This is a genomic window from Paraburkholderia terricola, assembly GCF_900142195.1.
GTDB classification, from domain to species: domain Bacteria; phylum Pseudomonadota; class Gammaproteobacteria; order Burkholderiales; family Burkholderiaceae; genus Paraburkholderia; species Paraburkholderia terricola.
Map to the genome: position 1 here is coordinate 1 of NZ_FRAB01000030.1, position 54886 is coordinate 54886.

Genomic DNA, 54886 nt, shown 5'->3' on the forward strand with positions numbered 1-54886 from the left:
CGCATGATCTCCAAGGGGCAAGTGGGGGTCTTCCATCAACGCTTCAGGGGCCTTCAGCGATGACATTACCGCCGATACTTCAGCAGCCTGCTAGTTCGCGAGCGACGTTTGCATGGTGTTCACCGGCTGACGCGCGAGGTCCTTTTGATCGACCACCATTCGTTCGATTAGCCCGTTGAGCTTGGTCGACGCGGACGAGAAGCGGTCGGTGTTGAGCCCGCCCGTCTGATAGCGCGCGGTGATGAGAATGCGGCCGTGCTGGATCAACGTCAGATCGATGATCGACAGGTACTGGATCGATTCGTCGCTGAACGAGCGGCGGCCGTAGTCGATCGCGGCGTTATAGACGAGGCGCGCCTCGCAGCCGGCGGGCGAGGTGCCCGGATTGTAGACGTCCGAGCGAATGCCGCGGCGCTCCAGCGCGAGTTGCAGCGAGGGCACGAAGTCGCCGACCGACACGTTCTGGTTCACTTCGATGCAGACGTTGCGCACGTCGGCGGGCCGGCCGTTGACGAAGGTCGGCGACGAGTAGTTTGCCGCGACTGCGTAGCCCGCCTGAATCACGGAGCCGGTGGCGTCGGCGGCCGTGATCAGCGTCCACGCGCAGCCATTCAAGCCGGCGCTCAGCGCGGCGCAGGCGGCAAGCCACGCGCAAGGCCGGCGCAGCATGACGCACGCGGCCCGGTGGGCTTCCTTGAACGCATAAGCGCGTGGGCCTGGCGTAAGCGTCATGATGCGTGGCCTGATAGCGGTCAATGAGTGGTCGACGAGCGCGGTTTCGAAAAGGTGATCGCGGCGGATCGCGTCGAGCGGGCGCGCGCTCAGCGCGTGACGCGCAGACGCAGTTCGTTTTGCCCTTGCACGCTCGCCGTGACGCTGACGCGCCGCGTGTCGGTGGTCACGATGAAATGCTGGCGCGTCGGCGTATTGACGTCGTGCACGACGTTCGAAAAGCACGCGGCGATATCGGCGCCGATCTCTTGCAGCGGGTCGTTGACCACGCCGTCGGCTTGCCAGTGCGCGCGCCAGTGGCAATCGTAGGCGTGCTGGTTGGCGCGGCAATCGTCCGCGCTCGACATGCCCGGCAGTTGCGCGGCGGATTGCGCCGGCAACTGCTTGAAGTCGGTTGCGTTGACGATGTGTTCGAGCGCGGGGCAGACGTCCGCCGGCTCGGTGGGCTGGGCGGCTTGCGCGGCGCTCGTGAGCAGCAGCGCTGCGCCGAGGGCAAGCGCGAAGCGCCGGGTCAGGGGATGGGAGCGGCGATCGAATGACATGTGCGAAGAGTCCGTTAGCAGTGAGTGGCGGGGCGGGCGGGACGGGGTTCGGCCCGCACGGCTATCGTCGCTGCTGGGAGGCAATTTCAAAGCGGGGAACAGCTTGCCCGCTTCGCAAATGCTTTCTAACTCTTCTCGCGTGTTTCCTGGTGTTTCCTGGTGTTTCGGGGTGTTGCGCTTGCCTCGCTTATGCCGCCACCGCTTCGTCCGAACGCTCGACCTCGAGCGTTTCGTCATGGAACGCAGCGAGCGATTCGCGATGCGCGACGCTCACGATCGCCGCCTTCGGCAGACGCTCCGTGAACAAATGGTAGAGACGCGCTTCGTTGTCCGCGTCGAGCGCGCTCGTCGCTTCGTCGAGGAACAGGTAATCCGGCTTGTGCAGCAGCACCCGCGCGGCGGCGAGGCGCTGCTGTTCGCCCGGCGAGAGAATGCGCGTCCAGTGTCCCGATTCCTGCAAACGGTCGGCGTACTCCGACAGGCGGCAGGTGACGAGCGCCTCGCGGCATTCGTCGTCCGTATAGGTGTCGGCCGCGGACGGATAGGTGAGCGCGGCTTTCAGCGTGCCGATCGGCATGTAGCTGACTTGCGGAATGAACATCATGCGCGCGTTGACCGGCGCGTCGATGGAGCCGTCGCCGAACGGCCACAGGCCGGCGAGCGCGCGCATCAGCGTGCTCTTGCCCGAACCGGACGGACCGCGCACCAGCCAGCGCGAGCCCGGCTCGATCGCGATATCGCGAATGCGCGACAGCGGGTTGCCGTTCGGCAGCGCGAGCGTGAGACCCTCGGTGCTGAGTTTGTCGGCGTCGACGAAATGCAGGTTGATGCCGCCGTGCGCGGTAGCGGGCGAGACCGATTCCTTCAACCTGGGAGCATGCACGACCCGCTTGAATTCGCGCAACCGGTTGACGGTGGCGCGCCATTCGACCAAGGTGCTGTAACTGTTGATGAACCACGAGAACGAATCGCTGACGGTGCCGAACGCGCTCGAAATCTGCATCAGCACGCCGAACGTGAAGGCGCCCGCGAAGTAGCGCGGCGCCGCGACCACCAGCGGAAAGATGATCGCGATCTGACCATAGAAGCTGAGCACGAAGGTGAGCCGCTTGGTGTACTTCATCACCTGCCACCAGTTGTCGCGGATACGGCCGAACAGCGAGCGGGCGTTGGTCTTCTCGGTCTCCATGCCGTTGTAGAGGGCGATCTGCTCGGCGTTTTCGCGCAGGCGGATCAGACCGAAACGGAAATCCGCCTCGACTTTCTGAGCTTGATAGTTGATCGACACGAGCGGATGGCCGACCTTCTGGATGATCAGGGAACCGGCCACCGCGTAGAGCGCCGCAGCCCACACCATGTAGCCGGGGATATGAATCGGCATGCCGCCGAGCGAGATGGTCAACGCGCCGGCGAGCGACCAGAGGATCGTGATGAACGACACCAGCGTGACGACGGTGGAGAGCAGATCGAGCGTCAACGAGAGCGTGGTGGTGGCGAACGATTGCAGATCGTCGCTGATCCGCTGGTCGGGGTTGTCGGCGAGCCGGTCGCGTTCGATCCGGTAGAAGGCGCTGTCGTGCAGCCATTCGTTAAGGTAGCGCGTGGTCAGCCACTGACGCCAGCGGAACCCGAGCATCTGGCGCAGATAGCGCCCGTACACCGCGAGGATGATGAAGCCGAACGCGAGGCCCGAGAACGCCATCAGCAGATGCGGGAAATCGTGCACGTTCTTGGTTTGCAGCGCGTTGTAGAAGTCGGCGCTCCAGCGGTTCAGGCGCACGTTGATCCACACCACCAGCAGATTCATCGCGATGATCGCGACGAGCAGCGACCATGCGATTTTTCGTTCCTCGGAGACCCAGTAAGGTTTGATGAGGCTCCAGGCGGAGACTTTTTCGTCCGGCGGGAGCACTGGGCTGATAGAAGTATTGGCTGTCATGAGCATCCTGTGTAGTACTGGCTCAAAGCGGGCCGGTCCTATGAAACTGGCCCGTCCAGGGCTGGCCGTCGGTCGGTCGCCCGCCTCGTCGCTCTACGGCGGGTTTAATGGCGAAGCTCCGGGCGTAAGCGCGATGATGAGCGCCCGTCCGGCTGAGCGATTCTGTTGCGAAGTCCTTAAGCGGAAGTTAAGTCGCGTTGGACTCCTTCGCCTCGATGCCGCCGGCGCGTGGACGGCCATGCGTGCCGCCCGCGCCCCGGTCTCGCGGCGTCCGGTCCAGGCATTGTGCCAGAGCGCGGGCTTCGTCCGTCTCGACGAAACAAAAGATCGGTGCCGGATCAAACCGCGCGTGATGAAGGGCCGCTCGTTTGCGGGCGCCGCGGCTTTTATGGTCTAATGGCCTTCGACGAAACAGGGGTGCTTTGCTCGCAGGCTGCATGATTTCATGCCGCGGCGGCAAGGCTGAGAGAGACCCTTTGCACCCGATCCGGGTAATACCGGCGCGGGAAGTTTCCGGAAGCAGCCAGTCTTCCATTCCCCGCTGGGCGGCGTGCGTCATTCGAACGCATTTTTTGCCCGGCCGGCCTTACCCGCCGGTTTCGTCCTGGGTACGTGCGTTTCTTGCCGTACGGAAAGGACTCGATGACCGCCTATTCTTCAGATATGTGCTTTGCTCTTCGCCACGCGTTCGCCGGTTATGTCGGCGCGTCGCAGTGCTTCGGCCTCGCTTGCCGTCGTGACTGGGAGCGCGCGCGATGAACCGTCCCGCACAACCCGACTTCGCGGTGCTCGGCGGTGGACTTTGCGGACGCCTCGTCGCATGGCGTCTCGCCGGTCAGGGGCATCGCGTGGCGCTTTACGAGCGCGGCGACGCCGCCGGTTCGCAAGCCGCCGCGTGGGTCGCAGCGGCCATGCTGGCGCCCCTCGCGGAAGCCGCCAGCGCCGAGTTGCTGATCACGCGGCTGGGCGCGAGTTCGCTCGATAGCTGGCCGCAAGTGCTCGCCGAATTGCCTGAGCCGGTGTTCTTCCAGCGTAACGGCACGCTCGTCGTCTGGCATCACGCCGACCGCACCGAGGCGCCGCTGTTCGAGCGCCGCGTGCGCTCGAATGCGCCTGCGGAACTGCTCGACGGCGGCTTCGTGACGCTCTCGGGCGACCAGGTCGGCGCGGCCGAACCGGCCTTGGCGGGCCGCTTCAATCAGGGCTGGCTGCTGCCGCGCGAAGGCCAACTGGATAACCGCCAGGTGCTGGCCGCGCTCGCCGCGGGCCTCGCCCAGCGCGGCGTGGAAACACACTGGAACACGCCGGTCGATGACCGCGCGCTGCCTGCCGCGCGCGTCACCATCGACTGCCGGGGTTTGGGCGCGAAGCCGGTGCTGCCCACGCTGCGCGGCATTCGCGGTGAAGTGGCGCGCGTGCATGCGCCGGGAATCACGCTGACGCGCCCGGTGCGCCTGCTGCATCCGCGCTACCCGCTCTATATCGCGCCGAAGCAGGACGATCTCTACGTGATCGGCGCCACCGAGGTGGAGGGCGAGGACATGTCGCCCGTCAGCGTGCGCTCGGCGCTCGAACTGCTGAGCGCGGCGTTTTCCGTGCATCCCGGCTTCGGCGAGGCGCGCATTCTCGAACTGAATTCGCAGTGCCGTCCGACCCTGCCGGACCACCGTCCGGCCTTGCTGTGGGATGGCGCGCGGACGCTGCGCGTGAACGGCCTGTACCGGCACGGCTACATGATCGTGCCCGAAGTCGCCGACGAAGCCGTGCGCTTCGCGGCCGCGCTGCTCGAAGGCCGCATCGGCGATGCCGACGCCTTCGCCGACTGGCGGCAGGCGGCGCGCTGGAGCGAGCTGTTTCAACTGGATTGCGCGCGGGAGCCGGCATGAGCGAGGCACGCGCCATGCAGTTTCGTCAGTCATCGATTGAACCGTATTCGAACACCATGGACATTCATATCAACCAGAAGCCGTTGTCGCTGCCCGAAGGCGCGACTGTCGCCGATGCGCTCGCCGCGTATGGCGCGCGTCCGCCGTTCGCGGTCGCGCTGAACGGCGATTTCGTCGCGCGCGCCCAGCATGCGGCGCGCGCGCTGCAGCCGGGCGACAAGCTCGATGTCGTGCAGCCCGTGGCCGGCGGTTGAGCCCGCGCCACGCATTGCCGGAGACCAGGATGATGCAAATGACTTCCCCAAAACCCGCGGACGCGCTCACGCTCTACGGCCAAACCTTCGCGAGCCGCGTGCTGCTCGGCACGTCGCGCTATCCGTCGCTGCAATCGTTATCCGATTCGATCGACGCGGCGCGGCCCGGCATGGTGACCGTCGCGTTGCGCCGGCAGATGAACGAAGGCGGCGCGGAAGCCGGCTTCTTCGATCTGCTCAAGCGTCACGGCGTGCCGCTGCTGCCGAATACGGCCGGCTGCCTGACCGTCGGCGAGGCGGTGACCACCGCGCACATGGCGCGCGAAATCTTCGAAACCGAGTGGATCAAGCTGGAACTGATCGGCGACGACTACACGCTCCAGCCCGACCCGGTCGGTCTGATCGAAGCGGCCGCGCAGCTCGTGAAGGACGGCTTCAAGGTGCTGCCGTATTGCACCGAGGACCTGGTGATCGGCCGCCGTCTGCTCGATGCCGGCTGTGAGGCGCTGATGCCGTGGGGTGCGCCGATCGGCACCGGCAAGGGCGTGATCAATCCATACGGGCTGCGGGTGCTGCGCGAGCGGCTGCCGGACGTGCCGCTGATCGTCGACGCCGGTCTCGGCGTGCCGTCGCACGCGGCGCAGGTGATGGAGTGGGGTTTCGACGGCGTGCTGCTGAACACCGCCGTGTCGCAGGCCACGCACCCCGACGCGATGGCGCGGGCCTTCGCGCTGGGCGTCGAGGCGGGCCGCCAGGCGTTTCTGGCGGGGCCGATGGCCGAGCGCGAAAGCGCGCACGCGAGCACGCCGGTGGTCGGCATGCCGTTCTGGCATCAAGACGGGAGCGCCGCATGACGCAGACTCTGGCTTTGAAAGATCGCGACCTGTTCTGGCCGCCCGCCGACGAACTCACCGAAGCGGCGGAGCGCATTCGTGCGCGCCTCGGCGACTGGCCGCCGACGCACGCGCCGTGGCGCATCTGTTTGACCGCGCCGGACGAGCCGAACGGCGGCGACCTGATCATCGTCGCGGACGCGCAGCGGCATGGCGAGCAGGTGGCGCGCTGGCTGGTGCAGGGCGCCGGGGTGATCGAGGCGGCGCAGGAGACCGCGACGCTGCACCTAGGCGGCGACAAATACCGCCTGGAAGGCCATCTCGCGGAAGACTGGATTCCCGCGCTGGCCGCGTTTCTGGACTGTGGTTTCGATCCCCACGACGCGCTGGTGCTGGCGCTTGCCTGGCGCGATGGCGACGAAACCCGCGCCGACGACGCATTTCCGTCCGATCTCGCGCATTTCCCGCGTCTCGCCGGCCTGCCGGACGCGCCCCTGCAAGCATTCGCGCGCTGCCCGGAGCGACTGGGTTTGTACCCGGTTCTGCCGACCGCGGAGTGGGTGGAACGGGTGGTGGGCCTAGGCGTGAAGACGGTTCAGTTGCGCCGCAAGTCGGCTCATCCCGCCGACGAACTCAAGCGCGAAATCGCCCGCTGCGTGGCGGTCGGCCGGCAACACGACGCGCAGGTGTTCATCAACGATCATTGGCAAGCCGCGCTGGAAGCGGGCGCGTACGGTGTTCATCTGGGCCAGGAAGACCTGCATAGCGCGGATCTTTCCGCGCTCGCCGCAGCCGGCATTCGCCTCGGCCTATCGACGCACGGCTTCTACGAGATCCTCAAGGCGCTGCATTTCCGGCCAAGCTATGTCGCGCTGGGCGCGGTTTTTCCGACCACCACCAAGGTCATGCCCACCGCGCCGCAGGGCCTCAGACGCCTCGCCCGGTATGTGCGCCTGCTCGACGGCGTGGTGCCGCTCGTGGCGATCGGTGGAATCGACCTGCAGGTGCTGCCGGACGTGCTGGCGACCGGCGTGGGTTCCGCGGCCGTGGTGCGGGCGGTGACGGAAGCGGCGGACCCCGCCGCCGCCGTTTCTGCACTGCAACAATTGTTTACGCAATAATCGTCAAGTTGGGTAAAGGGACGGGGCTCCTCACGGCAACTTTTGCATGATGGCCCTATAATTCGGCCTTCCGTGTAAAAGGACTGTCAGTTTCGTGTCTTCCTCTCCCGAGACCTTACTCGAGCTGCGCGACGTCGACTTCGGTTATGGCGACCGGCTCGTCCTGTCGAACCTGAATCTGCGCTTCAGGCGCGGGCAGGTGGTGGCGGTCATGGGCGGCTCGGGTTGCGGCAAAACCACGGTGCTGCGTCTGATCGGCGGTCTGGTACGCGCGCAGCGCGGCCAGATCCTGTTTCACGGCCAGGACGTCGGCCAGCAGACGCGCGACGGCCTCTACGCGCTGCGCCGCAAGATGGGCATGCTGTTCCAGTTCGGCGCGCTTTTCACCGACATGTCGGTGTTCGAAAACGTGGCGTTCGCGCTGCGCGAGCACACCGATCTCCCCGAAGAACTGCTCCGCGACCTCGTGTTGATGAAACTCAACGCGGTGGGCTTGCGCGGTGCGCGCGAGCTGCTGCCGTCGGAGATCTCGGGCGGCATGGCGCGGCGCGTGGCGCTGGCGCGCGCCATCGCGCTCGACCCCGAGTTGATGATGTACGACGAGCCCTTCGCCGGCCTCGATCCGATCTCGCTCGGCATCACCGCGAATCTGATTCGCGCGCTGAATCAGGCGCTTGGCGCCACCTCGATTCTGGTCACGCACGACGTGCCCGAATCGTTCGCCATCGCCGATTACGTGTATTTCCTCGCCAACGGTGGCGTTCATGCCGAGGGCACGCCGGCCGAACTGCGCGCGTCCACCGATCCCACGGTGCGGCAGTTCATCGACGGCGCGCCGGACGGCCCGTTCAAATTCCACTATCCCAGCAAGACGCCGCTCGCGGCGGACTTCGGCATCGGCGGAGGCCAGTCATGATCGGCTCGCTGATCAGTTCGGTCGGTCGCTCGGTGCTCGACGTGCTCGGCACGGCCGGCTACGCCACGCGCTTCTTCTTCCGGCTGGTGCTCGAATTTTTCCCGCTGCTGCGCCGGCCGCGGCTTGTCACGAAGCAGATCCACTTCCTGGGTAATTATTCGCTGGTGATCATCGCCGTGTCGGGGCTGTTCGTCGGCTTCGTGCTCGGCCTGCAGGGCTATTACACGCTGAACCGCTACGGCTCCGAGCAGGCGCTCGGGCTGCTGGTCGCGCTGTCGCTCGTGCGCGAACTGGGGCCGGTGGTCACCGCGCTGCTGTTCGCGGGCCGCGCCGGCACATCGCTCACCGCCGAGATCGGTTTGATGAAGGCGGGCGAGCAACTCACCGCGATGGAAATGATGGCCGTCGACCCGGTCAAGGTCGTGGTCGCGCCGCGCCTCTGGGCCGGCATCATTGCGATGCCCATCCTGGCGGCGATTTTCAGCGCGGTCGGCGTGTTGGGCGGTTACGTGGTCGGCGTGCTGCTGATCGGCGTGGACGCCGGCGCGTTCTGGTCGCAGATGCAAGGCGGCGTCGACGTTTGGCGCGACGTGGGCGCCGGGGTCGTCAAGAGCGTGGTGTTCGGACTCGCGGTGACGTTCGTGGCGCTGTTTCAAGGCTATGAAGCCAAGCCGACACCGGAAGGCGTGTCGCGCGCCACGACTAAAACGGTCGTGTACGCGTCGCTTGCCGTGCTCGGCCTCGATTTTCTGCTGACTGCACTGATGTTCAGCTAAGACTGCGTTGCGCTTTTTCCGCCGGCGGCGCGTCAGGGTCGCGCCCGGCGGGGAGTGTCGGCGGCGCGGCGGATTCACTTTGGGATGACGATGAAAAAGACTGCTCTCGACTTCTGGGTCGGCCTGTTCGTGGTGCTGGGTTTCGTGGCGTTGCTGTTTCTCGCGCTGAAGGCCGGCAACATGAGCTCGTTGTCGTTTCAGGCAACGTACCCGGTCAAGCTCAAGTTCGACAATATCGGCGGACTCAAGGCGCGCGCGCCTGTGAAGAGCGCGGGCGTGACGGTCGGCCGGGTCGGCTCGATCGGCTTCGACAGCAACGCGTATCAGGCCGTCGTCACGATCGACCTCGACAAGCAATACCAGTTTCCGAAAGATACGTCGGCGAAGATCCTGACCTCGGGTCTGCTCGGCGAGCAATACATCGGGCTCGAACCCGGCGGCGACACCGAAATGCTCAAGGCGGGCGATACGATCTCGATGACGCAATCGGCGATCGTGCTGGAAAATCTGATCGGGCAGTTCCTGTACAGCAAAGCGGCTGACTCGGGCGCGTCGAAGTCCGGCTCGGGTTCGGCGGGTTCGACCGCACCTGCCGCACCTGCCGCGGCGGCCGTGGCGGCGCCGGCGGTGCCTGCCACACCGGCGGTTCCGGCTTCCGGCGCAGCCGGTCAATAAGGAGAATAAAAATGCAGACCCTACGCATCAGTGGTGCGGGCGCCTTGCAGGTGGCGAAGCTGACCGTCGTGATGGCCGCGCTCGCCGGCTGCACGACCGTGCAGACGCCGACCAAGGGCGATCCGCTCGAAGGCTTGAACCGCACCATCTTCACCGTCAACGACAAGATCGACCAATACGCGCTGAAGCCGGTCGCGAAGGGCTATGTCTTCGTGACGCCGCAGCCGGTGCGCGACAGCGTGACGAACTTCTTCTCGAACATCGGCGACGTCTACATCGCGGCGAACAACCTGCTGCAATTGAAGATCACCGACGGCGTGCAGGACATCATGCGGATCGTGATCAACACGGTGTTCGGCGTGGGCGGTCTGTTCGACGTCGCGACGCTCGCGAAGCTGCCCAAGCACGACAACGACCTCGGCCTGACGCTCGGCCACTACGGTGTGCCGACGGGGCCGTACCTGGTGCTGCCGCTGTTCGGTCCGAGCACCTTGCGCGACGCGGTCGGCTCGCTCGGCAACTATTATGTGAACCCGCTCAGCTACATCGATCCGCCGGGCTTGAGCTGGGCGCTGTATGGGCTGAACGTGGTCAACACGCGCGCCAACCTTCTGAATGCGAGCGATGTCTTGGAGGGCGCCGCGCTCGACAAGTATTCGTTCGTGCGCAATGCGTACCTGCAGCGCCGTCAGTATTTGCTGTCGGACGGCAAGCAGGCGCAGGCGCTGCCGAACTACGGCGACGAAGCGCCGTTGCCGAAATACGAAGACGTCGACGCCGGCGCGGCCAGTGCGGCTGGCGCGCCGGCGGGTGCCGTGACCGGCACGGCCGGCACCGCCGCAGGCACGCAGGCTGCTCCGGCGAAGGCGGCGGGAGCCTCGGGTACGGCTGCGGCAACGCCGCCGCAAGCCGCTTCGGCGGCGGGCGCGACAGCGGGAACAACGTCGGGCGCAACCGGCACCGCGGCAAAACCTGAAGCCGCTTCGGGCAGCGCCGAAACGCCGCCCATCGATATGAACGGCGGTCCCGAAACGACGCAGATTCCGGCCGGCCAACTGGTCCCGCCCACGCGTTTCAACTTTCCGTCGTTTAAATTGCGTTGATGATGTACCCGTAACAGATCGATACGACTCTCGCAGTTTGCGCATGGATTGCCGCTGAACTCGCGTGTTAATGTCGGCTCAAACGGTTGCACTATTTTTAAGGCAAGGCTACATATGAAAAAATTCTTCCTGATTCCGTTGTTCGCTGCGTTGTTCTCGTTCGCCAGTGCCGGTGCATCGGCGCAAACGGTCGACGCCAATTCGCCGGACGGGCTGATCAAGACCGTCACTCAACAGGTGATCGATTCGATCCGCGCGGATAAGTCGATCCAGCAAGGCGACATCAACCACATCACGCGTCTCGTCAACGAAAAGATCCTGCCGTACACCGATTTCCGCCGCACCACGCAACTTGCGATGGGCCGCAACTGGCGCACCGCCACGCCAGAGCAGCAGAACCAGGTGGTCGAGCAGTTCAAGATGCTGCTGATCCGCACCTACTCGGGCGCGCTGGCTCAAGTCCGCGACCAGCAGATTCAGTACAAGCCGTTCCGCATGAATCCGGACGACACCGATACGGTGGTGCGCTCCGTCGTGATGAACAACGGCTCGCCGATCGAACTCGACTACCGTCTGTACAAGACGCCGCAAGGCTGGCGCGTCTATGACATCAACGTGCTCGGCGCATGGCTGATCCAGGCGTATCAGCAGCAGTTCAACGAGCAGATTCAGCAGAAGGGCGTGGACGGACTGATCCAGTTCCTCACGCAGCGCAACCAGCAACTCGCCGCGGGCAAGCAGTCGTGAGCGAAGTGCTGAGCCCCGTCGTGAACCGCTTCGAGAGCGGCGCGACACTGACCCACGCGAGCGCGAAGAGTGCGCTCGTGGCGGGTTTGCAGCGCATCGCGGCGGGCGCGAGCGGCGTGGATTGCACACCGCTTGCGCAATTCGATTCGTCCGCGCTGGCCGTCCTCCTCGCGTGGCAGCGGGCCGCCCAGGCACGCGGCGCCCGATTCGAGATCGTCAATCTGCCGGCTGGTCTTGCCAGCCTCGCACAAGCCTACGGCGTCGATACCCTGGTCCCGTGCAGAGCGGTCGACCAGAGTTAACGCTTTAGCGCCGACTCTTGTCCCGATACCGCCGGCGCCGCATTGGCGCCGGCCTCGACGCTCCAGCAGCGTCACGCGGATCGCCCCGACCCAAGCCGGGCCAGCCAATTTTTGCCCTATAATCAAACGTTTTTTGGGGCACTTAACCGGCCCCAATTTCGTTTCTCCCAGCATATATGTGCCCACCCAGGGCTCCGCAAGTTCCCCTTTAGGCGCCGCGACGCGCGCGGCCCCCAGTCATGTCAGCCATAGAAATTCGTAACGTCAAGAAGCGCTACAAGGATTTGCAGGCGCTCAAGGGCGTCAGCCTCACGGTGGAAGAAGGCGAGTTCTTCGGGCTGCTCGGTCCGAACGGCGCGGGCAAGACGACGCTCATCAGCATCCTCGCCGGTCTCGCGCGCGCCGATGAAGGCAGCATCGCGGTGCGCGGCCACGACGTTATCGACGATTTCCGGCTGGCGCGCCGCGCGCTCGGCGTCGTGCCGCAGGAGCTCGTGTTCGATCCGTTCTTCACGGTCCGCGAGACGTTGCGCATCCAGTCCGGCTACTACGGGCTGCGCAACAACGACGCATGGATCGACGAGATCATGGCCAATCTCGACCTCACCGAAAAAGCCGACGCCAACATGCGCGCGCTGTCGGGCGGCATGAAGCGCCGCGTGCTGGTCGCGCAGGCGCTGGTGCACCGGCCGCCGGTCATCGTGCTCGACGAGCCGACCGCGGGCGTGGACGTCGAATTGCGTCAAACCCTGTGGAAATTCATCTCGCGCCTGAATCGCGAAGGTCACACCATCGTGCTGACCACGCACTATCTTGAAGAAGCCGAATCGCTGTGCGATCGCATTGCGATGCTGCGACGCGGCGAAGTGGTCGCGCTCGATCGCACCAGCGCGCTGCTGCAGCGTTTTGCCGGCATGCAATTGTTCCTGCGTTTCGGCCAGGGCGTGTTGCCCGCCGACCTGCGTGTGCTCGAAGTGGAGGGCGGCGCGGGCAACGGCAATGGCCGTCAGCATCTGCTGCGTCTCGCGAGCTATGACGACGTCGAGCGGATTCTCGCGCAATGCCGCGCGGCGGGCTGCACGTTCGACGAAATCGAAGTCCGCAAGGCCGATCTCGAAGACGTGTTCGTTCAGGTGATGAACGGTCCGGAAATGATCGAGGGGCTTGCATGACCGGCTATAGTGGATTCAGCACGCTGTTTTACAAGGAAATCCTGCGTTTCTGGAAGGTGTCGTTCCAGACCGTGCTGGCGCCGATCATTACCGCGCTGTTGTATCTGACGATTTTCGGCCACGCGTTGCGCGATCATGTGCAGGTGTATCCGGGCGTCGAGTACACGAGCTTCCTGGTTCCGGGTCTCGTGATGATGAGCGTGTTGCAGAATGCGTTCGCGAATAGCTCGTCGTCGCTGATTCAGTCGAAAATCACCGGCAACCTGGTGTTCATGCTGCTGCCACCGCTCTCGCACTACGAGATGTTCGGCGCCTATGTGCTGGCTGCCGTGGCGCGCGGGTTAGCGGTCGGCTTCGGCGTGTTCATCGTGACGATCTGGTTCGTGCCGGTCAGTTTCAGCGCGCCGCTGTATATCATTCTGTTCGCGATTTTCGGGGCGGCGATTCTCGGCACGCTCGGTCTGATCGCCGGCATCTGGGCGGAGAAGTTCGACCAGCTTGCCGCGTTCCAGAACTTTCTGATCATGCCGCTCACGTTTCTCTCGGGCGTGTTCTACTCGACGCATACGCTGCCGCCGGTGTGGCGCGAAGTGTCGCGGCTCAATCCCTTTTTCTACATGATCGACGGCTTTCGCTACGGTTTCTTCGGGATGTCGGATATCAATCCGCTCGCGAGCCTCGCGATCGTCGCCGGTTTCTTCGTGGTGCTGGCCGTGGTGGCGATGCGCATGCTCGCGTCCGGCTACAAACTGCGCCACTGACAGGAGCTTTCCCATGTTGCCGACTCCCGAACAGGTCAAGCAATACATCGCCGCTGGGCTCGCTTGCCAGCATCTCGAAGTCGAAGGCGACGGTCAGCATTTCTTTGCGACCATCGTTTCGCCGAGCTTTGAAGGCAAGCGGCCGATCCAGCGGCATCAACTCGTGTACGCGGCGCTCGGCGACCGCATGCGCGAGGAAATCCACGCGCTCAGCATGAAGACGCTGACGCCCGCCGAATGGCAGAACGCGTAATCTGGAAATTTAGTGCGAATTACTCAAGAAGGGCGCGACCTCGGTAGCGGCGCGTCGAACACAATCAAGGCAGGCCCGGCCGAAGTCCGGGCGGATCAGGAACTGACAGGCATGGACAAACTCATCATTGAAGGTGGCTTCCCGCTCGCAGGTGAAGTTGTCGTCTCGGGTGCGAAGAACGCGGCGTTGCCGATCCTGTGCGCGGGTCTGCTGAGCTCGGAGCCCGTGCATCTGGACAACGTGCCGGATCTGCAGGACGTGCGCACGATGCTCAAGCTGCTCGGCCAGATGGGCGTGCGGATCGAGAGCGGCGCGGGGCGCGTGTCGCTGGACGCGTCGAAAGTCGACAACCTCGTCGCTCCGTATGAAATGGTGAAGACCATGCGTGCGTCGATCCTCGTGCTCGGCCCGCTGGTCGCGCGCTTCGGTCACGCCAGGGTGTCGCTGCCGGGCGGCTGCGCGATCGGCGCGCGTCCGGTGGATCAGCACATCAAGGGCCTGCAGGCGATGGGCGCCGAGATCACGATCGAGCACGGCTTCATCGAGGCGCGCGCGAAGCGTCTGAAGGGCGCGCGCATCATCACCGACATGATCACCGTCACCGGCACCGAAAATCTGCTGATGGCGGCGGTGCTGGCCGAAGGCGAAACGGTCATCGAGAACGCGGCGCGTGAGCCGGAAGTCGGCGACCTCGCGCATCTGCTGGTCGCGATGGGCGCGCGGATCGAAGGCATCGGCACCGATCGCCTCGTGATCCAGGGCGTCGACAAACTGCATGGCGCGAAGCACACGGTGATTCCGGATCGTATCGAAGCCGGCACGTTCCTGTGCGCGGTGGCGGCCGCCGGCGGCGACGTCACCTTGCGCCGCGTGCGCCCGCAGATTCTCGAAGCCGTCACGGACAAGCTGCGCGAGGCGGGCGTCACGATCGAGGAAGGCGAAGACTGGATGCGCGTGCGGATGGACAAGCGTCCGAGCGCGGTGAGTTTCCGCACCTCCGAATATCCGGCATTCCCGACCGACATGCAGGCGCAGTTCATGGCGCTGAACACGATTGCCGAAGGCACCGCGCAGGTGGTGGAGACGATCTTCGAAAACCGCTTCATGCACGTGCAGGAACTGAACCGCCTCGGCGCGCACATCACGATCGACGGCAAAACCGCGCTCGTGACCGGCGTGGAGAAGCTCTCCGGCGCGAAGGTCATGGCAACCGATCTGCGCGCGTCCGCGAGTCTCGTGATCGCCGCGCTGCGCGCCGAGGGCGAAACGCTGATCGACCGCATCTATCACCTGGATCGCGGCTATGACCGCATGGAGACCAAGCTCACCGCGATCGGCGCGAAGGTGCGCCGGGTTTCGGGGAGCCAGGCATGAGTTCGGTGCCGCAGACGTCGTCGTCGCCGGCGGTGAGCGCACCGCTCACGCTGGCGCTGTCGAAAGGGCGTATCTTCGAGGAGACGCTGCCGCTGCTCGCCGCCGCCGGCATCGAAGTCGCCGAGGATCCCGAAACCTCGCGCAAGCTGATCCTGCCGACCACCGATGCGAACCTGCGCGTGATTATCGTGCGCGCCACCGACGTGCCGACCTACGTCGAATACGGCGCGGCCGACTTCGGCGTGGCGGGCAAGGACGTGCTGCTGGAACACGGCGGCGGCGGGCTGTATCAGCCGGTCGACCTGGATATCGCACGCTGCCGCATGTCGGTCGCGGTGGCCGCGGGTTTCGATTATGCGAATGCGGTGCGCCAGGGCGCGCGATTGCGCGTCGCGACCAAGTACGTTGAAACCGCACGTGAGCATTTTGCCGCCAAGGGCGTGCATGTCGATCTGATCAAGCTGTACGGTTCAATGGAACTCGCGCCGCTGGTCGGCCTCGCCGATGTGATCGTCGACCTGGTGAGTTCGGGTAATACCTTGCGAGCCAACCATCTCGTCGAGGTGGAGGAGATCATGCAGATTTCGTCGCGTCTCGTCGTGAACCAGGCTGCGCTGAAGCTCAAGCGCGCCGCGTTGCGGCCGATCCTCGACGCGTTCGAACGCGCGTCGAAAGCCGGCGCGGCGACACCCTGAATCGTTGGTCCTGCTTGACCCCGCTTTAACGCGCGCCTTACCGAAACGGATACCCGTATGTCTATCAAGATTCGCAAACTCGATTCCAGCGCTCCCGACTTCCACAAGTCGCTGCATGCGGTGCTCGCGTTCGAGGCGAGCGAAGACGAAGCGATCGAGCGCTCGGTCGCGCAGATTCTGAACGACGTGAAGGCGCGCGGCGATGCCGCGGTGCTCGAGTACACGAACCGCTTCGACCGTCTCGAGGCGAACAGCGTCGACGCGCTCGAACTGCCGATGTCGGAACTGGAGGCCGCGCTCGAAAGTCTCGAACCCAAGCGCCGCGCCGCGCTCGAAGCGGCGGCGGCGCGCGTGCGCGGCTACCACGAGAAGCAGAAGATCGAATGCGGCAGCCATAGCTGGCAATACACGGAAGCCGACGGCACCGTGCTCGGCCAGAAGATCACGCCGCTCGATCGCGCGGGTATTTATGTGCCGGGCGGCAAGGCGGCGTATCCGTCGTCGGTGCTGATGAACGCGATTCCGGCGCGCGTGGCCGGCGTGCGCGAAATCGTCATGGTCGTGCCAACGCCGGATGGCGTGAAAAATCCGCTGGTGCTGGCGGCCGCGTTGCTGGGCGGCGTGGACCGCGTGTTCACGATCGGCGGCGCGCAGGCGGTCGGTGCATTGGCGTACGGCACGCAAACCATCCCCGCGGTGGACAAGATTTGCGGCCCCGGCAATGCCTATGTCGCGTCGGCCAAGCGCCGCGTGTTCGGCACGGTCGGCATCGACATGATTGCGGGGCCGTCGGAAATTCTCGTGCTGTGCGACGGCACCACGGATCCGCGCTGGGTCGCGATGGACCTGTTCTCGCAAGCCGAGCACGACGAACTCGCGCAATCCATCCTGCTGTGTCCGGACGACGCGTTCATCGCCCGCGTGCACGAAGCGATCAACGAACTGCTGCCCACCATGCCGCGCCGCGATGTGATTCGCGCGTCGCTGGAAGGGCGCGGCGCGCTGGTCAAGGTGCGCGATATGGCCGAAGCCTGCGCGATCGCCAACGACATCGCGCCGGAACACCTCGAAATCTCGGCGCTGGAGCCGCACCAGTGGGGCCAGTTGATCCGTCATGCCGGCGCGATCTTTCTCGGCCGCTACACGAGCGAAAGCCTCGGCGACTACTGCGCGGGTCCGAACCACGTGCTGCCTACCTCGCGTACCGCTCGGTTCTCGTCACCTTTGGGCGTCTATGATTTCTTCAAGCGCTCGAGCGTGATCGAGGTCAGCGCGGAAGGCGCGCAGACGCTCGGCGAGATCGCCGCGGAACTCGCTTATGGCGAAGGCTTGCAGGCGCATGCTCGCAGCGCCGAATACCGGATGCGGCAAAACGGCTGAGCGCGGCTGAACCTCGCGAATCCGATAACGAGCGCGGGCATCGAGTGATGCCCGCTGACTTCGGCGACGGATTGCGTGCGGTTCTCCGCGTCTCCATTTCAATAACGACAACAGAGACCAACTGAGGCGGCAGCGTGCCGCCGATGCCAGTCCGGCGTTTGCCTCGCGGCCTGGTCCACTGACCTATGACGACACCTCAAGACATCATTCGCCGCGACGTGCTCGCGATGACGAGCTATCCGGTTCCGGACGCCACGGGCTACATCAAGCTCGACGCGATGGAAAATCCATTTCCGCTGCCGCCGGTGCTGGCCGCGCATCTCGGCGAGCACCTGGCCGGCGTCGCGCTGAACCGTTACCCGGCGCCGCGCCCGGAAGCGTTGATCGAGAAGATCAAGCGCGTGATGGGCGTGCCCGCTGGCTGCGACGTGCTGCTCGGCAACGGCTCGGACGAGATCATCAGCATGATCTCGGTCGCGTGCGCGAAGCCGGGCGCCAAGGTGCTCGCGCCGGTGCCCGGTTTCGTGATGTACCAGGTGTCGGCGAAGCTGGCGAATCTGGAATTCGTCGGCGTGCCGCTGCGGGCGGATTTCTCGCTCGATACCGAAGCGATGCTGGCGGCGATCGCCGAGCATGAGCCGACGGTCATCTATCTGGCATATCCGAACAACCCGACCGGTACGCTGTTCGACGACGCCGACATGGAGCGCATCATCGCCGCGGCCAACAAGAGCCTCGTGGTGATCGACGAGGCGTATCAGCCGTTCGCGCAGCAAAGCTGGCTGCCGCGCGCCGACGCGTTCGACAATGTCGTCGTGATGCGCACGGTGTCCAAGCTCGGGTTGGCCGGCATCCGGCTCGGCTATCTGGTCGGCAAGCCCGCCTGGCTGACCGAATTGGACAAGGTGCGTCCGCCCTACAACACCAATGTGTTGACGCAGGCCGCCGCAGACTTCCTGCTCGATCACGTCGACGTGCTGGACTCCCAGGCCGCGCAATTGCGCGAAGAACGCGCGAAACTCGCGCAGGCGGTGGCTCGGTTGCCCGGCGCCGAAGTGTTCCCGAGCGCCGGCAACTTCCTGCTGGTACGCGTGCCGGACGCGTCCGTTCTGTTCGAAACGCTGCTCACGGCACGGGTTTTGATCAAAAACGTGAGTAAAATGCATCCATTGCTGGCCAATTGCGTGCGTTTGACCGTGGGTTCGCCTCAGGAAAACGCGCAATTGCTCGCCGGGCTGAAACTCGTGCTGCACTGAATCGCGCACTGGCAAAGCGCGCCGCTCGCCGGTTTTCCCAACCCACACTACTATCGCTTTCTAGCTAGATTCGAGGAATTACCATGCGCCTTGCGGAAGTCGTTCGCAACACCAGCGAAACGCAGATCCGTGTGAAGATCAATCTGGACGGCACCGGTCAGCAGAAGCTGGCCACCGGCGTGCCGTTTCTGGACCACATGCTCGACCAGATTGCGCGGCATGGTTTGTTCGATCTCGACATCGAAGCGCATGGCGATCTGCATATCGACGACCACCATACGGTCGAAGACACCGGCATCACCCTCGGCCAGGCCGTCGCGAAGGCGATCGGCGATCGCAAGGGCATCCGTCGCTATGGCCATTCGTATGTGCCGCTCGACGAAGCGCTGTCGCGCGTCGTGATCGATTTTTCCGGCCGTCCGGGCCTCGAATTTCATGTGCCGTTCACGCGTGCGCGCATCGGCACGTTCGACGTCGATCTCTCCATCGAATTTTTCCGCGGCTTCGTGAATCACGCCGGCGTTACGCTGCACATCGACAATCTGCGCGGCCTGAACGCTCATCATCAGATGGAAACGGTGTTCAAGGCGTTCGGGCGTGCATTGCGCATGGCCGTCGAACTGGACGAACGCGCGGCGGGGCAGATTCCGTCGACCAAGGGCAGCCTTTGAGCGCTCGTTAGCCGGCTCATTTGCCGGCGAATTTACCAGGACCGGGCAAAGAGGGCGGGTTGCGCTTCCCCCGGTGTGCAATGGACATTCTGAAGTCGTTTATTTCGCTGCTGGCGCTGATCAACCCGATCGGCGCCATTCCGTTCTTTATGAGCCTCACGGCGCATCAGGCAGACGCGGAGCGGCGCAGGACCATCCGGATCGCGGCGATCTCGGTGTTCTGCGTGATTGCGGTGACCACGCTGCTCGGACAGCAGATCATCAGTTTCTTCGGCATTTCGGTCGGTTCGCTGGAAGTGGGCGGCGGGATCATCATGCTGCTGATGGCGATCAACATGCTCAACGCGCAGATCGGCAACAGCCGTTCGACGCCGGAAGAGCGCCACGAAGCCGAGCAGAAGGACAACATCGCGGTCGTGCCGCTGGCGATCCCGCTGTTGACCGGCCCCGGCGCGATCAGCACCACGATCATTTACGCGTCCGCCTCGGCGCATTGGTACGACCGGATCAGCCTCGTGGCGATCGGCGCGGTATTGGCGGCGATCTGCTTTTTTTCACTGCGCCTCGCCGAACCGATTGCCCGGTGGGTGGGTCGCACGGGCATCAACATCGGCACGCGGCTCATGGGTTTGATGTTGTCGGCGCTGGCGGTGGAATTCATCGTCGACGGATTGAAGGCATTGCTGCCTAACTTGAAATGAAAACTTCGATAGCGATTGTGGATTACGGAATGGGCAACCTGCGCTCGGTTGCGCAGGCATTGCGCAAGGCCGCGCCGGAAGCGGACGTGGCGATCGTCGACCAGCCCGAGGCGATCCGCTCGGCTGATCGCGTGGTGCTCCCCGGCCAGGGTGCGATGCCCGACTGCATGCGCAGTCTCGCTGAATCGGGCCTGCAGGAAGCGGTGGTGGAAGCGTCGCGCAGCAAGCCGCTGATGGGCGTGTGCGTCGGCGAGCAGATGCTGTTCGACTGGAGCGCCGAGGGCGATACGCCGGGCTTGGGCCTGTTGCCCGGCAAGGTGCTGCGTTTCGACCTGGAAGGCCAGGTGCAGGACGACGGCTCGCGCTTCAAGGTGCCGCAAATGGGCTGGAATCGCGTGCGTCAGGCGCATCCGCATCCGTTGTGGGACGGCGTCGCCGACAACGCATTCTTCTATTTCGTGCATAGCTATTACGTCGTGCCGGAGAATGCGGCCCATACCGTCGGAGAAACGGTGTACGGTGTGCCCTTTACCTCCGCGGTGGCGCGGGATAACATCTTCGCGACCCAATTCCACCCGGAAAAGAGCGCTGAAACGGGGCTGCGCGTGTATCGCAACTTCGTCCACTGGAATCCGTGAGCGCCTTTCTTCATCGTGCTGCCATGTGCCGCAGCGCCACAAGTCGGGCGCGCGGTGCGCGCCCGAGCCGCGGCGACGCGAGTTTGCTTGCCCTTGCTGCTCCGCAAGGGCGCGCCGAGAGTTGTACTAAACTAGCGAGACGGCGTTCCGGCGGGCTGGCCCACCAGCCGCGGCCGCCGACCTTCAACCCCTTCCCAGACAACACCCGATTGCTATGCTGCTGATTCCCGCCATCGACCTGAAAGACGGTCAGTGTGTACGCCTCAAACAAGGCGATATGGACCAGGCGACGATATTCTCCGAGGAACCGGCGGCAATGGCCCGGCATTGGGTCGACCGTGGGGCGCGCCGTCTGCACCTCGTCGACCTGAATGGCGCGTTCGCCGGCAAGCCGAAGAATGAAGACGCGATCCGCGCGATCATCGAGGAAGTGGGTGGCGAGATTCCCGTCCAGCTGGGCGGCGGCATCCGCGACCTGAACACGATCGAGCGCTATCTGGACGACGGTTTGTCGTACGTGATCATCGGCACGGCGGCGGTGAAGAATCCGGGCTTTCTGCAGGATGCCTGCACGGCGTTCGGCGGTCATATCATCGTCGGGCTGGACGCGAAAGACGGCAAGGTCGCCACGGACGGCTGGAGCAAGCTGACCGGCCACGAAGTGGCCGATCTGGCGCGCAAGTTCGAGGATTACGGCTGCGAATCGATCATCTATACCGACATCGGTCGCGACGGCATGCTGCAAGGCATCAACATCGAAGCCACGGTACGCCTCGCGCGCGCGGTGAAAATTCCGGTGATCGCGAGCGGCGGTTTGTCGAATCTGACGGACATCGAGTCGCTGTGCGAAGTCGAGGACGAAGGTATCGAAGGCGTGATCTGCGGCCGGGCCATCTACTCGGGCGATCTCGATTTCGCCGCGGCGCAGACCCTCGCCGATCGGCTGCGCGAATCGGACGACGCTTGAGTTTTTCCCAAGGCGCGCGTGAGGTACACCCCAAGCGCCGCAGTGGACTCAAAATCGGCGCGCAAGCGCACCGCGCGAAGGCGCGTCACGAAACCGCGTCATGCCGCATGCATGCGCTTTGCAGACCTCCGGCGCAACGCGGCCGGCCGCGCCGGCCCCCTGCCGCTCCCTGGCGAGCGGTCTCATCAGCGGTATTGGCAGAATTGCACGATCATGGCTCTAGCTAAACGCATCATTCCCTGTCTCGACGTCACGGCTGGACGCGTGGTCAAGGGCGTCAATTTCGTCGAGTTGCGCGACGCCGGCGATCCGGTCGAAATCGCGCGCCGTTACGACGATCAAGGCGCCGACGAACTCACCTTCCTCGACATCACCGCGACTTCCGATCAACGCGATCTGATCCTGCCGATCATCGAGGCGGTCGCCTCGCAGGTGTTCATTCCGCTGACCGTCGGCGGCGGCGTGCGCGCCGTCGAAGACGTGCGGCGGCTGCTAAACGCGGGCGCCGACAAGATCAGCATGAACTCGTCGGCGGTGGCGAATCCACAGCTCGTCAAAGACGCCACCGACAAGTACGGTTCGCAATGCATCGTCGTCGCGATCGACGCCAAGCGCGTCTCCGCCGAGGGCGAGCCGCCGCGCTGGGAAGTTTTCACGCACGGCGGGCGCAAGGCCACTGGCCTAGACGCGGTCGAATGGGCGCGCAAGATGGCGCAACTCGGCGCCGGCGAAATTCTTTTGACCAGCATGGACCGCGACGGCACCAAGAGCGGCTTCGACCTCGCGCTGACGCGCGCGGTGTCCGATGCCGTGCCGGTTCCGGTGATCGCCTCGGGCGGCGTGGGCTCGTTGCAGCATCTGGCCGACGGCATCCGGGACGGTCATGCGGACGCGGTGCTGGCCGCGAGCATTTTTCACTACGGCGAGCACACCGTGGGCGAGGCCAAGCGCTTCATGGCCGATCAAGGCATTTCGGTGAGGTTGTGACGTGGTGAATTCTTCGGCTGTTGAATGGCTCGACAAGGTCAGGTGGGACGCGAACGGCCTCGTGCCGGTGATCGCGCAGGAGGCGTCGACGAACGACGTGCTGATGTTCGCGTGGATGAATCGCGAGGCATTGGCGAAAACCGTCGAAACCGGCCGCGCCGTGTATTTTTCGCGCTCGCGCCAGCGCCTGTGGTTCAAGGGCGAGGAGTCCGGCCACGTGCAGCATGTGCATGAAGTGCGGCTCGATTGCGACGAGGACGTCGTGCTGCTGAAAGTGGAGCAGGTGTCGGGCATTGCGTGCCACACCGGCCGCCACTCGTGCTTTTTCCAGAAATTCGAAGGCTCGGTGGACGACGGCGATTGGATCGCCGTCGATCCCGTGCTGAAAGACCCCGAACACATTTACAAATGACGCACACCACGCCAACCACGCCGTCCACGGCCGACACGCTGCTGCGCCTCGCGGCCATCATCGACAGCCGCAAGGGCGGCGATCCGGATGTCTCCTACGTGTCGCGCCTGTTCCACAAGGGCGACGACGCAGTGCTGAAGAAGATCGGTGAGGAAGCCACCGAAGTCGTGCTGGCCGCCAAGGACGCGCGTCACGGCGGCGCGCCGAAGGCGCTGGTCGGCGAGGTCGCGGATCTGTGGTTCCATTGCCTCGTGATGCTGTCGCATTTCGATCTAAGTCCTGCGGACGTGCTTGCCGAGCTGGAGCGTCGCGAAGGTCTGTCGGGCATCGAGGAAAAGGCGCTGCGCAAGACCCGCGAGCGGGAGCAGAACGGCGACTGATTGTTCCCAATCTGGCCGCCATGCCCTTGACGTGGCGAGCACCCGCGCCCACATTGGACTGAACGCATTGATCGCATCCTCGGGAGGACGCAAGCATGGAACAGTCGCAAGAAAGCTATCCGCCGCCGGTCTACCGCAACGCCTTGGAGCCGGAGCGCGAACGCAGCCTGCGCACGCTCACGCACGTGCTGTACGCGCTGTACGCCGTGCACTGGCTGACGGGCGGCCTGACGATCGTGATCGCGATCATCATCAACTACGTGAAGCGTTCCGACGCGGCGGGTACCCCCTACGAAGCCCATTTTGACTGGCAGATCCGTTCGTTCTGGATGTGCCTGCTGGGCTATGTGATCGGAGGCTTGCTGCTGTTCGTCGTGATCGGGATTCCAGTTCTTTGGGCCGTCAGCATCTGGATGTTGTACCGTATTATCAAGGGCTGGCTGTATCTGTACGATAACAAGCCGCTCCTGAATCCGCGTGCGTGGTTCTGAGTTCGTCCGATCATTACCGGGTCGGCTTTAGCCGCGCCGCTTGGCGTCACGTCATGTCACGCTTCGCGCTCTAGCCATACTGCGTCAGGAATACGATGAGCCACGACCCGAACTGCCTTTTCTGCAAGATCGCCGCCGGCGAGATTCCGTCCACCAAAGTGCATGAAGACGACGAGTTTCTCGCCTTCCGCGACATCCGTCCGGCGGCGGAGATCCATGTGCTGGTGATTCCGCGCAAGCACATCGCCACGCTGTCGAATTGCACTGAAAGCGATGTCCCGCTGCTTGGTAAAATGCTTGTTTTGGCGGCGCGTCTCGCCGACCAGCTCGGCGTAGCGTATACCGGTGGCGAAACCGGTTTTCGCACGGTAATCAATACCGGTCCGGGCGGCGGGCAGGAGGTGTACCACTTGCACGCGCATATTCTCGCGGGGCCGCGCCCGTGGAAACGGATGGGCTGAGGCTTCACGACAAGGCGCGCCGCGAGTTTTGGTGGTCCACAATAGTGCGGCTGTTGTTTTCGTCGCTGTTTTTTGCGCGTTGTAACGGCGCCGACGCGATCGTCCGGTCACAATGACATACCGCGTCGTGGGTTGCAGTCGCAGAGTCCGCGGTAACGTATAGATGAAGCGTACGCGCTTCGGTTCACGCCGTAAGGCGCATGAGTTTCGCCGCATCGGAATGCGGTGTCGGGGTTAAGGAGAGTAGTCATGGGTTCGTTGAGCATTTGGCATTGGTTGATCGTGTTGTTGATCGTGGCGCTCGTGTTCGGCACGAAGAAGCTGCGCAATATCGGCGCCGATCTGGGTGGCGCGGTGAAGGGCTTCAAGGAAGGTGTGAAGGAAGCGGAAACGCCGGCGGGCGACGCGCAGCAGCGCGAACTGCCGCGCAACGGCGCAGTGGACGTGGATGCGAAGGAAAAGACGCCGCACTCCGGCGATTACCGCTGAGCCGCGGCTTGATCGCGTGGCTTAACCGCGTTATTCACGGACATTCCACTTCATGCTGGACCTCGGTCTAACCAAGATGGCGCTGATCGGCGTCGTCGCGCTGGTCGTACTCGGGCCTGAGCGCCTGCCACGCGTCGCCCGCACGGCCGGCGCGTTGTTCGGCCGCGCACAGCGGTATATCAACGACGTCAAGTCGGAGGTCACGCGCGAGATCGAACTCGACGAATTGCGTCGCATGAAGAGCGAATTTGAAACCGCCGCGACCAACGTCGAAACCTCCGTTCAAGACAATCTGCGCAAACACGAGACCGAATTGAACGACGCGTGGAACAGCGGCGCGCCGGTGTCGCCGAGCATTGCGGGCGGTGCGCTGGAAGGTGACGTAGGCGCTTCGTCGTGGCAGACCAGCACGCCGTCAGCGGCGCCCAGGCGCAAGAACTGGCGCGTCAAGCAGGCGGCCATGCCGGCCTGGTACAAGCGCGCCACCACGCGCCGCACGCGCGTGCAATCGGGGGCGGCGCGCGTGGCGCGGCATACGCCGGCCGCCATGCGTCGTCCGACGCGCTTTTTCTGATGATCAGAACGACAATCTCTAACCGAGGGCCGGCGTGAGCGACCCCCAGCATAAACAGGACGAAGGCACTGAAGAGACCTTCATTTCCCACCTCGTTGAATTGCGCGACCGCATCATCCGCGCCGGCCTTGCCGTCATCGTGGTGTTCGTCGGGCTCGTGTATTGGGCGCCGGACATTTTCCGGCTGCTGGCGCGCCCGCTGATGATGAATCTGCCGAAGGACGGCAAGATGATCGTCACGGATGTGACCGGCTCGTTCTTCGTGCCGATGAAGGTGACCATGCTCGTCGCCTTCGTGATCGCGCTGCCGATCGTGCTGTACCAGATCTGGGCGTTCGTCGCGCCGGGGCTTTATCAGCACGAGAAGAAGCTGGTTGGTCCGCTGGTGGGCAGCAGCTACACGCTGTTCCTATGCGGCATGGCGTTCGCGTACTTCGTGGTGTTTCCGACCATCTTCCGCGTGATGGCGCACTACAACGCGCCGCTGGGCGCGGAGATGACCACCGATATCGACAATTACCTCAGCTTCGTGCTGACCATGTTCATTGCGTTCGGCGTGACGTTCGAGGTGCCGATCGTCGTGGTGCTGCTGGTTCGCATGAATGTGCTGACCATCAAGAAGCTCAAGGAGATTCGTCCGTATGTGATCGTCGGCGCGTTCGTGATTTCCGCTGTGGTGACGCCGCCGGACGTATTCTCGCAACTGATTCTGGCGATTCCGCTGGTCATTTTGTATGAGGCCGGGATCATCGCGGCGCGGTTGATCGTCGGCAAGCAGCCGGCGCCGCCGGTGGAGGATGCAAGTCCGCCGGCTTGATGCGGAGCGCGAGGCAAACCAAAAGGGCAATCCGTAATGGATTGCCCTTTTTGTTTTGCAACGGGTGTCAGCGCCTGGCTGGCCGTCCCCATGCTGCCGCGGCGCTCAACGATCCTGCGGCGGCTGCTTTGGCCCCACGAGTGTCGCATTGCTTGCTGTCGTGGCGCGTGCCGCTGTGCTGGCGGCTGAAAGCGTTGGCCGTGCTTGTCAACCGCCGTCCTCGTCCTGCTGATCGCCGCCGCTGTCTTCCACCGGTTGCTTCGGCGGCGGGGGACGCTTGCCGATCGTCACCTCGAGATCCATCTCGCGGTTCTTGCGCACCAGATGAACCTTCGCGGCCGTACCCGGCTTGATCTGCGCGATCACGTTCAACAGGCGCGTGGTGTCGGTGATTTCCTGGCCGTTCACGCTCATCAGAATGTCGCCCGGCTTGATGCCCGCGCGGTCGGCGGGACCGTTCTTCAACACGCCCGCGACGATCGCACCGGACTTCTGCTCCAGCCCGAACGATTCCGCGATTTCCTGCGTCACGTCCTGCGGCTCGACGCCGATCCAGCCGCGCGTGACGGTACCCGTGGTGATGATGCTCTCGAGCACGCTGCGCGCCGTCGACACCGGGATCGCAAAGCCGATGCCGAGCGAGCCGCCCGAGCGCGAATAGATGGCGGTATTGATGCCGAGCAGGTTGCCGTTCGCATCGACCAGTGCGCCACCCGAGTTGCCTGGGTTGATCGCCGCGTCGGTCTGAATGAAGTTTTCGAAGGTGTTGATGCCGAGGTGATTGCGCCCCAGCGCGCTGACGATGCCCATGGTCACCGTCTGGCCGACGCCGAACGGATTGCCGATCGCCAGCACCACGTCGCCCACGCGCGTCTGGTCCATGCGGCCCAGCGTGATGGTGGGAAGGTTGGTCATGTTGACCTTGAGCACGGCCAGATCCGTTTCGGGATCGATGCCAATCACCTTCGCATTGGTGGTGCGACCATCCGCCAGCGCGATTTCGATCTGATCGGCGCCGTCCACGACGTGCTGGTTCGTTAGAATGTAACCTTCCGAACTCACTATCACCCCCGAGCCGAGATTGGCTGCGGGCTGTTCCTGCCGCTTGCGGTTGTTCTTGTCGCCGAAGAAGTAGCGGAATAGCGGGTCTTTTGCGCGCGGGTCGGGCGGCAGTGAGCCATCCTTGCTGGAGAACACATTGACGACCGCGGGCATGGCCTTTTGCGCGGCGTCCGCGTAGGACGCCTGCGGTGGGCCGCTGCCGATGCCTGGCGCTACTTCCCGGAGGGCGACGATCGGTTCGGCGAGCTGCTTGCCGAATTGCCCTTGACGCTGGAGCCACTGCGGTTTGAGGGTCGCAATGATGAACATTAGCGCCAACAGCACGGTCACCGCTTGGGCAAAGAACAGCCAAAAGCGTCTAAGCATCTGAAGACTGGAGGTTTATATGGATCGGATCGAACTTGAATTGTACTTGAACAATCTCCTTGAAACCGCGCGCTTCAAGGACTATTGCCCCAATGGTCTGCAGGTTGAAGGGCGCCGTCGGGTGAGCAAACTCGCGACCGGCGTGACGGCCTCGGCGGCCTTCCTGGAGGCCGCGCTCGAGTGGGGCGCGGACGCCGTGCTGGTCCATCACGGCTACTTCTGGCGCAACGAGGCGCCGCAAATCACCGGCCGTAAATATGCGCGTCTGAAGCTGTTGCTCGGCAACGACCTGAACCTGTTCGCCTACCACCTGCCACTCGACGACCATCCCGAGTTCGGCAACAACGCGCAGATCGGCGCGAAGATGGGCTGGATCAGCGACGCGCGCTTCGGCGAAAACGATCTCGGCTGGCTCGCCACCTTTCCGATGCCGATCACGCTTGCGCACTTCACCGCTCAGGTCGAGCAGACGCTGGGCCGCACGCCGCTCGTATTCGGCGACCCGGATCGCGAACTGCGCCGCGTGGGCTGGTGCACGGGCGCCGCGCAAGGCATGTTCGACGCGGCGATCAACGCGGGCGCCGACGTCTATCTCACCGGCGAGGTGTCTGAGTCGGTCATGCACACGTCGGCGGAAAGCGGCGTGGCGTTTCTCGCGGCCGGCCATCATGCGACCGAGCGTTTCGGCGTGCAGGCGGTGGGCAAGCATCTATCCGAATCGTTCGATATCGAACACCTCTTTATCGATATCCCTAATCCCGTTTGAATTGAAATCGCCATTAGAGAAGAAAAAGGCTCGAATAACGGAGGGGCCGCTTAAAAGGAGGTGCGAAAAAGTTTGCGATCTGTACGGAGAAACCCTGAGATATCAACGGCTTCGCACGGTTTTTGGCAATCGGCCCTTGTAAATGGCGACTCCATTCGCGCAAACTAGCGGCGGTAGAAGCGACGTGAAGGAAAAATCCAACTCAGAAGTGGGGCGTGTGATGCGAGACAAGGAAGATGAACGCGTCGACGGCAGCCGCCGTACCTGGCTGATAGCGACGACCGTAGCAGGTGGCATAGGAGGCGTTGCCACTGTCGTACCCTTTGTTAGTTCGTTTGCACCATCTGAAAAGGCCAAGGCAGCAGGTGCCCCGGTCGAAGTCGATATCAGTAATCTCAAGCCCGGCGACATGATGACCGTTGCCTGGCGCGGTAAGCCGGTGTGGATCATCAACCGCACCGACAAGATGCTCGCCGACGTCAAGAAGGCCGATAACGAAGTAGCGGATCCCCACTCCAAGAATGTTTTCACCATGCCCTTGCCGGAGTACTGCAACAACGAACTCCGTTCACGGGCCGATCACCAGAGCGTATTTGTCGCCGTCGCCGTCTGCACCCATCTGGGCTGCACGCCGACGCCGCGCTTCCAGGAGGGCGCGCAGCCGAATCTTCCGGACGACTGGCCTGGCGGCTTCCTGTGCCCCTGCCACGGTTCGACCTATGACATGGCCGGCCGCGTCTTCAAGAACAAACCTGCGCCGCAGAACCTCGACATCCCGCCTTACATGTTCACGTCGGCCACCAGCCTCGTGATCGGCAAGGACGAGAAAGGAGAAGCGTAATGGCGATCGAACACGAAGTAGAGACGACCGGGCTCACCGGCTGGATCGACCGGCGCTTTCCGATGACGTCGGCGTGGAAGAAGCACGTTTCCGAGTACTACGCGCCGAAGAATTTCAACTTCTGGTACTTCTTCGGTTCGCTCGCGCTGCTGGTGCTGGTCAATCAGATCGTCACCGGCATCTTTCTCACGATGAACTACAAGCCCGACGCGACGCTCGCGTTCGCGTCGGTCGAGTACATCATGCGCGAGGTGCCGTGGGGCTGGCTGATCCGCTACATGCACTCCACCGGCGCGTCGATGTTCTTCGTGGTCGTGTATCTGCATATGTTCCGCGGGCTGATGTACGGCTCGTACCGTAAGCCGCGCGAACTGGTATGGATTTTCGGCTGCGCGATCTTTCTGTGCCTGATGGCCGAAGCGTTCTTCGGCTATCTGCTGCCGTGGGGCCAGATGTCGTTCTGGGGCGCGCAGGTGATCGTGAACCTGTTCTCGGCGATTCCCTTCATCGGGCCGGATCTCTCGCTGTGGATTCGCGGCGACTACGTCGTCTCGGACGTCACGCTGAACCGCTTTTTCGCGTTTCACGTGATCGCCATTCCGCTAGTGCTGATCGGTCTCGTGGTCGCACACATCGTGGCGCTGCATGAAGTCGGCTCGAACAACCCGGACGGCATCGAGATCAAGGCGAAGAAGGACCCCAACGGCATTCCGCTCGACGGCATTCCGTTCCACCCGTACTACTCGGTGCATGATTTCTTCGGCGTCACGGTGTTCCTGATGATTTTCGCGGCGATCATCTTTTTCGCGCCGGAGATGGGCGGGTATTTCCTCGAAGCGAACAACTTCATTCCCGCCAATGCGTTGCAGACGCCGCAGGAAATTGCGCCGGTGTGGTACTTCACCGCCTTCTATGCGATGCTGCGCGCCACCACCGATCCGTTCAAGATCGTGCTGATGATCGTGATTGCCCTGCTGGGCCTGCTCGCGCTGGTGCGTGCGCGCGGCAAGTGGAAGATCGGTTTGCCCGTGCTGGCGGTGCTGGTGATTCTGGCGATGGCGTTCACCGAATCGAAGTTCTGGGGTGTGGTGGTGATGGGCGGCGCGGTGATCTCGCTGTTCTTCCTGCCGTGGCTCGACCGCTCGCCGGTGAAGTCGATCCGTTACCGGCCGTTCTTTCACAAAGTGTTCTACGCGATCTTCGTGTTTGCCTTTCTGACACTGGGCTTCCTCGGCACCAAACCGCCGTCGCCGGCCGCCACGCTGATTGCGCAGGTGTGCGCGCTGATCTACTTCGCGTTTTTCCTCGGCATGCCGTTCTGGACGAGGCTTGGCACGTTCAAGCAGCCGCCCGAGCGGGTGCGGTTCAAGCCCCACTAATCGCGAGCCAGGAGAACACGAATGAAGAAACTGCTTTCGACGTGCGCGCTGATCGGCGCGACGCTGCTCGCGCTCGCGGCCGCCCCGGTGCGCGCGGACGAGAATTTCCCGCTCGACCGAGCGCCTGATAACGCAGAGAATTTCGCTTCGTTGCAGCACGGCGCGCAATTGTTTGTAAACTATTGCCTGAATTGCCACAGCGCGAACCTGATGCGCTACAACCGGTTGACCGACCTCGGCATCACGCCGGCGGCCATTCAGTCGAATCTGCTGTTCACCACCGACAAGGTCGGCAACACCATGACCGTGGCGATGCGCCCCGAGGACGCGAAAGCGTGGTTCGGCGCGAGTCCGCCGGATTTGTCGGTGGAAGCGCGAGCGCGCAGCAAAGACTGGCTGTACACGTATCTACGCAGCTTTTATCGCGACGATACGCGGCCGACCGGCTGGAACAATCTGGTGTATGAGAACGTGAGCATGCCTCACGTGCTGTGGCAGCTTCAGGGGCAGCGTACCGCGAAGTTCGGCGATGAAATCGACGAAAAAACGGGTGAGACGGTACACAAATTTGTCGGTTTCCAGCAGGTCACTCCGGGGACGATGTCGCCGGTAGATTATGATTCTGCTGTGGCCGACCTCGTGTCTTACCTGTCATGGATGTCCGAACCGACGCAGAAAACCCGCAAACAGCTTGGCGTGTGGGTGCTTCTCTTCCTCGGCATTCTGAGCTTTTTCGCCTGGCGACTGAACGCCGCGTACTGGAAACATATCAAATAATCACGCCGTCACCCGGCGTGGGGCCGGCGCCAGGAAGAACCTGCTGAACGGTTTTTCCGCGCGCTGGCCCTTCAGCTTTTTGAGGAAACGTAAATATGATGGTTCTGTATTCCGGCACAACTTGCCCGTTCTCCCAGCGTTGCCGGCTGGTGCTGTTCGAAAAGGGCATGGACTTCGAGATCCGCGACGTCGACCTGTTTAACAAGCCGGAAGACATCGCCGTGATGAATCCGTATGGTCAGGTGCCGATTCTCGTCGAACGGGACCTGATTCTGTACGAATCGAACATCATCAACGAGTACATCGACGAGCGCTTCCCGCACCCGCAACTGATGCCGGCCGATCCGGTTCAGCGCGCCCGCGCCCGCCTGTTCCTGCTGAACTTCGAAAAAGAACTGTTCGTTCACGTCGGCACGCTCGAAAACGAAAAGGGCAAGGCCGCCGAGAAGAATCACGAAAAGGCGCGCCTCGCGATCCGCGATCGCCTGACGCAGCTTGCGCCGATCTTCCTGAAGAACAAGTACATGCTCGGTGAAGAGTTCTCGATGCTCGACGTCGCCATCGCGCCGCTCCTGTGGCGCCTGGATCACTATGGTATCGAGCTGTCGAAGAACGCCGCACCGCTGATGAAGTACGCCGAACGCATTTTCAGCCGTCCGGCTTATATCGAAGCGCTGACGCCTTCCGAAAAGGTGATGCGTCGTTGAGTGTGGCTTTGGGGCAAGGGCGCCGCACGGTCGAGAGGATGCGGGCCCGTGCCTGGTCAGAGGACTGTTGATGCAAGAGATTTCCACCAAACCTTATCTGTTGCGCGCCCTGTACGAATGGTGCACGGATAATGGCTACACGCCGCACATCGCGGTCCGGGTCGACAATCAGACGCGCGTGCCGCGTCAGTTTGTGCGTGACAACGAAATCGTGTTGAACATCAGCTTCGAGGCGACCAGCCAGCTGCAGATGGGCAACGAGTGGGTCGAATTCAGCGCGCGCTTTTCCGGTAAGTCGCACAAGATCGAAGTGCCGATCGCCAATATTCTCGCGATCTACGCGCGCGAAAACGGGCAGGGTATGGCGTTTCCGGTCGAATCGGCGGGCGGGGAGGCGCGGGACTCCGGCGCCGACGCCGTGCCGGCGGACGAAAGCGCTATGCCGGCGGCGCCGCGTGTGGTGGAGACTTCGCCTGCGGCTGCCGATGCTGCTTCATCCAAAACGGATAGCGCGACGGAGGGCCCCCAGCCTGACGACGATGGATCGAAAGGCGGCGGAAGGGCTCGCCTGAAGATCGTAAAGTGAAGTAGAATTACGGGCTCAAAGCCGGCTTAGCTCATCAGGTAGAGCGCTTGACTTGTAATCATGAGGTGGCGGGTTCGAGTCCTGCAGCCGGCACCAGTAGTACGAAAACGGGTTTCTGAAATCTTCAGAAACCCGTTTTTTTTATTCTTGAGCGGAACGTAGTCGTCGTTAAATTGCGCCAATAAATATATCGGGTTGCGGCACGGTAAGGGGCCTGCAACCCGATATTCAAGGCGTTAATGGCGCTATTAAAATTTTAGTGCGTACCTTATTGCTCTCTCAGGTTCTATCATGATTTGTGACCGTGCGCCTTGGCGGTCGGCGATGACTATACATAGGCGATACGGGTCTGTCTATTAGCCGGGCGGTCTGCAAGCGCAGGTTCATGCGTGCGGCATAATCGATTTTAAGCATGGTTAACCCGGTCCGTCGGGCCGCTTGTAACTCTGCGGACTTGAACATTCCATGTTACCCGGTCGCTTATTCATGCTCGCCTTGTAAAGCGAGCGTCCGTGTTTCAGAACTTGGCCGTGAAAACATCGCCGATTCTTGGCCGCTTGAGGGCCGAAGAGTACCTCGGACGCAAAGCGTTCGTGAGACCTCAAACGGCCGAAATTCACCATATCTCTTTCACCTTGTCGATTGTGGACGACTCAGTCTACATTTGCCGCGCGCAGTAGCGAAAGTGCAGTGCCACGGCCAGCCTTGGCCGCGCTCGCCGACGAATAGCCCACCGCGAACCCGAACGACAGGGGTACTATTCGGGGCGTCAGTCGGCATCGCTTATCAAGTACTCCGGCGGGCAACGCCCCCCGACGACGCAATATTTCATTGCGTCACTTCCGCAACACAGATCCCACCTCACCATGACCAGCCCAGCAACCATCACCTGGCCCGAAGCCGACGGTCCCCGCACCGCGCGTTGGCGCTCCGAAGCGGCAGTGCCGCCGCCGAAACGCGTCATCGTCGCGGATGACCGCACGACCGCCGACTCCGCCTATCGTCTCGCCTGCGAAGGCACGGCGCTGTTATGGAACGGCGATTTCCAGAACGCTCGCCAATTGCTGCAGGCGGTCACGCGTCGACTGGAACGCAAACCGCGCAAGCAGGGCGAGACGCCGCTCGACGCCTTCAACCTGCATCGCCAGGCGCAGTCGCAACGCGCCCGCACGCTCGGCATGATCCTTATTCCGCTCGACGCCGCTTACGGCATTCCGTTGCGCCGCGCACCCGACGTGCAACAGGCTTGCATCGAAACGTATGGTCCGGCCACCGGTGAAGCATCGGTTGTATCGCTGCGCGAACTGCTTGGTCTGATCGGCGCGCACGAGTGGCGCAAGAAGGGTGTCGAAATTCCCGCGCTGGGCGAGCGCATTCATCCGCATCACGGCGTGTTTTCGCCGGTGCGGGGTGAATATGTGGATCTCGTCGCGCGAACGCCACTGCCCTCGCTGAACAAGGCGTTCGATATCGGCACCGGCACCGGCGTGTTGGCGGCGCTGCTCGCCAAGCGCGGCGTGAAGAAAATCATCGCGACGGACCTGGATCTGCGGGCGCTCGCTTGCGCGCGAGAGAACCTCGCGCGCCTCGGCTACGACCAGCAAGTCGAGGTGGTGCAAGCGGACTTGTTTCCGGAAGGCCGTGCGCCGCTCGTCGTCTGCAATCCGCCGTGGGTGCCGGCGAGGCCCGCGTCCCCGATCGAACATGCGATCTACGATTCGGAAAGCCGCATGCTGCTGGGTTTTCTCAACGGTCTCGCGGAGCATCTATCGCCGGGCGGCGAAGGCTGGCTCATCATGTCGGATTTCGCGGAGCATCTCGGTTTGCGCACGCGCGAGTGGCTGCTTGCGGCGATCGAAAAGGCCGGGCTGACTGTGGCGGGCCGCGAGGATATTCGTCCGCGGCATCCCAAGTCGACCGACGAAACCGATGCGTTGCATGCGGCACGCGTGGCTGAAGTGACGTCGCTGTGGCGTCTTAAGGCGCGGTAGGCGATGCGGCGGAGGGGCGCGCGCCGCGCGCCTCGAGATACGCCAACGCGCCGCGTCCCGCCGCCAAACCGCTGGCGAAGCAGGCGGTGAGAAGATAGCCGCCCGTTGGTGCTTCCCAATCGAGCATTTCGCCCGCGCAGAACATGCCGGGCAGACGCTCGATCATCAGATGCTCGTCGAGCGCCTCAAAGGGAATGCCGCCGGCGGTGCTGATCGCTTCCGCGATCGGCCGGGCCCGCGTGAGCCGCACCGGCAGCGACTTGATGGCATGCGCGAGAACGTTCGCGTCGGCGAAGGCTTCCTTCGACAGAATCTCGTGCAACAAGGCCAGTTTTACCCCGCTAATCCCGATCCGTCCATGCAGATGGCTCGACATCGAACGTGAGCCGCGCGGCCGCGTGACTTCCGCGACGACACGCTCGAGAGTCAAGCCTGGCGCCAGATCCAGACTGATCGTCACGTCGCCGTCGGCGAGAATCCGGTCCCGAATAGCCGCCGATAACGCGTAAATCAGGCTCCCTTCCAGGCCCGTTTCGGTCAGAAGTATTTCACCTTGTCGATTGTGGACATTGTTGTCTACGCCAGCGAGTGAAATGGCCACCGGCTTGACCGGCTGGCCCGCGAAACGCTCGCGCAGATAAGGGTTCCAGTCGGCGTCGAAGCCGCAGTTGGCGGGTTGCAGGGGCGTCAGCGGCACATCGCGCGCTGCCATGAGCGGCACCCAGGCGGCGTCCGATCCGAGGCGTGGCCAGCTTGCGCCGCCGAGCGCGAACACCACGGCATCGCAAGTCACGACTTGCGGTCCGCCGGGCGTGGCAAACCGCAGCGCATGCGTGGCGTCGCCGGCGTCGCTCTCAACCCAGCCAATCCACTTGTGGCGCATATGAAACCGCACGCCCGCTCCTCTCAATCGATGCAGCCACGCCCGCAGCATCGGCGCCGCTTTCATATCGGTCGGGAAAACGCGGCCCGAACTGCCGACGAAGGTTTCGACGCCCAGCTCGTGCAGCCAGGCGCGCAAGGCGTCGGGACCGAAGGCGTCCAGCAACGGCTCGATCCGCTCGCGGCGCGCGTCGTAGCGGTCCAGAAACGGTCCGAGCGGTTCGGAATGCGTGATGTTCATGCCGCCTTTGCCCGCCATCAGGAATTTGCGGCCGACCGACGGCATCGCGTCATACACGTCGACCAGCACGCCATGTCGGGCAAGCGCCTCGGCAGCCATCAAGCCGGCGGGGCCGCCGCCGATCACGGCGACGCGGGCGGAATCGAAGGAGGATGACATGCGGTCCTGCGGATGAGCGGAAGAGGCGGTGCGTCAGCGGGATCGGACGATCGCGCGGCGCGAAGGGCGCTATTTTCACACCGTGGGCAGCGCAGGGCAAACGCGCGGCTGAGCCGGCAGGCCGAAAAAAGCTGGGTTCGGGCGTTTGCGTATCGGCCCGGTTTGCGTTTGCCGCTTCGGGACCGACCCGCGCGACCTATACTTTTCACATACCTTCCACCGGACGCAGTGTCGCGTTTTCCGCCTCGAACCAGCCCACGATTTCACGCTGCCCGCGCTGCCCTAACGGCCGCGTGACGGCGGGCGACGGAGTTCGCGCGTCTGTTCCCTGTCCGGATGTTCTGAAGGTTGATACCAGGAGACTGCCATGAGCCGCAAATATATCGACTGTCGCGAATTCCCGAGCGAGATGAACTGCACCGTTGCCATGTCCGCCGACAGCGAGGACGAATTACTCGACGCAGCCGTGCAGCACGCGGTTTCGGTTCACAAACACGAGGATTCGCCGGAACTGCGTTCGCAGCTCAAGACCCTGTTCCATGAAGGCACGCCGCCGGTCGAAGCACCGCGCGCGTGATGTGTCGCCCTTCCGCCAGAAGGGATGCCGGCTGACCGGTGCGAGCGGCCGCGTGCCGCCCGCGCGGGTCGCGGCGTGACGTCGGTTTTAGCTGGGGTAAGCCTCGTCCACCTTGAGCCCGGCGAGCTTGAAAATGACCCGCAGCGTTTGCGGTTTGATGTCGCGCCTCGATGCGAGCGTGGTCATCACGAAATCGAGTACTTTTGCGTATTTCAGCATCGTCAGGCAGGTTTCCATATCGACGCTGCCGTCGCGCATGATTTCCGCCAGACGCAGCATTTCCGTGGAAATGTCGCGCGCCATCTCCAGTTCGAGTTGCTGCTTCTCGGACCAGACCGGCGTGGCAGTGAGTTTCGCCAGCATTTCCTGAAACTTCTGTTCGACGTTTCCGTTGGGTATCGTATCCATTGCCGCCTCTGTTATATCCGAGCGCGTCCGCTCGGGATCGCGGCGCGCTTCTGGTTACGTAACATTAGGTCCCTGTTCCGGGACCGCCCTCCCCACCTGCAGCCGGTTCGCCGATTGAAGCACGGCGCTGGCAATCCGTTGTCATCGGCGGCACGGCTTACCTTGCCGGGGAGCCGGCCCGCAAGCTGTTTTGCGCGCTGTTCGAGCAGAAAACATTCCAGATCGTCGACCTTTTTTGCATGGTTCGCCCGGCTCCTTCGGTGAGCGGGCCGCGCTTTGGGTAAACTGCCAGCAACTTTTCCCTTTTTCCGTCACCTGTCGCACGTTCGCGTTGCAATCGGCGGCGGTTTCCACGATGTCCAGCAAAACCCACGAAATCCGTCCGAACCAGTCCGTCGAGCTACTGAAAGAGCTTCATATCCTCACGCGCGACGGCAAGATGAACCAGGACAGCCGCCGCAAGCTGAAGCAGGTCTATCACCTGTTTCAGTTCATCGAGCCGCTGCTCAAGGACCTCAAGGACAAGCAGGGCGCCTTGACGCTCGTCGACCACGGCGCGGGCAAGTCATATCTAGGTTTTATCCTGTACGACCTTTTCTTCAAGGAATTTCAGGGCGCCGCTGGTGGGGCTTCGCACATTTACGGCATCGAAACGCGCGAGGAACTGGTCGCGAAGTCGGAAGAACTGGCCGCTCGGCTCGGCTTTACGGGGATGTCCTTCCTGAACCTGTCGGTGGCCGACTCGATCACCTCCGAGCGCTTGCCGGCCGAGATCGACATCGTGACGGCGCTGCATGCCTGTAATACCGCGACCGACGACGCCATCCGCTTCGCGCTGGAAAAGCACGCGAAGTACATCGTGGTCGTTCCGTGCTGCCAGGCTGAGGTGGCGGGCGTGTTACGGCAGAACAAGGGCAAATCGCTCGCGAACGCGTTGACTGAAATCTGGCGGCATCCGCTGCATACGCGGGAATTCGGCAGCCAGATCACGAATGTGCTGCGCTGCTTGCAGTTGGAGGCGCACGGCTATCAGGTGAGCGTGACCGAACTGGTCGGGTGGGAGCATTCCATGAAGAATGAACTCATCATTGCCCAATATAAGGATTTGCCAAGGCGGCGGCCGGCCGAGCGGCTTAATGAGGTGATGGAGACGCTTGGAATCGGGGAGTTGAAGGAGCGTTTTTTCGTGTCCGCCTGATTTCGCTTTTCCGCAGGCGACCTTTAGCGGTGGCTTTCCGACGCCGCTGCCGCTACCGTTGCCGTTGGATGGCCGCCGCCAGGAATCACCGCTTCATCAGTTCGTTCCACCCTGCAAGGCCGATCCGCCGAAGGGTTGCCTGATTTCGCTCATAAATAGCCTCAGCGTCGGGGAAAGCCTCGACAGCGCGCTCGATGCTGTCCTCGCGCAGCAAATGCAAAATCGGATAAGGCGCCCGATTGGTGTAATTCTCGATGTCGTCGGGTTCGCTGCCTTCGAACTGGTAATGAGGATGAAAGCTGGCGATCTGAATCGAGCCTTCGAGCCGAAGCTGCTTGAGCATCCGCTCGGCGAAAAACAGGCAATCGTTGTACTCGAGAAAATCGCCGAGCGCGCGCGGCAGAATCAATAGCGTGGTATCGACGGCGTCAGGATCGGACGCAAGCAGCGTCTGCAACTCGGCTTCGAGGTCGGTCAACACCGCTTCCATATTCACGGCGTCGCTGACGGCATAGCGAATCTGCCCCTTCACGTGCACTGCTTTCGCGAAGGGACATAAATTCAGTCCGATCACGGCGCGGGTCAGCCAGTGGCGGGTGGCGGCAACGACGGCATCATGGGATTCGGCAGGCAACGACATGGCACGCAGCGAAAGGGGAAAGCGCCATTTTAACGGCGCGGACTGGCGCCGATCCGCGCCTCGCGACGGTGAGACCGCACAGCCGGCTCCAGTTCAACCCTTAGCCGCCGCCCCGCCGCATGCCGCGGCGATCAACTGCGCGGCGACTTTCGGCGCGGCGAGAATCGGTCCGCATCCGGGGCCATAGGTCTGACTGGCCGCGTACACGCCTTCGATCAGCAAGCCGAGCGCGTTGGCGAGCGCCACCGGATCGTCGGCGCCTGCGCCAGTCGCCAGTTCGGTGAGTCGCGCCAGCAACCGTTCCTTGTTGCGAAACACGAATTGCCGCGCCGGATGCGCCGCGTCGGGAAACTCCACCGATACGTTCACGAACGGACAACCGCGGTAGCCCTCGATCGACGCGCGCACCGCCAGGTCGTCGAAATACTGCTGAAGCTGCTTTGCCGGCTCGCCCGGATGCTTCGCGAAGCTCCGTTCCACATAGCCGAAGAACTGCTCGTCCTTGCGCTCCAGATAAGCCATCACCAGTTCGTCTTTCGACGAAAACTGGCGGTACAGGCTCATCTTGTTCACGCCCGCGCGTTCCACCACCGCATCGACGCCGACCATCCGCACGCCCTCGTGGTAGAACAACTCGTCCGCGGCGCGCAGCAGATGCTGCTGCGCCTGTGGCCCGGCCGTTTGCGCGCTGCGCGCGCGCCGGGGACCGGCCGGCTTGTGGGTTTCGCTGTGGGACATGGTAAGCACCTGAAAATTAAATCGACGCCTTGACATGTTACCGACCAGTAACTAACATCGCAACACCGTTGTGACTGAGCTGTCACAAACCCTTTACCGAAGCCGTCATAGTGCGAACGGCGAATGCGAACGGCGCCGTTCTTGTGAGCGGTGTCGACTGGAGAACCGATGAACTGGGCAGCGAGACTGATTGGCGGACGTTTCCACTATGGCTGGTTGACTGTCGCCGTGGTGTTCCTGGTATTGCTGGCGGCGGCGGGCACGCGCGCCACGCCGAGCGTGATGATGGTGCCGCTCGAGCATCAATTCGGCTGGAGCCGGGCGACGATTTCTCTCGCGATCTCGGTGAATATCGCGCTTTACGGCCTGATGGGGCCGTTCGCGGCGGCGGCGATGCAGCGCTTCGGCGTGCGTCCCACGCTGCTGGCCGCGCTCGGGACGATGGCTGCGGGCGTGGCGTTGTCGTCGCTGATGACGCATCCGTGGCAGATGGTCCTGATCTGGGGCGTGATGGTCGGCGGCTCGACGGGCGTCGCGGCGCTGTCCTTGTCCGCGACGGTGGTGACGCGCTGGTTCACCACGCGCCGCGGCCTCGTCATGGGCATTCTCACGGCCAGTTCGGCCACCGGCCAACTGGTGTTCCTGCCGATGCTCGCGGCCATCGCCCAGCACCACGGCTGGCGCCCGGTGGTGTGGGTGGTCGCGCTGGCGGCGGCGATCGTGTTGCCGCTGGTCGCATTCCTGTTGCCGGAGCGCCCGGCCGACATGAAGCTGCGTCCGTACGGCGAACCGCACGACGCGCCCGCCGCAGCGCCCGCTACGAAGCAGAATCCGTTGGCAATCGCTTTCGGCACGCTCGCCATGGCGAGCAAGACGCGCGACTTCTGGCTGCTGTTCTTCAGTTTCTTCATCTGCGGCGCGAGTACCAACGGTTACGTCGGCACCCACCTGATCGCGATGTGCGGCGACTACGGCATGACCGAAGTGCAGGGCGCGTCGCTGCTCGCCGCGATGGGCATCTTCGATCTGTTCGGCACGACGCTTTCCGGCTGGCTCTCCGACCGCTTCAATAGCCGCGTGCTGCTGTTCTGGTACTACGGGCTGCGCGGCTTGTCGCTGATGTATCTGCCGCACGCGTTCGGCATCGACTTCTTCGGCCTGCCGCTGTTCGCGGTGTTCTACGGCCTCGACTGGATCGCCACCGTGCCGCCCACCGTGCGTCTCGCCACCGACGTCTACGGCAAGGAAGCGGCGCCGGTGGTGTTCGGCTGGGTGGTCGCCGGCCACCAGTTGGGCGCGGCGTTCGCGGCGCTCGGCGCCGGCATGCTGCGCGCGAGCCTCGGTACGTACACGGTGGCGTCGATGATTTCGGGCGGCCTGTGTCTCGTCGCCGCCGTGATCGTGTTGCGCATCAACCGGCCCGCCAAGGTGCCGGAACCGCAGGCGATCTAAGGCCGCGCCCCGCGCGCGGGGTACGGCGAAGCGAAGCCGGACCAACGGCCCCACTGGGGCCGTTCGCATTCCAGCCGACGCAAAAACCAACCCGCATAGGATGAAGCGCGCGCGGCGAAGCCCGGTTATGCTATGTGACCCCGGGCAGCCGCCCGTCGACCATGAATTTCGACCGAGAGAAGCGCATGACCAACAAACCCGCCCCTACCGAAGTCGCCATCCACGAGTTGATTGCAGGCCGCTGGAGCCCGCGCGCTTATTCGAGCGAGCCGGTGAGCCGCGACAACCTGCGTTCCGTGCTCGAGGCGGCTCGCTGGGCGCCGTCTTCGTATAACGCGCAGCCGTGGCGTTTCGTCGTATTCGACCGCAGCGTCGACGAAGTCTCGTTCAAGCAGGCCTTCGCCACGCTGGTGCCGTTCAATCAGGGCTGGAATGCGCAGGTGCCGGTGCTGATCGCGGTGACCACGCACACGCTCACGAGCAAGGGCGAAGTGAATCGCTGCGCACCCTACGATGCGGGCGCGGCGGCGATGGCGCTGGTGTTGCAGGCACACGCGCTCGGCCTCGCCGCGCATCAGATGAGCGGCTTCGATCCGAATGCGTTCCGCGCGGCATTCCAGCTCCCGAAGGACGTTGAAGTGATCGCGATGATCGCGCTTGGCCATTACGGCGAGGTCGACAAGCTGGACCCGGTGCTGCGTGAGCGGGAGAAATCGGCGCGTCAGCGTCTGCCGCTGGCGGACATCGCTTACGGCGGCGGCTGGAAGAAGGCCTTCTGAGCGGTTCGCCGCCCAGGCGGTGATGGAAAAACGCGCGGCGCCGACCGCGCGTTTTTTATTCCTCGTCGTCCAGCACGCTCGACAGCGGCCTCGCGACGTGCTCGAGCGACCTGCGCTCGGCATCCACGCCCCAGATCGCCGCGATCACCGCGGCCGCGAGCATCAGCGCCGAGCCGACCAGATAGCCCGAAAACACCTCGCTGCGCTGATGCGTGTCGATCAGCCTGCCGAAGAACGCCGGGCCCGCGATGCCGCCCAGCGCCGTGCCGAATGCGTAAAACACCGCGATCGCCAGCGCGCGGATTTCCAGTGGAAACGATTCGCTGACCGTCAGATACGCCGAACTCGCGGCCGCCGACGCGAAGAAGAAAATCACCATCCATGCGATCGTCTGCGTGACGACGGTGAGCATGTGCTGCTCGAACAGGTAGCCGCTCAGCGTCAGCAGAACCGCGGATATGCCGTAGGTCGCCGCGATCATCTTGCGCCTTCCAATGACGTCGAAAAGCCGGCCGAGCACCAGCGGTCCGAGGAAATTGCCGAGCGCGAAGGGCAGCAGATACCAGCCGATATGCGCGGGCGGCACCTGGTAAAAATCGGTGAGCACGAGCGCGTAGGTGAAGAAGATCGCGTTGTAGAAGAACGCCTGCGCGGTCATCAGCGACAGCCCGACCAGCGCGCGGCGCCGATGCACGTTGAAAAGCGTGTGGAACACCTCGCGCAGCGGCGTATGTCCGCGTGCGCGCAGCCGCAGCGCAATGAGTTCGTGGTCCACGAGCGTGTGACCCTCGCGGCGAAAGCGCGTTTCGAGCGCTTCGACGATCGAGCGCGCGTCGGGCTCGCCACCGCGGGTCAGGAGCCAGCGCGGGCTTTCCGGCACCCAGACACGCATCGGCAAGATCACCAGCGCCAGCACCGCGCCGATGAAAAAGCACGCGCGCCAGCCCCAATCAGGCGGCAGCAGATTCGGATCGAGCAGCACCAGCGAGCCCGCCGCACCCAGCCCCGCGCCGACCCAGAAGGTGCCGTTGATGCCGAGATCGGTCCAGCCGCGCACGCGGGCCGGCGTGAATTCCTGGATTGTCGAATTGATCGCCGTATATTCCCCGCCGATACCCGCGCCGGTCAGAAAGCGAAACAGCAGGAAACTGGCCAGATTCCACGAAAACGCGGTTGCCGCCGTGGCGGCCAGATAGAGCGCGAGCGTGATGAAGAACAGCTTGCGACGGCCGAGCCGGTCGGTCATCCAGCCGAAGCCGAGTGCCCCGAGCACGGCGCCGGCGATGTAAGCACTACCGGCGAGGCCCACGTCCGCGTTCGTGAATTGCAACGTGGGGCTCGCCTTCAACGCGCTCGCCACCGCGCCCGCCAGCGTCACTTCGAGACCGTCGAGCAGCCACGTCACGCCCAACGCCACGACGATCAGCGAGTGAAAGCGGCCCCACGGCAAGCGGTCCAGCCGCGAAGGCAGGTCCGTTTCGACGACGGCGGTGTTTTTTTCGCGGACGGCGGCGGTTGGCGGCGCGCTCATTGCTCAAAGTCTCCTCAGTGTCATAAATTGGCGGCGTAACCTGTTGGCGTGAGCAATTTGCGTTCCGCCCGACAGGCCTGTGGGTTTTGTTGCGGATGCCCGGAAGCGTCAGTTGATGCCCGTTGGGATTTCGTGATACAAAGCCGCTCCCCCCTTCTGTCCGCGCCAGCCGTGAGCGGCGATTCCTGCCATGAACTATTGCGCGATCGACTTCGGTACTTCCAACTCGGCTGTGGCTGTTCCCGACGGCGCGGCGCTGAAGCTCGCGCCGGTCGAGGGCGCCTATACGACGCTGCCCACCTCGGTGTTTTTCAACACCGACGAAGACACCCGCGAATTCGGGCGTGCCGCGCTGGCAGCGTATATCGACGGTTTCGACGGCCGCCTGATGCGCTCCATGAAGAGCATTCTGGGCTCGCCGCTCGCCGAGAATTCGACCGAGTTGGGCGACGGTTCGGCGATCAAGTACACCGAGGTTATCGCGATTTTTCTGGATCACCTCAAGCGGTCGGCGGAAAAAAGCGCCAGCGGGCCGATCAATCGCGCGGTGCTGGGCCGCCCGGTGTTTTTCGTCGACGACGATCCGCGCGCCGATCAGATGGCGCAGCAGCAACTCGAAGCGGCGGCGCGCTCGGTTGGTCTGCGGGAAATTCACTTTCAGTATGAGCCGATCGCCGCCGCGTTCGACTACGAATCGCATCTGACGGCGGAAGGACTCGTGCTGGTGGCGGACATCGGCGGCGGCACCTCGGACTTTTCGTTGGTGCGCGTCGGGCCGGAGCGGATGAAGCGCGTCGAGCGCAAGGACGATGTGCTGGCCCATCACGGCGTGCACGTCGCGGGCACCGATTTCGACCGCCGCGTCGAATTGGCGACGATCCTGCGCGAACTCGGCTATCAGGCGCTCGACCCGGAAGGCCGCGAAATTCCGAACCGGGTTTATTTCGATCTGGCGACCTGGCATCTGATCAACACCGTCTACGCGCCGAAGCGCGTCGGCGAACTCGCGCTGATGCGGCATCTGTTCACCGAGGTCAAGCATCACGACCGCCTGATGCGTGTCGTGGAGCGCCGCCTGGGGCATGCGCTCGCGGCGCACGCCGAAGAGGCGAAGATCGGCGTGGCGGCGGGCGGCGAAACCGTGATCGATCTCGACGAAGTGGAAGACGACCTGCGCCTCGCCTTCGACGAAGCGCAGTTGATCAAGGCCGGCCAGGACGAGACGCGCCGCATCGTGCAGGCCGCACGCGACACGGTGCAGGCGGCCGGCATCGCCACGCGCGACGTCAGCGCGATTTACTTCACGGGCGGCTCGACCGGTTTGGCGTTTCTATCGGGTGCATTGGCGACTGCATTTCCAGACGCCAAAGCGGTATTCGGCGACCGTCTCGCCAGTGTCGCGACGGGCCTCGGTATTCACGCGCGGCGTCTGTTCGGATAAACCCGAATCACCAATCACATACTGCGAAGATAATCAGCGCATAGCATTGCGACGAATATAAAAAAACCCCGCCGAGGCGGGGTTTTTTGCGTCCTGAAGGGAGCGCTCTGCTTACACCGGCTTGATGTTGGCAGCTTGCTTGCCCTTCGGGCCCGTCTTCACTTCAAACGTGACCTTTTGGTTTTCTTGCAGCGTCTTGAAGCCTTCCGTGCGGATTTCCGAGAAATGCGCGAACAGATCTTCGCCGCCGCCGTCCGGCGTGATGAAGCCAAAGCCCTTTGCGTCATTGAACCACTTGACGGTACCGGTTTCCATATTACTTGTTCCTAAAGATGGTAAATAAGGCCGAAGCCCAATGGGTGCATGAAAATCAAGGAAGGGGGTAATGGGACCAACCGGAGTACCGTTGATGGGCGAACTACGAAAGACCAATTCACTCGCCGCTTGAAATCCTGCCCGGACGTTATACGGCGATTTTGAGAGAAGGTCAACACTCTCGCCGCATCTTTACAAAATTTCGGTATGGCAAGGTGGGACGTCCTTACAAAGCTTTCCGTTTGTCTGATCTTTTTTGTCAGGGACAACCCTTGGTTTGGCTGCAGGCGGCGGGGGCAACCGTTAAACTACGCGCCCCGCACCGGTTGCGCCGGTTGCGCATGCATGCACGTCACCGTCCGCAGCGTCACAAGCGATGTCTCGCGGTGCCGACACATGGTTCTGATACAGGAGAGGATGTGAAAAGTTCTATACAACGGAACATCGGGCCGTTTGCGTTGCTGCTGACCGGCCTGGGTTCGATCATCGGCTCGGGCTGGCTATTCGGCGCGTGGAAAGCCGCCAAGATCGCCGGTCCTGCCGCCATTTGCGCATGGGTCATCGGGGCGGTCGTGATTCTCGCAATCGCGTTGACCTACGCCGAACTCGGCGCGATGTTTCCGGAATCGGGCGGCATGGTGCGCTACGCGCGCTATTCGCATGGCGCGCTCGTGGGTTTCATTAGCGCGTGGGCAAACTGGATCGCCATCGTCTCGGTGATTCCGATCGAGGCCGAGGCGTCCATTCAGTACATGAGCACCTGGCCCTATGCATGGGCGCAGGCGTTGTTCGTGAACGGGGAATTAACCACCGATGGGCTCCTGCTGTCCGCCGCGTTGGTGGTGATTTACTTCCTGTTGAATTACTGGGGCGTGAAGCTCTTCGCTCGCGCCAATTCGGCCATCACGATCTTCAAGTTCCTGATTCCGGGCGCGACGATTGTCGGCTTGATGATGGCGGGCTTCCACAAGGAAAACTTCGGCGAAGCGAGCACGTTCGCGCCGTACGGCTGGTCGGCGGTGCTGACCGCGGTGGCGACGAGCGGCATCGTGTTCGCGTTCAACGGTTTCCAGAGCCCGATCAATCTGGCCGGCGAGGCGCGCAATCCGAGCAAGAGCGTGCCGTTCGCGGTGATCGGCTCGATCCTGCTCGCGCTGGTGATCTACGTGCTGCTGCAGGTTGCGTATATCGGCGCGGTGAGCCCAAGCGACGTGATGAAGGGTTGGGGCCATTTCAACTTTGCTTCGCCGTTCGCCGAACTGGCGATCGCGCTGAACCTGAACTGGCTCGCCATCCTGCTCTACGTCGACGCGTTCGTCAGCCCGAGCGGCACCGGCACGACCTACATGGCGACCACGACCCGCATGATCTATGCGATGGAGCGCAACAACACCATGCCGAAGATGTTCGGCAATGTGCACCCGTTCTACGGCGTGCCGCGTCAGGCGATGTGGTTCAACCTGCTGGTGTCGTTCATTTTCCTGTTCTTCTTCCGCGGCTGGAGTTCGCTTGCGGCCGTGATTTCGGTCGCGACCGTGATCTCGTACCTGACCGGCCCGATCAGCCTGATGGCGCTGCGCCGCGCGGCGACCGACCTGGAGCGTCCGCTGCACATTGCGGGCATGCAGATCATTGCGCCGTTCGCCTTCGTGTGCGCGTCGTTGATCCTGTACTGGGCCCGGTGGCCGCTGACGGGCGAAATCATTCTGCTGATGGTCGTGGCGCTGCCGGTGTACTTCTACTTCCAGGCGAAGTCCGGTTTCGGCGGCTGGGGACGCGATCTGAAGGCGGCGTGGTGGCTCGTGGCCTACCTGCCGATCATGGCCGTTCTGTCGCTGATCGGCAGTAAGGAGTTCGGCGGTCTGGGCGTTTTGCCGTACGGCTGGGACATGCTCGTGGTGATCGCGTTCTCACTGGTGTTTTATTACTGGGGCGTGCGCAGCGGATATCGCTCGGAGTACTTGGACGAGCGTGACGTTCACGACGAGGTGCTCGAAGAGATGGCGGTGCATTAACGGGCCGCGATTCGATTGGTGTTGGCATTCGTATGGAAAAAAGCCCGCCTTGAGGTTGACTCAAGGCGGGTTTTTTTACGGGCGTCACTTTTACGTCACGCGCTGCCAAACACGTAATTCGTCATGGCGAGCGTTCGCTGATAGGTGCCGAGCGATTGAATTGCCAGCGAATAATCGTCGTCGGCGGCGCCCAATGCGGCGAATACGGGCAGCAGATGCTCGTCGGTCGGATGCATCAGCGCCGCGTGCGGCGCCTGGCGACGGTAGTCGAGCAGCGCGTCGAGGTCGTGCGCCGCAAGCTTGTCCTCGAACCAGCCAGTGAATTCAGCGACGCGCGGGTCGGCGTCTTCGGGGCGCGCCGAAAAGTCGGCGGCGCGCAGGTTGTGCGTGATCTGGCCGGAGCCGATCACCATCACGCCTTCGTCTCTCAGCGCGCGCAGCGCACGGCCGATGCGGAAGTGATGCGCCGCGTTCATGTGCGGCTGGATCGACAACTGCGCGACCGGCACGTCGGCGTCCGGGAACATCAGCAGCATCGGCACCCATGCGCCGTGATCGAGGCCGTGTGGTTCGGTATCGGTGGCGATGTCGTTTTCACCGAGCAGCAGGGCGGCACGGCGCGCGACATCGGGCGCGCCCGGTGCCGGATACCGGATCTCATACAGCTGACGCGGAAAACCGTAGAAGTCGTGGATGGTTTCCGGCGCCGTGGACGTGCTGGCCACCGGCCGCGCCGTGCCCCAGTGAGCCGACAGCATCAGCACGGCTTCGGGACGCGGCAGTTGCGCGCCGAGTACGCCGAATTCGGCGGACGGCAGCGAGGGGTCGATCGGCAGCGTGGGCGCGCCGTGGGAAAGAAAAAGCGAAGGCAGGCGGTTCATGGTAGCAACGCAGCCGGGTGCGGCGGCGCGGAGATTGGATTGCTACCAATATAAGTCCGCACTGATCTTTGATAAACGGCGGAAAGCGGAATTGATTGCGTCGCAATCGTTACTAATCCGCGCCGTGCAATCCTTGCCACGCCGGCGACAAGGCCGGTCCGAGCGCGAACAGATCCAGCACGCGCGACACGGTGTGATCGACCATCTCGTCGATCGACTTGGGTTGGTTGTAAAAGGCGGGCAAGGGTGGAAAGATGACGCCGCCCATTTCGGTGACGGCCGTCATATTGCGCAGATGCGCGAGATTGAACGGCGTTTCCCGCACGAGGAGAACGAGCCGGCGGCGCTCCTTCAGCGTGACATCGGCGGCGCGCGTGATCAGATTGTCGGAAAAACCGTGCGCGATGCTCGCGAGCGTTTTCATCGAGCAGGGGGCGACCACCATGCCTTCTGTCGCGAACGAGCCGGATGCGATGCTCGCGCCCACGTCGCGCACCGAATGGACGACATCCGCGAGCGGATGCACGTCATCTCTGGACAACTGGAGTTCGTGCCGGATATTGAGCCAGCCAGCGCTGGAAATCAGCAGGTGGCTCTCGACGCCGCCCAGCTTGCGCAACGTCTCGAGCAAGCGGATACCGTAGATGGCGCCGGTCGCACCGGTGATCGCGACGATCAGCCGGCGTGGCGCCGCAGTGGGTGTTTCCATGGCTCGCGGCGCCTTGTGGGGCAAAGGCTCAGGCCGCGGCAAACAATTGCTGCAGTTCGCCCGATTCGTACATTTCCATCATGATGTCCGAGCCGCCGATGAATTCGCCCTTCACGTAGAGCTGCGGAATGGTCGGCCAGTTCGAGAACTGCTTGATGCCCTGGCGGACTTCGTCGTCTTCGAGCACGTTGACGGTCTTGAACTCACCGACGCCGCACGCCTTCAGGATCTGGACGGCGCGGCCCGAAAAGCCGCACATCGGGAACTGAGCGTTGCCCTTCATGAAGAGCACGACGTTGTTCTCGTCGACGATTTGCTTGATGCGTTGTTGCGTATCCATGACTGACCTTGCGGTTCCGTGATGTGTGGGGAATAGGCTGAAATGATAGCGGATTTCGGTAAGACCAGCGCCGGGCCGCTTTATCCATGCGCCGGATAAGGCTATCCGCGAAGCGTCAGCCGAGCCACCGTCCGCCGCTGATTCGCTCGATACCGGCAAGATCCCGCTCCGAGCGCACCTCCTCGAAATCGCGCGCTGACAGGAGCGCGCGAACGGCTTCGGCCTGATCGTAGCCGTGTTCGATCCACAATACGCCGTTGGCGCTCAAACGTGTGGGGGCGCCACCGATAATCGCGCGGATTGCGCTGAGGCCGTCGGCTTCGTCGGTGAGCGCGCCGCGCGGCTCGAAGCGCAAGTCGCCTTCCGACAGATGCGGATCGCCGCTCGCGATATACGGCGGATTGCTCACGATCACCTCGAAGCGCAGTGCGGCGTCGAGCGAGTCGTACCAGTCGCTATGCTGGAATACCACGGCGCCGCCGGGACGGTTGGCATCCAGCAGGCGGGCGGCATTGCGGGTTGCCACCGCCAGCGCTTCCGAAGAACGGTCGAGCGCCCAAACGCGCGCGTCCGGTCGCATCGACGCAATCGCCACCGCGATAGCGCCCGTGCCGGTGCCGAGATCGAGCAAGCGCGGCCGCGGGAGCTTGTCCATCTCGCTCAGCGCGGTTTCTACAAGCAGTTCGGTTTCAGGACGCGGAATCAGCACGTCGGGCGTCACTTCGAACTCGAGCCCGAAGAATTCGCGTGCGCCGATCAGTTGCGCGACCGGCTCACCGGCTACGCGACGCGCTTCCAGCGCCCGGTAACGCTCGACCGACGCGCCCGCGAGCGGTTCATCGCCGCGCGTAATCAATTGCGTATGCCGCCAGCCGAGCACGTGCGTGAGCAGAACCCGCGCTTCGAGCGGCGGCAGCGGCGAGGCGCGCAACAGCGCGGCGGGTGTAGCCGGGCTCATCCGCGGCTCGTCTGCTTTCGTCTGCTGACTCATTCGCGCTTCAATCCGCGTCGCCGAGCGAGGCCAGCAGTTCAGCCTGATGCTCGCTGACGAGAGCCGCGATCAGTTCACCGAGGTCGCCGTCCATGATCGCCTCCAGGCGATACAGCGTCAGATTGATCCGATGATCCGTCAAACGCCCTTGCGGAAAGTTGTACGTGCGGATGCGTTCCGAGCGGTCGCCCGAGCCGATCAGGCTCTTGCGCGTGGCCGCTTCCTTCGCCTGCTGCTCGTGCGATTGCTTGTCCTTGATGCGCGCGGCGAGCACCTTCAGCGCGCGGTCCTTGTTCTTGTGCTGAGAGCGGTCGTCCTGGCATTCGACGACGATTCCCGTCGGCAAGTGCGTGACGCGCACCGCCGAATCGGTTTTGTTGATGTGCTGCCCGCCGGCGCCGGATGCACGGAACGTGTCGATGCGCAGATCGGCCGGATTGATCTCGACTTCGCCGATTTCGTCCGCTTCCGGCATCACCGCGACGGTGCAAGCCGACGTGTGGATGCGGCCCTGCGTTTCGGTCGCCGGCACGCGCTGCACGCGGTGGCCGCCCGACTCGAATTTGAGCTTCGAATACGCCGCTTCGCCGGCGATCCGCACGATCACCTCCTTATAGCCGCCGAGATCCGATTCGCTCGCCGACATCATCTCGACCTGCCAGCGATTACGTTCGGCAAAGCGCAGGTACATGCGCAGCAAGTCGCCCGCGAACAGCGCGGACTCGTCGCCGCCCGTGCCCGCACGGATTTCCAGGAAGATGTTGCGGTCGTCATTGGGATCTTTCGGCAGCAGCATTTTTTGCAGTTCGCCGCCGAGCGTGTCCATGCGTTCGCGGGCCGCGCGAATTTCTTCTTCGGCGAAATCGCGCATCGACGCGTCTGCCAGCAGTTCCTGGGCGGTCTCGGCGTCGTGCATGGCCTGGCGCCACAGCGCGTATTGCTCGACCACCGGCCCGAGCTCGGCGTGTTCGCGCGTGAGCTTGCGGTATTGGTCGAGATTCGAGGTGATGTCCTCGCGGCTCAACAGATCGTTCAGTTCGGCCAGCCGGGTAGTGAGCTGGTCGAGCTTGCGTTGCATGCTCGTTTTCATCGGACGGGTATCGGAGCGGGCTCCGGCAAGGACGGCAACTAGGGAGTGGGCGAATGCCCGGGGTAGAAGCACGTCACGGGCCACTTGCAAGTGGCGCGGACAGCGCGGCGATGATTGCGCCGCTAACGCTCGGAAGAACCCGAGTGTTTGTAGAAGCCGCTCATCAGTTCAATGAGCGTGTCACGGTTGTCGCTGCTCGCGCGATTGAGCGCGTGCGTGGGCCCGTGGATCAGCTTGTTGGTGAGCGCCTGTGACAGCGCCTCGAGCACGGCGGCCGGATCGTCGCCGCGCGCGAGCATCTTCTGCGCGCGTTCGACTTCGGCGCGGCGCAGCACGTCGGCCTGCGTATGCATGTGGCGAATCACCGGCACGATGCTGCGCGCGTCGAGCCATTGCATGAAATTCTGCACGCGCGTTTCGATGATCGCCTCGGCCTGCGCGACGGCAGCCTGGCGCGACGCATTGCCTTCGCGGACGATCGCGCCGAGGTCGTCGACGGTATACAGAAAGACGTCCTCGAGCTGGCCGACTTCGGGTTCGATATCGCGCGGAACCGCCAGATCGACCATGAAGATCGGCCGGTGACGGCGCGCTTTCACGGCCCGCTCGACCGCGCCCAAGCCGATGATCGGCAAGGTGGAAGCGGTGCACGACACGATGATGTCGAACTCATGCATCCGCGTGGGCAGTTCAGAGAGGGGAATCGCCCGGCCGTTGAAGCGCTCCGCGAGCCGCGAGCCGCGCTCGGCGGTGCGGTTTGCGACCACCAGTTCGCGTGGCTGCTGCGCGGCGAAGTGCGTGGCGCACAACTCGATCATTTCGCCGGCGCCGATGAACAGCACGCGCTGATTCGACACTTTGTCGAAGATTCGCTGCGCGAGCCGCACGGCGGCAGCCGCCATGGAAACCGACTGGGCACCGATTTCGGTGGTGCTGCGCACTTCCTTCGCGACGGCGAAGGTGCGCTGGAACAACTGGTTCAGATAAGTGCCGAGCGCGCCGGCCTCGGAAGCAGTGCGTACCGCGTCCTTCATTTGCCCGACGATTTGCGTCTCGCCTAACACCATCGAATCGAGCCCTGATGCGACCCGAAAGGCATGCCGCACAGCTTCCGACTGCGGCAACGCATAGACGTGCGGCGCAAGTTCGTCGATAGGCAGATTGTGGTATTTCGAGAACCACTGGATCGCGGCTTCGCGCGCGGCGTGGTCGTCGGTTGCGCAATAGAGCTCGGTGCGATTACAGGTGGACAGAATCGCCGCTTCCGGCGCCGAGCGGGCCATGCGGCCGAGCCAGATGCTTTTGAAGGTGTCGAGTGCGGGCTTGATTTGTTCGAGCGGAAACGCCACGCGTTCGCGCAAGGCGACAGGCGCGGTGTGGTGATTGATTCCGATCGTTAGAAGCTGCATATGGGGGGCTATGGTTTAGCTCAATATTATAGCGTTTTCACCATTCTTACATTGAGCCCGCGTCATGCAGCTTCCGCGGCGACCTCCGGCGGGAGCGCGTCGAGTTGGTAGCCGTAGCCATATAGCGGCGTTAGGCAATAGCCGTGCTCGGGGCGTAACTGCAATTTGGTCCGCACGCGCGACGCATGCGTGTCGACGGTACGCGACCGTACGTCGCGCCGGCACGCCCAGACGGTTTCGAGGATGTGCGCGCGCGATACCGGCCGCGACAGATTGTTGAAGAGCAGGCGCGCGAAGCGGAATTCCTTCGGCGTCAGCGTGACCGTTTGATCACGGAAAGTGACGCCCAGTTGCGCTGCGTCGAACGCGTAGCCGCCGATGACGTCGCGCCGCCGGTTGGGCGGGCGCCGCAGGCCGGCGCGCCGCAGCAGGGCGTCGACCCGCGCCAGCATCTCCGGGCCGCTGACCGGTTTGCTGACGCAGTCGTCGGCGCCCGCGTGCAGCGCGGCCACGATCTGGCTTTCGCGCGGCGCCGACATCAGCACGATCACCGGCAAGCTGGGCAGGATGGCGCGGGCGCGGGCGATCACGTCTTCGGCGGAATGGTCGCCGGCCCAGCTTTCGGTGATGAGAAGGTCGAAGAATTCGTCCGCCGCGCGGCTCAGAAACGGTGTGCTCGCGGTGAAGTGCTGGCACACATGGCCGCCGGCGAAAATCAACTGGCCGACCAGCTTGGCGTGGCGCAGGTCCGGCTCGATGAGGGCGATTCGCATGGCGTGCTGTCAGCTTGGCAATCAGCAGGAACCAGGTTTTCTCGTAAGGCTTACAGCTTGCCTAACATCACCCCGACCCCTAAACTCAACCGCTATGCGGAAAGCGCCGTGCTGAACCTCTAGAGTTAATGAGACAAGAATGCTAGCTGTCCAGTCCCCCTGCGCCCATGAGATAAATCTGAAACTGCGCGAGACCCGCCGCTAATGGGTTGGCCCGGAATTGTGGTTCTGGGGTCGGCGATCGGCCTTGCGGGCTGGTGGCTGCATCCGCTGCGCCGTTCGAGCCGAACCCGATGGTGGGTGGCGCTCCTGACCGGACTGCTCGGCGCCGCTATCGCGCGCATGGCCGGCAACGTGACTGGTCTCTTCCATGACGGCGATCTGCTCGAATGGCCGGTGTGTACCGGCATCGCGTTGATCGCCGTTGCCGTGACGGTCGGCTTGCTGTCCCGTCGATGAATATTTGCAGGTGACTCTGATGAATGCCCGACTCCCCGAAACCTCCCCCATCCCCGAACGGCTTGCCACACTTCGCAACGTCATGGCGCGCGAAGGCGTCGCCGCCTACCTGGTGCCGTCCGCTGATCCGCATTTGTCTGAATACTTACCGGGCCGTTGGCAGGGCCGGGAGTGGCTGTCGGGTTTCACCGGCTCGGCCGGTACGCTGATCGTGACCGCCGATTTCGCGGGCGTCTGGACCGACAGCCGCTATTGGGAGCAGGCCAATGCGCAACTGGCCGGCACCGGCGTCCAGTTGATGAAGATGACCGGCGGCCAGCAGACCGCCCCGCATTTCGATTGGCTCGCGCAGAACGTGGCGGCGGGCGCCACGGTCGGCGTGGACGGCGCGGTGCTCGGCGTGGCGGCGGCGCGCGCCCTGACCCAGGCGCTCACCGCGCACGGCGTGAAGCTGCGTACCGACGTCGACCTGTTCGACGCAATCTGGCCGCAGCGTCCGTCGCTGCCGGCCGACGCCGTGTTCGAGCACGCCGCGCCGCATGCGAGCGTCGCGCGTTCGGAAAAGCTCGCGCAGATTCGCCGCGCGATGGCGGAAAAGGGCGCGCAATGGCATTTCGTCTCCACGCTCGACGACCTAGCGTGGCTGCTCAACCTGCGCGGCGCCGACGTGAGCTACAACCCGGTGTTCGTGGCGCATGCGCTGATCGGCGTCGACCACGCGTCGCTTTTCGTCGCCGACGGCAAGGTGCCGCAGGCGTTGGCCGACGCGCTGGCGCGCGACGGTATCAGCGTGGAACCGTATGCAAAGGCCGCAAACGCGCTGGCCGCGCTGCCCGCCGGCAGCACGCTGCTGATCGATCCGCGCCGCATCACCTACGGTTCGCTCCAGTCGGTGCCGTCAACGGTAACGGTGGTCGAGGCGGTCAACCCGTCGACCTTTTTCAAGTCGCGCAAGACCGAGGCCGAAGCCGCCCACGTGCGCGAGACGATGGAGCAGGACGGCGCGGCGCTCGCCGAGTTTTTCACATGGTTCGAAGGCGCGTTGGGCCGCGAAACTATTACGGAACTGACCATCGAC

General features: G+C 63.5%; 61 protein-coding genes, 1 tRNA gene and 1 riboswitch (1 of these 63 cut by a window edge). Of the genes, 45 read left to right on the plus strand and 17 right to left on the minus strand.

The window, feature by feature from the left end; translation table 11 throughout:
• Nucleotides 1–90 precede the first annotated feature (90 nt).
• The 3 genes from BUE39_RS22585 to BUE39_RS22595 all read right to left on the minus strand — a co-directional run bounded on the left by BUE39_RS22585 (nt 91) and on the right by BUE39_RS22595 (nt 3213).
• The gene (locus BUE39_RS22585; RefSeq protein WP_090518818.1) at nt 91–669 is read right to left on the minus strand and encodes a hypothetical protein; all 579 of its coding nucleotides are present in this window, start codon (nt 667–669) and stop codon (nt 91–93) included.
• A gap of 152 nt (nt 670–821) precedes the next feature.
• Nucleotides 822–1274 carry a hypothetical protein gene (locus BUE39_RS22590; protein WP_073430947.1) on the minus strand — a complete coding sequence of 151 codons (453 nt, stop codon included), beginning with the start codon at nt 1272–1274 and terminating at the stop codon, nt 822–824.
• 187 nt (nt 1275–1461) lie between these two features.
• Complete coding sequence (locus tag BUE39_RS22595; protein WP_073431023.1) at nt 1462–3213, minus strand: ABC transporter ATP-binding protein/permease; 1752 nt, start codon at nt 3211–3213, stop codon at nt 1462–1464.
• 403 nt (nt 3214–3616) lie between these two features.
• A riboswitch (TPP riboswitch) is annotated at nt 3617–3739 on the plus strand.
• Between the two features lie 229 nt (nt 3740–3968).
• Here BUE39_RS22595 and BUE39_RS22605 point away from each other — a divergent pair.
• The 29 genes from BUE39_RS22605 (at nt 3969) to tatC (ending at nt 26305) form a co-directional block, all read left to right on the plus strand.
• A complete protein-coding gene (locus tag BUE39_RS22605; protein ID WP_073430949.1) occupies nt 3969–5099 on the plus strand; it encodes an FAD-dependent oxidoreductase in 1131 nt (376 codons plus the stop codon).
• Between the two features lie 56 nt (nt 5100–5155).
• A complete protein-coding gene (gene thiS, locus BUE39_RS22610) occupies nt 5156–5353 on the plus strand; it encodes a sulfur carrier protein ThiS (protein WP_020070630.1) in 198 nt (65 codons plus the stop codon).
• Between the two features lie 38 nt (nt 5354–5391).
• Complete coding sequence (locus BUE39_RS22615; RefSeq protein ID WP_073431024.1) at nt 5392–6207, plus strand: thiazole synthase; 816 nt, start codon at nt 5392–5394, stop codon at nt 6205–6207.
• Nucleotides 6204–7307, plus strand: coding sequence for a thiamine phosphate synthase (gene thiE, locus BUE39_RS22620; protein ID WP_073430950.1), 1104 nt, complete (start codon nt 6204–6206; stop codon nt 7305–7307). The genes BUE39_RS22615 and thiE overlap by 4 nt, the downstream gene beginning before the upstream one ends.
• Before the next feature lie 94 nt (nt 7308–7401).
• Nucleotides 7402–8223, plus strand: a complete 822-nt coding sequence (locus BUE39_RS22625) for an ABC transporter ATP-binding protein (RefSeq protein ID WP_073430951.1) — start codon at nt 7402–7404, stop codon at nt 8221–8223.
• Between the two features lie 8 nt (nt 8224–8231).
• The gene (gene mlaE / locus BUE39_RS22630; RefSeq protein ID WP_073431025.1) at nt 8232–8999 is read left to right on the plus strand and encodes a lipid asymmetry maintenance ABC transporter permease subunit MlaE; all 768 of its coding nucleotides are present in this window, start codon (nt 8232–8234) and stop codon (nt 8997–8999) included.
• Nucleotides 9000–9089: 90 nt separating this feature from the next.
• Entirely contained in the window at nt 9090–9674 is a 585-nt protein-coding gene (mlaD, locus tag BUE39_RS22635) for an outer membrane lipid asymmetry maintenance protein MlaD (RefSeq protein ID WP_073431026.1), read from the plus strand.
• 11 nt (nt 9675–9685) lie between these two features.
• Nucleotides 9686–10777, plus strand: coding sequence for an MlaA family lipoprotein (locus BUE39_RS22640; protein WP_073430952.1), 1092 nt, complete (start codon nt 9686–9688; stop codon nt 10775–10777).
• Nucleotides 10778–10891: 114 nt separating this feature from the next.
• Nucleotides 10892–11524: an MlaC/ttg2D family ABC transporter substrate-binding protein gene (locus BUE39_RS22645; RefSeq protein WP_073430953.1), complete on the plus strand. Its 633-nt coding sequence runs from the start codon at nt 10892–10894 to the stop codon at nt 11522–11524.
• Nucleotides 11521–11826: an STAS domain-containing protein gene (locus tag BUE39_RS22650; protein ID WP_073430954.1), complete on the plus strand. Its 306-nt coding sequence runs from the start codon at nt 11521–11523 to the stop codon at nt 11824–11826. Before BUE39_RS22645 ends, BUE39_RS22650 begins: the two co-directional genes overlap by 4 nt.
• Before the next feature lie 239 nt (nt 11827–12065).
• Nucleotides 12066–12998 carry an ABC transporter ATP-binding protein gene (locus BUE39_RS22655; RefSeq protein ID WP_073430955.1) on the plus strand — a complete coding sequence of 311 codons (933 nt, stop codon included), beginning with the start codon at nt 12066–12068 and terminating at the stop codon, nt 12996–12998.
• Nucleotides 12995–13759, plus strand: a complete 765-nt coding sequence (locus BUE39_RS22660; RefSeq protein ID WP_073430956.1) for an ABC transporter permease — start codon at nt 12995–12997, stop codon at nt 13757–13759. Before BUE39_RS22655 ends, BUE39_RS22660 begins: the two co-directional genes overlap by 4 nt.
• A 13-nt stretch (nt 13760–13772) precedes the next feature.
• Nucleotides 13773–14012: a BolA family protein gene (locus BUE39_RS22665; RefSeq protein ID WP_007180203.1), complete on the plus strand. Its 240-nt coding sequence runs from the start codon at nt 13773–13775 to the stop codon at nt 14010–14012.
• Between the two features lie 63 nt (nt 14013–14075).
• On the plus strand, nt 14076–15386 hold the full coding sequence (murA, locus tag BUE39_RS22670; protein ID WP_374709885.1) for a UDP-N-acetylglucosamine 1-carboxyvinyltransferase: 1311 nt from the start codon (nt 14076–14078) through the stop codon (nt 15384–15386).
• Complete coding sequence (hisG, locus tag BUE39_RS22675; protein ID WP_073430958.1) at nt 15383–16081, plus strand: ATP phosphoribosyltransferase; 699 nt, start codon at nt 15383–15385, stop codon at nt 16079–16081. Before murA ends, hisG begins: the two co-directional genes overlap by 4 nt.
• Before the next feature lie 57 nt (nt 16082–16138).
• Nucleotides 16139–17461, plus strand: coding sequence for a histidinol dehydrogenase (gene hisD, locus BUE39_RS22680; protein ID WP_073430959.1), 1323 nt, complete (start codon nt 16139–16141; stop codon nt 17459–17461).
• Nucleotides 17462–17646: 185 nt separating this feature from the next.
• The gene (gene hisC, locus BUE39_RS22685; protein ID WP_073430960.1) at nt 17647–18717 is read left to right on the plus strand and encodes a histidinol-phosphate transaminase; all 1071 of its coding nucleotides are present in this window, start codon (nt 17647–17649) and stop codon (nt 18715–18717) included.
• An 83-nt stretch (nt 18718–18800) separates the two neighbouring features.
• The gene (hisB, locus tag BUE39_RS22690) at nt 18801–19388 is read left to right on the plus strand and encodes an imidazoleglycerol-phosphate dehydratase HisB (RefSeq protein WP_006052285.1); all 588 of its coding nucleotides are present in this window, start codon (nt 18801–18803) and stop codon (nt 19386–19388) included.
• An 80-nt stretch (nt 19389–19468) separates the two neighbouring features.
• A complete protein-coding gene (locus BUE39_RS22695; RefSeq protein WP_073430961.1) occupies nt 19469–20089 on the plus strand; it encodes a YchE family NAAT transporter in 621 nt (206 codons plus the stop codon).
• Entirely contained in the window at nt 20086–20727 is a 642-nt protein-coding gene (gene hisH / locus BUE39_RS22700; protein WP_073430962.1) for an imidazole glycerol phosphate synthase subunit HisH, read from the plus strand. Before BUE39_RS22695 ends, hisH begins: the two co-directional genes overlap by 4 nt.
• 214 nt (nt 20728–20941) lie before the next feature.
• On the plus strand, nt 20942–21694 hold the full coding sequence (gene hisA / locus BUE39_RS22705) for a 1-(5-phosphoribosyl)-5-[(5-phosphoribosylamino)methylideneamino]imidazole-4-carboxamide isomerase (RefSeq protein ID WP_012434504.1): 753 nt from the start codon (nt 20942–20944) through the stop codon (nt 21692–21694).
• 213 nt (nt 21695–21907) lie between these two features.
• A complete protein-coding gene (gene hisF / locus BUE39_RS22710; protein ID WP_073430963.1) occupies nt 21908–22681 on the plus strand; it encodes an imidazole glycerol phosphate synthase subunit HisF in 774 nt (257 codons plus the stop codon).
• A gap of 1 nt (nt 22682) precedes the next feature.
• Entirely contained in the window at nt 22683–23093 is a 411-nt protein-coding gene (gene hisI, locus BUE39_RS22715) for a phosphoribosyl-AMP cyclohydrolase (RefSeq protein ID WP_176035826.1), read from the plus strand.
• Complete coding sequence (locus BUE39_RS22720) at nt 23090–23473, plus strand: phosphoribosyl-ATP diphosphatase (RefSeq protein ID WP_073430964.1); 384 nt, start codon at nt 23090–23092, stop codon at nt 23471–23473. The genes hisI and BUE39_RS22720 overlap by 4 nt, the downstream gene beginning before the upstream one ends.
• A gap of 95 nt (nt 23474–23568) precedes the next feature.
• A complete protein-coding gene (locus tag BUE39_RS22725; protein ID WP_073430965.1) occupies nt 23569–23964 on the plus strand; it encodes a DUF4870 family protein in 396 nt (131 codons plus the stop codon).
• Nucleotides 23965–24059: 95 nt separating this feature from the next.
• Nucleotides 24060–24425 (plus strand): histidine triad nucleotide-binding protein, encoded by a 366-nt coding sequence (locus BUE39_RS22730; protein ID WP_073430966.1) that lies wholly within the window; start codon nt 24060–24062, stop codon nt 24423–24425.
• Between the two features lie 249 nt (nt 24426–24674).
• Nucleotides 24675–24914 carry a Sec-independent protein translocase subunit TatA gene (gene tatA / locus BUE39_RS22735; protein WP_073430967.1) on the plus strand — a complete coding sequence of 80 codons (240 nt, stop codon included), beginning with the start codon at nt 24675–24677 and terminating at the stop codon, nt 24912–24914.
• A gap of 52 nt (nt 24915–24966) precedes the next feature.
• Nucleotides 24967–25488 (plus strand): Sec-independent protein translocase protein TatB, encoded by a 522-nt coding sequence (gene tatB / locus BUE39_RS22740; RefSeq protein WP_073430968.1) that lies wholly within the window; start codon nt 24967–24969, stop codon nt 25486–25488.
• A 34-nt stretch (nt 25489–25522) separates the two neighbouring features.
• On the plus strand, nt 25523–26305 hold the full coding sequence (gene tatC / locus BUE39_RS22745; RefSeq protein WP_073430969.1) for a twin-arginine translocase subunit TatC: 783 nt from the start codon (nt 25523–25525) through the stop codon (nt 26303–26305).
• Nucleotides 26306–26512: 207 nt separating this feature from the next.
• Here the strand turns inward: tatC and BUE39_RS22750 are convergent, their stop codons facing one another.
• Nucleotides 26513–27733 carry a Do family serine endopeptidase gene (locus BUE39_RS22750; protein WP_073430970.1) on the minus strand — a complete coding sequence of 407 codons (1221 nt, stop codon included), beginning with the start codon at nt 27731–27733 and terminating at the stop codon, nt 26513–26515.
• A 19-nt stretch (nt 27734–27752) separates the two neighbouring features.
• Between BUE39_RS22750 and BUE39_RS22755 the strand changes: the two genes are divergently transcribed.
• The 8 genes from BUE39_RS22755 (at nt 27753) to BUE39_RS22790 (ending at nt 34780) form a co-directional block, all read left to right on the plus strand.
• Complete coding sequence (locus tag BUE39_RS22755) at nt 27753–28499, plus strand: Nif3-like dinuclear metal center hexameric protein (RefSeq protein ID WP_073430971.1); 747 nt, start codon at nt 27753–27755, stop codon at nt 28497–28499.
• A gap of 220 nt (nt 28500–28719) precedes the next feature.
• Nucleotides 28720–29340 (plus strand): ubiquinol-cytochrome c reductase iron-sulfur subunit, encoded by a 621-nt coding sequence (gene petA, locus BUE39_RS22760; RefSeq protein WP_073430972.1) that lies wholly within the window; start codon nt 28720–28722, stop codon nt 29338–29340.
• A complete protein-coding gene (locus BUE39_RS22765) occupies nt 29340–30719 on the plus strand; it encodes a cytochrome b (protein ID WP_073430973.1) in 1380 nt (459 codons plus the stop codon). The genes petA and BUE39_RS22765 overlap by 1 nt, the downstream gene beginning before the upstream one ends.
• 21 nt (nt 30720–30740) lie before the next feature.
• Nucleotides 30741–31496 (plus strand): cytochrome c1, encoded by a 756-nt coding sequence (locus BUE39_RS22770; protein WP_073430974.1) that lies wholly within the window; start codon nt 30741–30743, stop codon nt 31494–31496.
• Between the two features lie 95 nt (nt 31497–31591).
• On the plus strand, nt 31592–32203 hold the full coding sequence (locus BUE39_RS22775) for a glutathione S-transferase N-terminal domain-containing protein (RefSeq protein WP_006052302.1): 612 nt from the start codon (nt 31592–31594) through the stop codon (nt 32201–32203).
• 70 nt (nt 32204–32273) lie between these two features.
• On the plus strand, nt 32274–32789 hold the full coding sequence (locus tag BUE39_RS22780) for a ClpXP protease specificity-enhancing factor (protein WP_073430975.1): 516 nt from the start codon (nt 32274–32276) through the stop codon (nt 32787–32789).
• Nucleotides 32790–32809: 20 nt separating this feature from the next.
• Nucleotides 32810–32885 (plus strand) — tRNA-Thr (locus tag BUE39_RS22785).
• Between the two features lie 770 nt (nt 32886–33655).
• Nucleotides 33656–34780, plus strand: a complete 1125-nt coding sequence (locus BUE39_RS22790) for a methyltransferase (protein ID WP_073430976.1) — start codon at nt 33656–33658, stop codon at nt 34778–34780.
• Here BUE39_RS22790 and BUE39_RS22795 read toward each other — a convergent pair.
• Nucleotides 34767–36062 carry a TIGR03862 family flavoprotein gene (locus BUE39_RS22795; RefSeq protein ID WP_073430977.1) on the minus strand — a complete coding sequence of 432 codons (1296 nt, stop codon included), beginning with the start codon at nt 36060–36062 and terminating at the stop codon, nt 34767–34769. The two genes, BUE39_RS22790 and BUE39_RS22795, sit on opposite strands and share 14 nt — an antisense overlap.
• A gap of 367 nt (nt 36063–36429) precedes the next feature.
• Between BUE39_RS22795 and BUE39_RS22800 the strand changes: the two genes are divergently transcribed.
• Nucleotides 36430–36639 carry a DUF1059 domain-containing protein gene (locus BUE39_RS22800; protein ID WP_073430978.1) on the plus strand — a complete coding sequence of 70 codons (210 nt, stop codon included), beginning with the start codon at nt 36430–36432 and terminating at the stop codon, nt 36637–36639.
• Nucleotides 36640–36726: 87 nt separating this feature from the next.
• On the opposite strand, the gene BUE39_RS22805 is transcribed toward BUE39_RS22800, so the two are convergent.
• Nucleotides 36727–37047: a type II toxin-antitoxin system HicA family toxin gene (locus BUE39_RS22805; protein WP_073430979.1), complete on the minus strand. Its 321-nt coding sequence runs from the start codon at nt 37045–37047 to the stop codon at nt 36727–36729.
• Nucleotides 37048–37402: 355 nt separating this feature from the next.
• Between BUE39_RS22805 and BUE39_RS22810 the strand changes: the two genes are divergently transcribed.
• Nucleotides 37403–38245 (plus strand): class I SAM-dependent methyltransferase, encoded by an 843-nt coding sequence (locus BUE39_RS22810; RefSeq protein ID WP_073431028.1) that lies wholly within the window; start codon nt 37403–37405, stop codon nt 38243–38245.
• 85 nt (nt 38246–38330) lie between these two features.
• Here the strand turns inward: BUE39_RS22810 and BUE39_RS22815 are convergent, their stop codons facing one another.
• Together BUE39_RS22815 and BUE39_RS22820 are read right to left on the minus strand one after the other, a co-directional pair.
• Entirely contained in the window at nt 38331–38885 is a 555-nt protein-coding gene (locus BUE39_RS22815; RefSeq protein WP_073430980.1) for a DUF1415 domain-containing protein, read from the minus strand.
• Nucleotides 38886–38978: 93 nt separating this feature from the next.
• Nucleotides 38979–39623, minus strand: coding sequence for a TetR/AcrR family transcriptional regulator (locus tag BUE39_RS22820; RefSeq protein WP_073430981.1), 645 nt, complete (start codon nt 39621–39623; stop codon nt 38979–38981).
• A 168-nt stretch (nt 39624–39791) separates the two neighbouring features.
• Here BUE39_RS22820 and BUE39_RS22825 point away from each other — a divergent pair, with 168 nt between their 5' ends.
• Complete coding sequence (locus BUE39_RS22825; protein ID WP_073430982.1) at nt 39792–41075, plus strand: MFS transporter; 1284 nt, start codon at nt 39792–39794, stop codon at nt 41073–41075.
• 185 nt (nt 41076–41260) lie between these two features.
• The gene (locus BUE39_RS22830; protein WP_176035825.1) at nt 41261–41854 is read left to right on the plus strand and encodes a nitroreductase family protein; all 594 of its coding nucleotides are present in this window, start codon (nt 41261–41263) and stop codon (nt 41852–41854) included.
• Between the two features lie 55 nt (nt 41855–41909).
• Here BUE39_RS22830 and BUE39_RS22835 read toward each other — a convergent pair whose 3' ends face one another.
• Complete coding sequence (locus BUE39_RS22835) at nt 41910–43385, minus strand: MFS transporter (protein ID WP_073430984.1); 1476 nt, start codon at nt 43383–43385, stop codon at nt 41910–41912.
• 190 nt (nt 43386–43575) lie between these two features.
• Here BUE39_RS22835 and BUE39_RS22840 point away from each other — a divergent pair, with 190 nt between their 5' ends.
• Nucleotides 43576–44826 (plus strand): Hsp70 family protein, encoded by a 1251-nt coding sequence (locus BUE39_RS22840; protein ID WP_073430985.1) that lies wholly within the window; start codon nt 43576–43578, stop codon nt 44824–44826.
• Nucleotides 44827–44937: 111 nt separating this feature from the next.
• On the opposite strand, the gene BUE39_RS22845 is transcribed toward BUE39_RS22840, so the two are convergent.
• Entirely contained in the window at nt 44938–45141 is a 204-nt protein-coding gene (locus BUE39_RS22845) for a cold-shock protein (RefSeq protein ID WP_007180251.1), read from the minus strand.
• A gap of 419 nt (nt 45142–45560) precedes the next feature.
• Here BUE39_RS22845 and BUE39_RS22850 point away from each other — a divergent pair, with 419 nt between their 5' ends.
• A complete protein-coding gene (locus BUE39_RS22850; RefSeq protein WP_073430986.1) occupies nt 45561–47156 on the plus strand; it encodes an APC family permease in 1596 nt (531 codons plus the stop codon).
• Between the two features lie 95 nt (nt 47157–47251).
• On the opposite strand, the gene BUE39_RS22855 is transcribed toward BUE39_RS22850, so the two are convergent.
• The 7 genes from BUE39_RS22855 to BUE39_RS22885 all read right to left on the minus strand — a co-directional run bounded on the left by BUE39_RS22855 (nt 47252) and on the right by BUE39_RS22885 (nt 53349).
• The gene (locus BUE39_RS22855; protein ID WP_073430987.1) at nt 47252–48037 is read right to left on the minus strand and encodes a DODA-type extradiol aromatic ring-opening family dioxygenase; all 786 of its coding nucleotides are present in this window, start codon (nt 48035–48037) and stop codon (nt 47252–47254) included.
• Between the two features lie 112 nt (nt 48038–48149).
• On the minus strand, nt 48150–48746 hold the full coding sequence (locus BUE39_RS22860) for a UbiX family flavin prenyltransferase (protein WP_073430988.1): 597 nt from the start codon (nt 48744–48746) through the stop codon (nt 48150–48152).
• Nucleotides 48747–48774: 28 nt separating this feature from the next.
• Nucleotides 48775–49086 (minus strand): Grx4 family monothiol glutaredoxin, encoded by a 312-nt coding sequence (gene grxD / locus BUE39_RS22865; RefSeq protein WP_073430989.1) that lies wholly within the window; start codon nt 49084–49086, stop codon nt 48775–48777.
• A gap of 115 nt (nt 49087–49201) precedes the next feature.
• Nucleotides 49202–50077 (minus strand): peptide chain release factor N(5)-glutamine methyltransferase, encoded by an 876-nt coding sequence (gene prmC, locus BUE39_RS22870; RefSeq protein ID WP_073430990.1) that lies wholly within the window; start codon nt 50075–50077, stop codon nt 49202–49204.
• Between the two features lie 7 nt (nt 50078–50084).
• Nucleotides 50085–51167 (minus strand): peptide chain release factor 1, encoded by a 1083-nt coding sequence (gene prfA / locus BUE39_RS22875; RefSeq protein WP_073430991.1) that lies wholly within the window; start codon nt 51165–51167, stop codon nt 50085–50087.
• Between the two features lie 122 nt (nt 51168–51289).
• Entirely contained in the window at nt 51290–52576 is a 1287-nt protein-coding gene (hemA, locus tag BUE39_RS22880; protein ID WP_073430992.1) for a glutamyl-tRNA reductase, read from the minus strand.
• Between the two features lie 62 nt (nt 52577–52638).
• A complete protein-coding gene (locus tag BUE39_RS22885) occupies nt 52639–53349 on the minus strand; it encodes a response regulator transcription factor (protein WP_073430993.1) in 711 nt (236 codons plus the stop codon).
• Between the two features lie 204 nt (nt 53350–53553).
• Between BUE39_RS22885 and BUE39_RS22890 the strand changes: the two genes are divergently transcribed.
• Together BUE39_RS22890 and BUE39_RS22895 are read left to right on the plus strand one after the other, a co-directional pair.
• Entirely contained in the window at nt 53554–53808 is a 255-nt protein-coding gene (locus BUE39_RS22890; protein WP_073430994.1) for a hypothetical protein, read from the plus strand.
• A 19-nt stretch (nt 53809–53827) separates the two neighbouring features.
• A protein-coding gene (locus tag BUE39_RS22895) for an aminopeptidase P family protein (protein ID WP_073430995.1) crosses the window boundary here: on the plus strand, nt 53828–54886 show its 5' portion. It continues 756 nt past the right edge of the window; the window shows 1059 of its 1815 coding nt (coding positions 1–1059); the start codon lies at nt 53828–53830; its stop codon lies off the right edge, out of view.

Excerpts from the sequence above, each read along its gene's own strand:
- mlaD (WP_073431026.1), top strand. The coding sequence starts at position 9,090 with ATGAAAAAGACTGCTCTCGACTTCTGGGTCGGCCTGTTCGTGGTGCTG.
- BUE39_RS22720 (WP_073430964.1), top strand. The coding sequence starts at position 23,090 with ATGACGCACACCACGCCAACCACGCCGTCCACGGCCGACACGCTGCTG.
- BUE39_RS22815 (WP_073430980.1), bottom strand. The coding sequence starts at position 38,885 with ATGTCGTTGCCTGCCGAATCCCATGATGCCGTCGTTGCCGCCACCCGC.
- BUE39_RS22845 (WP_007180251.1), bottom strand. The coding sequence starts at position 45,141 with ATGGAAACCGGTACCGTCAAGTGGTTCAATGACGCAAAGGGCTTTGGC.
- BUE39_RS22825 (WP_073430982.1), top strand. The coding sequence starts at position 39,792 with ATGAACTGGGCAGCGAGACTGATTGGCGGACGTTTCCACTATGGCTGG.
- petA (WP_073430972.1), top strand. The coding sequence starts at position 28,720 with ATGCGAGACAAGGAAGATGAACGCGTCGACGGCAGCCGCCGTACCTGG.
- BUE39_RS22805 (WP_073430979.1), bottom strand. The coding sequence starts at position 37,047 with ATGGATACGATACCCAACGGAAACGTCGAACAGAAGTTTCAGGAAATG.
- BUE39_RS22890 (WP_073430994.1), top strand. The coding sequence starts at position 53,554 with ATGGGTTGGCCCGGAATTGTGGTTCTGGGGTCGGCGATCGGCCTTGCG.
- hisF (WP_073430963.1), top strand. The coding sequence starts at position 21,908 with ATGGCTCTAGCTAAACGCATCATTCCCTGTCTCGACGTCACGGCTGGA.
- BUE39_RS22585 (WP_090518818.1), bottom strand. The coding sequence starts at position 669 with ATGCTGCGCCGGCCTTGCGCGTGGCTTGCCGCCTGCGCCGCGCTGAGC.
- BUE39_RS22660 (WP_073430956.1), top strand. The coding sequence starts at position 12,995 with ATGACCGGCTATAGTGGATTCAGCACGCTGTTTTACAAGGAAATCCTG.
- tatB (WP_073430968.1), top strand. The coding sequence starts at position 24,967 with ATGCTGGACCTCGGTCTAACCAAGATGGCGCTGATCGGCGTCGTCGCG.
- BUE39_RS22775 (WP_006052302.1), top strand. The coding sequence starts at position 31,592 with ATGATGGTTCTGTATTCCGGCACAACTTGCCCGTTCTCCCAGCGTTGC.
- hisC (WP_073430960.1), top strand. The coding sequence starts at position 17,647 with ATGACGACACCTCAAGACATCATTCGCCGCGACGTGCTCGCGATGACG.
- hisG (WP_073430958.1), top strand. The coding sequence starts at position 15,383 with ATGAGTTCGGTGCCGCAGACGTCGTCGTCGCCGGCGGTGAGCGCACCG.
- grxD (WP_073430989.1), bottom strand. The coding sequence starts at position 49,086 with ATGGATACGCAACAACGCATCAAGCAAATCGTCGACGAGAACAACGTC.
- prmC (WP_073430990.1), bottom strand. The coding sequence starts at position 50,077 with ATGAGTCAGCAGACGAAAGCAGACGAGCCGCGGATGAGCCCGGCTACA.
- BUE39_RS22750 (WP_073430970.1), bottom strand. The coding sequence starts at position 27,733 with ATGCTTAGACGCTTTTGGCTGTTCTTTGCCCAAGCGGTGACCGTGCTG.
- BUE39_RS22820 (WP_073430981.1), bottom strand. The coding sequence starts at position 39,623 with ATGTCCCACAGCGAAACCCACAAGCCGGCCGGTCCCCGGCGCGCGCGC.
- thiE (WP_073430950.1), top strand. The coding sequence starts at position 6,204 with ATGACGCAGACTCTGGCTTTGAAAGATCGCGACCTGTTCTGGCCGCCC.
- BUE39_RS22780 (WP_073430975.1), top strand. The coding sequence starts at position 32,274 with ATGCAAGAGATTTCCACCAAACCTTATCTGTTGCGCGCCCTGTACGAA.
- BUE39_RS22830 (WP_176035825.1), top strand. The coding sequence starts at position 41,261 with ATGACCAACAAACCCGCCCCTACCGAAGTCGCCATCCACGAGTTGATT.
- BUE39_RS22730 (WP_073430966.1), top strand. The coding sequence starts at position 24,060 with ATGAGCCACGACCCGAACTGCCTTTTCTGCAAGATCGCCGCCGGCGAG.
- BUE39_RS22640 (WP_073430952.1), top strand. The coding sequence starts at position 9,686 with ATGCAGACCCTACGCATCAGTGGTGCGGGCGCCTTGCAGGTGGCGAAG.
- tatA (WP_073430967.1), top strand. The coding sequence starts at position 24,675 with ATGGGTTCGTTGAGCATTTGGCATTGGTTGATCGTGTTGTTGATCGTG.
- BUE39_RS22765 (WP_073430973.1), top strand. The coding sequence starts at position 29,340 with ATGGCGATCGAACACGAAGTAGAGACGACCGGGCTCACCGGCTGGATC.
- BUE39_RS22665 (WP_007180203.1), top strand. The coding sequence starts at position 13,773 with ATGTTGCCGACTCCCGAACAGGTCAAGCAATACATCGCCGCTGGGCTC.
- BUE39_RS22590 (WP_073430947.1), bottom strand. The coding sequence starts at position 1,274 with ATGTCATTCGATCGCCGCTCCCATCCCCTGACCCGGCGCTTCGCGCTT.
- thiS (WP_020070630.1), top strand. The coding sequence starts at position 5,156 with ATGGACATTCATATCAACCAGAAGCCGTTGTCGCTGCCCGAAGGCGCG.
- hisA (WP_012434504.1), top strand. The coding sequence starts at position 20,942 with ATGCTGCTGATTCCCGCCATCGACCTGAAAGACGGTCAGTGTGTACGC.
- BUE39_RS22755 (WP_073430971.1), top strand. The coding sequence starts at position 27,753 with ATGGATCGGATCGAACTTGAATTGTACTTGAACAATCTCCTTGAAACC.
- BUE39_RS22695 (WP_073430961.1), top strand. The coding sequence starts at position 19,469 with ATGGACATTCTGAAGTCGTTTATTTCGCTGCTGGCGCTGATCAACCCG.
- BUE39_RS22885 (WP_073430993.1), bottom strand. The coding sequence starts at position 53,349 with ATGCGAATCGCCCTCATCGAGCCGGACCTGCGCCACGCCAAGCTGGTC.
- BUE39_RS22855 (WP_073430987.1), bottom strand. The coding sequence starts at position 48,037 with ATGAACCGCCTGCCTTCGCTTTTTCTTTCCCACGGCGCGCCCACGCTG.
- BUE39_RS22800 (WP_073430978.1), top strand. The coding sequence starts at position 36,430 with ATGAGCCGCAAATATATCGACTGTCGCGAATTCCCGAGCGAGATGAAC.
- BUE39_RS22645 (WP_073430953.1), top strand. The coding sequence starts at position 10,892 with ATGAAAAAATTCTTCCTGATTCCGTTGTTCGCTGCGTTGTTCTCGTTC.
- hisD (WP_073430959.1), top strand. The coding sequence starts at position 16,139 with ATGTCTATCAAGATTCGCAAACTCGATTCCAGCGCTCCCGACTTCCAC.
- hisH (WP_073430962.1), top strand. The coding sequence starts at position 20,086 with ATGAAAACTTCGATAGCGATTGTGGATTACGGAATGGGCAACCTGCGC.
- prfA (WP_073430991.1), bottom strand. The coding sequence starts at position 51,167 with ATGAAAACGAGCATGCAACGCAAGCTCGACCAGCTCACTACCCGGCTG.
- BUE39_RS22770 (WP_073430974.1), top strand. The coding sequence starts at position 30,741 with ATGAAGAAACTGCTTTCGACGTGCGCGCTGATCGGCGCGACGCTGCTC.
- BUE39_RS22790 (WP_073430976.1), top strand. The coding sequence starts at position 33,656 with ATGACCAGCCCAGCAACCATCACCTGGCCCGAAGCCGACGGTCCCCGC.
- BUE39_RS22835 (WP_073430984.1), bottom strand. The coding sequence starts at position 43,385 with ATGAGCGCGCCGCCAACCGCCGCCGTCCGCGAAAAAAACACCGCCGTC.
- BUE39_RS22725 (WP_073430965.1), top strand. The coding sequence starts at position 23,569 with ATGGAACAGTCGCAAGAAAGCTATCCGCCGCCGGTCTACCGCAACGCC.
- BUE39_RS22840 (WP_073430985.1), top strand. The coding sequence starts at position 43,576 with ATGAACTATTGCGCGATCGACTTCGGTACTTCCAACTCGGCTGTGGCT.
- BUE39_RS22595 (WP_073431023.1), bottom strand. The coding sequence starts at position 3,213 with ATGACAGCCAATACTTCTATCAGCCCAGTGCTCCCGCCGGACGAAAAA.
- hisB (WP_006052285.1), top strand. The coding sequence starts at position 18,801 with ATGCGCCTTGCGGAAGTCGTTCGCAACACCAGCGAAACGCAGATCCGT.
- BUE39_RS22615 (WP_073431024.1), top strand. The coding sequence starts at position 5,392 with ATGACTTCCCCAAAACCCGCGGACGCGCTCACGCTCTACGGCCAAACC.
- BUE39_RS22605 (WP_073430949.1), top strand. The coding sequence starts at position 3,969 with ATGAACCGTCCCGCACAACCCGACTTCGCGGTGCTCGGCGGTGGACTT.
- BUE39_RS22860 (WP_073430988.1), bottom strand. The coding sequence starts at position 48,746 with ATGGAAACACCCACTGCGGCGCCACGCCGGCTGATCGTCGCGATCACC.
- hemA (WP_073430992.1), bottom strand. The coding sequence starts at position 52,576 with ATGCAGCTTCTAACGATCGGAATCAATCACCACACCGCGCCTGTCGCC.
- BUE39_RS22795 (WP_073430977.1), bottom strand. The coding sequence starts at position 36,062 with ATGTCATCCTCCTTCGATTCCGCCCGCGTCGCCGTGATCGGCGGCGGC.
- BUE39_RS22810 (WP_073431028.1), top strand. The coding sequence starts at position 37,403 with ATGTCCAGCAAAACCCACGAAATCCGTCCGAACCAGTCCGTCGAGCTA.
- BUE39_RS22655 (WP_073430955.1), top strand. The coding sequence starts at position 12,066 with ATGTCAGCCATAGAAATTCGTAACGTCAAGAAGCGCTACAAGGATTTG.